This window comes from Pseudomonas sp. 7SR1 (genome assembly GCF_900156465.1).
Classification (GTDB): Bacteria; Pseudomonadota; Gammaproteobacteria; order Pseudomonadales; family Pseudomonadaceae; genus Aquipseudomonas.
Map to the genome: position 1 here is coordinate 452,033 of NZ_LT707064.1, position 55,969 is coordinate 508,001.

A 55,969-nucleotide genomic window follows, 5' to 3' on the forward strand; every position below is an offset into this window, starting at 1 on the left:
AACTTCTCGTGGGGCAGGAAAATCACCTGTGGCATCAATTACTCCTCGATTTCATTCAGGTTGCGCCCCGCCAGGGCGGCCTTGACCGTCGAGTCCAGGCGGCGGGCGGCAAAGGCATCGGTGACTTGCGACAGACGCTTGGTCTGCTGCTCGATGGCATGGCCATCGGTACCCTTGATCAATTCGGACAATTCCTGCATCTGCAGCTCGATGACCATGCGCTCTTCGGCGTCGAGCAAACGCTCGCCGTCCGCTTCAAGGGCGCCCTGCACGGCCTCGATCAGGCGCTGGGCATCCACTTGCTGCTCGCGCAGTACGCGGGCCACCTTGTCGTCGCCGGCGTGCTGGAACGAATCCTTGAGCATGCGGGCAATTTCGCCGTCGGTCAGGCCATAGGACGGCTTGACCTGGATGCTCGCCTCGACGCCCGAACCCAGCTCGCGGGCGGAGACATTGAGCAGGCCATCGGCGTCGACCTGGAAGGTGACGCGGATCTTTGCCGCGCCAGCCACCATGGCTGGAATGCCGCGCAATTCGAAGCGCGCCAGGGAGCGGCAGTCGCTGATGAGCTCACGCTCGCCTTGCAGCACATGGATCATCATGGCCGACTGGCCGTCTTTATAAGTCGTGAAGTCCTGGGCGCGGGCGACGGGGATGGTGGTATTACGCGGAATCACCTTCTCCATCAGGCCGCCCATGGTTTCCAGGCCCAGGGACAGCGGAATCACGTCGAGCAACAGCAGTTCGCCGCCATCGCGCTTGTTGCCGGCCAGGGTATCGGCCTGGATCGCGGCGCCAATGGCGACCACCTGGTCCGGGTCGATTTCCGTCAGCGGCTGGCGGCCAAAGGCCTCGGCGACGGCTTCGCGAACCCGAGGCACGCGGGTCGAACCGCCCACCATGACCACGGCCTTGACGTCTTCGAGCTCCACGCCGGAATCGCGCACGGCGCGGCGGCAGGCCTTAAGGCTGCGGGCCACCATGGGTTCGATCAGGGCATCGAAGACTTCGCGGGTCAGCGAGGCCTTCCAGTCGCCGTAAGCGACTTCAACCACGGCGGCATCGGTCAAGGCTTCCTTCGCCGCACAGGCGGTTTGCAGCAAATGACGTTGCGCGCCCGGGTCGAGGTCAGCGGACAGGCCCGCCTGCTCGATGATCCAGCCAGCGATGGCATGGTCGAAATCATCGCCGCCCAAGGCGCTGTCGCCGCCGGTGGCCAGTACTTCGAAGACACCGCCCGTCAGGCGCAGGATCGAGATATCGAACGTGCCGCCGCCCAGGTCATAGATGGCGACGAGGCCTTCGGCATGCTGGTCCAGGCCGTACGCCACCGCAGCCGCGGTGGGCTCGTTCAGCAGGCGCAGCACATTGAGGCCGGCGAGCTTGGCCGCGTCCTTCGTGGCCTGGCGTTGGGCGTCATCGAAATAAGCCGGAACAGTGATGACCGCCCCTACCAGCTCACCGCCGAGGGCGGCCTCGGCCCTTTGGCGCAGGACCTTGAGGATGTCGGCGGAAACCTCTACCGGGCTTTTCGGCCCCTGTACGGTTTCGATGAACGGCATGTGCGATTCGCCGCCCACGAAGCGGTACGGCAGTTGGTCGCCCAATTGCTTGACGTCAGACAGACCCCGCCCCATCAGACGCTTGACTGACACAATGGTATTGAACGGATCGGTGGCCGCGGCCAGCTTGGCCTCTTCGCCCACTTCGACGCGGTCGGCGTGATATCGCACGGCGGACGGCAGGATGACCTGGCCGCGCTCGTCGGCCAGCGGCTCGGAAAGGCCGCTGCGCACTGCAGCGACCAGGGAATTGGTGGTACCCAAGTCGATTCCGACAGCCAGCCGACGCTGGTGCGGTTGTGGACTTTGGCCGGGTTCGGCGATCTGCAGTAGGGCCATCGTGATCAGGACTTATCTGTAATCAGGCGTGCGACCGGAGCGGCACTGGGTTAATCGTCGAGGCGCTCTTCGAGCTGGCGCACTTCATAGGTGAGCTTGTCGAGGAACTGCATGCGCCGCATCAGGCGCTCGGCCTGTTCGCGTTGCGCAGCATCGTTCCAACAGGCTGCGAAGCTTTCGTTCAGGGTTTGCTGGGCGTCCTTGAGGCGGCGCTTGAACGCCGCGACGCCTGCCAGGTCGGCGCTGTCGTGCAGGTCCTCGAGCTCTTCGCGCCACTGCATCTGCTGCAGAAGAAACTCGGGGTCGTGCACCGTGACTTCCAGGGGCAGCTCATGACCACTGATGGCGAGCAGGTATCGCGCGCGCTTGGCAGGGTTCTTGAGCGTCTGGTAGGCCTCGTTGAGGTTCGCGGATTGCTCGAGCGCCCGGCGCTGCTCAGCCTCGGAGGCATCGGCGAAGCGATCCGGATGGACGCCACGGGCCAGTTCGAGATAACGCGCAGACAGCTCGTCGAGATCCAGGCTGAAACCTGGCTGCAACTGGAACAACGCAAAATGACAAGGAGTACCCACGAGCCGCCTCAGATGTTGAAGCTTTCGCCGCAGCCACATTCACCGCGTACGTTGGGGTTGTTGAACTTGAAGCCTTCGTTCAACCCTTCCTTGACGAAATCCAGCTCGGTGCCGTCCAGGTACGTCAGGCTCTTCGGATCGATGATCACTTTCTGACCATGACTCTCGAAAACCTGGTCGTCTTCGCCCACTTCGTCGACGAATTCCAGTACGTAGGCAAGGCCAGAGCAGCCCGTGGTGCGAACACCCAGGCGGATACCCTCGCCCTTGCCGCGCCCCGCCAGGGAGCGCTGCACATGCTTAGCTGCCGCTTCTGTCATCTGGATAGCCATGGAAACTCCTTACCTGTACAGATCAGATCAAGCCTTTCTTCTGCTTGTAATCGCGAACGGCGGCCTTGATGGCGTCTTCGGCGAGTACCGAGCAGTGGATCTTCACCGGCGGCAGGGCCAGCTCTTCAGCCAGCTGGGTGTTCTTGATGGTTTCGGCTTCATCAAGGGTCTTGCCCTTCATCCACTCGGTGGCCAGGGAACTGGACGCAATGGCCGAACCGCAGCCGTAGGTCTTGAACTTGGCGTCTTCGATGATGCCTTGCTCGTTGACCTTGATCTGCAGGCGCATTACGTCGCCGCAAGCCGGTGCACCGACCATGCCGGTGCCGACATCAGGATCCTGCGCGTCCATCTTGCCGACGTTGCGCGGGTTCTCGTAGTGGTCGATGACCTTTTCGCTATATGCCATTTGCTTCAATCCTCATCAGTGGAGCCGCTCTGGTGGCGACTTCTCAGTGCGCCGCCCATTCGATTTTCGAAATATCGACGCCGTCTTTGTACATGTCCCAAAGCGGCGACAAGGCGCGCAGCTTGGTCACTGCCTCGCAGACTTTCTGCGCGGCATAATCGATTTCTTCTTCGGTGGTGAAGCGGCCGAAGGTGAAGCGGATCGAGCTGTGGGCCAGTTCGTCGTTGCGGCCCAAGGCGCGCAGTACGTACGACGGCTCCAGGGAAGCCGAGGTGCAGGCCGAACCGGACGACACGGCCAGGTCCTTGAGCGCCATGATCAGCGACTCGCCTTCGACATAGTTGAAGCTCAAGTTCAGGTTGTGCGGTACGCGGGCGGTCATGCTGCCGTTTACGTAGAGCTCTTCCAGGTGCTCGACCTGCTTGAAGAAGCGCTCGCTCAGGGCCTTGATGCGCACGTTTTCGGCAGCCATATCTTCCTTGGCGACGCGGAAGGCTTCGCCCATGCCGACGATCTGGTGGGTCGCCAGGGTGCCGGAACGCATGCCGCGCTCGTGACCACCGCCATGCATGGTGGCTTCCAGGCGAACCCGTGGCTTGCGGCTGACATACAGCGCGCCGATACCCTTGGGACCGTAGGTCTTGTGGGCCGAGAAGGACATCAGGTCGACCTTGAGCTTCGACAGGTCGATGTCGACCTTGCCGGTGGACTGGGCCGCGTCGACATGGAACAGGACGCCCTTGGAACGGGTCAGTTCGCCGATGGCCGCGATGTCGTTGATGGTGCCGATTTCGTTGTTAACGTGCATGATCGAAACCAGGATGGTGTCTTCACGCAGCGCGGCTTCGACCATGGCCGGGGTGATCAGGCCGTCTTCACCTGGCTCGATGTAGGTGACTTCGAAACCTTCACGCTCCAGCTGGCGCGTAGTGTCCAGGACCGCCTTGTGCTCGATCTTGGAGGTGATCAGGTGCTTGCCCTTGGTGTGATAGAAATGCGCGACACCCTTGATTGCCAGGTTGTCCGACTCGGTGGCACCGGAGGTCCAGACGATTTCACGCGGGTCGGCGTTGACCAGGTCGGCGACCTGGCGACGGGCATTCTCGACCGCTTCCTCGGCCTTCCAGCCGAACACGTGGGAGCGGGACGCCGGGTTGCCGAAGTTTCCGTCGACCAGCAGGCATTCACTCATTTTTTGCGCGACACGCGGATCAACCGGGGTGGTCGCAGAGTAATCAAGGTAAATCGGCAATTTCATGGACTCTCTCCTAAATCAGGCTGGCTGGCGTTCCGCTTGCTCTGCGGCAGTCATTCGACGGCGGACGCTTCAATCTTGTCCAGGTGCGGCGCCTTGCCATTGCAACGGCGCTGGTCCTGACGCTGGGCTACTTCCTGCACCTCACGGCGGGTGACAAGGTCAGCCAAGCTGATACCGCTCAGAAATTCGTGGATCTGCAGGCTCAGGTCGCACCACAGATGGTGGGTCAGGCAAGTATCGCCGCCATGGCAATCGCCCAGCCCCTGGCATTTGGTCGCATCGACCGATTCGTTCACGGCGTCGATCACCTGGGCGACCTGGATGCCCTGCATGTCACGCGACAGTTGATAACCGCCACCGGGACCACGCACGCTGGAAACCAGGTTGCTGCGGCGCAGCTTGGCGAACAGTTGTTCAAGATAGGACAGGGAAATGCCCTGGCGCTCGGAGATATCGGCCAGGGACACCGGCCCGTGCTGCGCATGCAATGCCAGGTCCAGCATCGCGGTCACGGCGTATCGGCCTTTTGTAGTCAGTCGCATGGACAATTACCACGGAGTTCGGAATGGGGGCGAGTATGCAATTCCCGAGTGTTTAAGTCAAGTATAAGACCTAGTAGGTTACTCAGGTTTACCCGCGAAAGAGCGCGCGCATGATAGCAAAGGCTGGCCGGTGGCGACCAGCGATACCGCGTTGTGGTTTATCGCGAACAAGCTCGCTCCCATCAGGGAGGGCTTCGGTGGATGCACAATGGGCGCACACCACAGATCCCGTGTGGGAGCGAGCTCGCTCGCGATGAGACCAGCCGGCTTTAGCTGGCCCGGGTTTCGTCCTTGTCCTTCACGCAGGCGAAATCCTCTTCGCGCAGCTCAGGCAGGTCCTTGGCACAGTAATTACTGCCCAGGTCCTTCAGGGCGCCGCACATCCCCTCCAGGCGCCCATCGACGGCCTGCAGGTGATCGAGCAGTTGATTGATGGCGCGGGCCACCGGGTCGGGCATGTCTTCGCCGACACCATAGGCATCGAAGCCGATCTTCTCGGCCATGGCCTTGCGGCGAGCATCCTGCTCGTCATCGGTTTTGACGATGATCCGCCCCGGAATCCCCACCACGGTGGCACCAGGCGGCACCGCCTTGGTCACCACGGCATTGGAGCCGACCTTCGCCCCTGCGCCCACAGTGAACGGCCCCAGCACCTTGGCACCGGCACCCACCACCACGCCATCACCCAGGGTCGGGTGGCGCTTGCCCTTGTTCCAGCTGGTGCCGCCCAGGGTGACACCCTGGTACAGCGTCACGTCGTCGCCGATCTCGGCGGTCTCGCCAATGACGATGCCCATGCCGTGGTCGATGAAGAACCGGCGACCGACCTTGGCGCCCGGATGAATCTCGATGCCGGTGAGCCAGCGACCGAAGTTCGAGACCAGCCGCGCCAGCCACTTCCAGCCCATGTTCCACAACGCGCCGGACAGGCGGTGGATCCAGATCGCGTGCATTCCCGGGTAGCAGGTCAGCACTTCAAAGGCGTTGCGCGCCGCCGGGTCACGATGGAAAACGCTTTGGATATCTTCACGCAAACGATCGAACATTTTATTCCTTCCGCTTAATCAGCTCGCCACGGGCCGCTTTCTGGGTTTCCGTGAGGATGCCGCGCAATATATTCATCTCCGCTCGGCTGACCGAGCTTCGTCCGTACAACCGACGCAGGCGCGCCATCAAGTGCCGCGGCTTTTCCGGGTCGAGGAATTCGATATCCACCAGGGTCTGCTCCAGGTGTTCATAGAATCGCTCCAGCTCATCCATGGTCGCCAGTGTCTCACTGCGCGGCGACGTCGCCTCGAATTTTTCGACCTTGCTTGGCTTGCCTTCGGCGGCCAGCCAGGCCATGCGCACTTCATAACTCAACACCTGCACCGCCGCCCCGAGGTTCAGGGAGCTGAACCCGGGGTCGGAAGGGATATGCACGTGGAAATGACATCGCTGCAGCTCTTCGTTGGTCAGGCCGGAATCTTCGCGGCCGAACACCAGGGCGATCTCGACGCCCTGCGCGGCCTCCTCGACCACTTTTGTCCCGCACTCGCGGGGGTCGAGCAGCGGCCATGGGATACGGCGATCACGGGCGCTGGTGCCCAGCACCAGGCTGCAACCCACCAGGGCATCCTCCAGGGTGGCGACGACCTGGGCACTGGCCAGGATGTCACCGGCGCCGGACGCCCGGGCATCGGCTTCATGGTGCGGAAACGAGCGAGGCTCGACCAGCACCAGGCGCGACAGGCCCATGTTCTTCATGGCCCGCGCAGCCCCGCCGATGTTTCCCGGATGGCTGGTATTGACCAGGACGACACGAATGTTCTGCAACAAGGGAGGCGCTCTCGAACACGATAAAGGGAGCAAATCTTACCTAAGCACCTACCGTTAAGCTATGAAAGCGAACGCCAACCTTCTCCTCGGAAAAGTTTCTGATAGAATGCGCGGCTTTCTTTAACAACCTTAGGTGACACATCCATGCAGCCCATGCTGAATATCGCGCTGCGCGCCGCCCGCAGCGCCAGTGAACTGATCTTCCGCTCCATCGAGCGCCTGGATACCATCAAGGTCGATGAAAAAGACGCCAAGGACTATGTGTCCGAGGTGGACCGCGCCGCCGAACAGAAAATCGTCGACGCCCTGCGCAAGGCTTACCCGAACCACTCGATCATGGGTGAAGAGACTGGCATGCACGCCGGTACCGGCATCGAGGGTGAAGAGTACCTGTGGATCATCGATCCGCTGGACGGCACCACCAACTTCCTGCGTGGCATTCCTCATTTCGCTGTCAGCATCGCCTGCAAATACCGTGGCCGCCTGGAACACGCCGTCGTGCTGGATCCGGTTCGCCAGGAAGAATTCACCGCCAGCCGTGGCCGTGGCGCCCAGTTGAACGGTCGGCGCCTGCGCGTCAGCGGCCGCACCAGCCTGGACGGCGCCCTGCTGGGTACCGGCTTCCCGTTCCGCGATGACCAGATGGACAACCTGGACAACTACCTGGGCATGTTCCGCGCCCTGGTCGGCCAGACCGCCGGCATCCGCCGCGCCGGTGCCGCGAGCCTGGACCTGGCTTATGTGGCTGCGGGCCGTTTCGATGCGTTCTGGGAGTCGGGCCTGTCCGAGTGGGACATGGCGGCAGGCGCCCTGCTGATCCAGGAAGCAGGCGGCCTGGTGAGTGATTTCACCGGCGGCCACGATTTCCTTGAAAAAGGCCATATCGTTGCCGGCAATACCAAATGCTTCAAGGCTGTGCTCACTGCTATCCAGCCACATCTGCCGGCTTCGCTGAAGCGCTAAGCAGCCCGGCTATAGAAAAAGCACCTTTCGGGGTGCTTTTTTTATGCCTGCCAGAACCTGCCCATGCAAGCAACTCCCTTTGCGGCGAGGGGATTTATCCCCGCTGGCACGCGAAGCGGCCCTAAATGCTGGCAACCCGGTATGTCAGGCAATTGAATCGGCTGCTTGTGGAGGGGGCTGCTACGCAGCCCAGGCGGGGATAAATCCCCCCACCACAATGGATGTCACCCAGAACACGGATGCAGACTGACCCACTGCAATCGCGAGCAAGCTCGCTCCCACAAGGGGTTGGCGTGAGTCGTGGATCACGGGCACAAAAAAGCACCCCGAAGGGTGCTTTTTTGTAGCGGTTGGATCACTGGGCTGGTTCGTTCTGCCCCAGGATCAGTTGGCCTTCCTTGTTCACCGGGATCTGGTTGCCCGGATCACGATCCATGCGGACCTTGCCTTCCTTGCCGTCGAGCACGTAGCGAACGTCGTAGCCGACCACCTTGTCGCTGATGTCGTTGACGGTGTTGCAGCGCGTCTGGGTGGTGGTGTAGGTGTCGCGCTCCTGCATGCCTTCCTGAATCTTGTTACCGGCATAACCACCACCGGCCGCACCTGCCACGGTGGCGATCTTCTTGCCGGTGCCGCCGCCGATCTGGTTACCCAACAGGCCGCCGGCCACGGCACCCAGGACGGTACCGGCGATCTGGTGCTGATCCTGGACCGGTCTCTGCCGGGTCACGGTGACATCCTTGCACACTTCACGCGGGGTCTTGATCTGGGTCTTGACCGGTTCCACGGCCAATACTTGCGCATACTCAGGGCCACTTTTTACCAAGCTGTAGGTGGCGACCGCACCACCGGCAGTAACACCGACAGCACCCAATACCGCACCAACCAGCATCGATTTGTTCACTTGAACCTCCTGACCATCACAAGCGGGATTAACCCGCGCTTCTCCCAGCCTTGGAGCACAAAAAAAGGCGCGAGTTCAACTCGCGCCTTTTGAGCGGTGACGGACGGGGCAAAGCCTTATGGACGGTCGTCCACTTCCGTTTCGGTGGCCGCGGGCGGAATCAGGTCCTCGGTGTTCAGGTTCAGCCAGATCAGCACCACGTTGGCGATGTAGATCGACGAGTAGGTACCCGCCATCACGCCAATGAACAGGGCGATGGAGAAACCGAACAGGTTGTCGCCACCAAAGAACAGCAGCGCAGCAATCGCCAGCAAGGTGGAGATCGAGGTCGCCATGGTCCGCAGCAGCGTCTGGGTGGTCGAGATGTTGATGTTCTCGATCAAGGACGCCTTGCGCAGCACACGGAAGTTTTCACGCACCCGGTCGAAGACCACGATGGTGTCGTTGAGGGAGTAACCGATGATCGCCAGCACCGCCGCCAGCACCGTCAGGTCGAAGGTGATCTGGAAGAACGACAGGATACCCACGGTCACGATCACGTCGTGGATCAGCGAGACAATCGCGCCCACCGCGAACTTCCACTGGAAGCGGAAGGCCAGGTAGAGCAGCACGCCGCCCAGCGCCATCAGCATGCCGAGGCCGCCCTGGTCGCGCAGCTCTTCACCGACCTGCGGACCGACGAACTCGACACGCTTGACCTGGGCCGGGTTGTCGCCGCCCGCCTTCTGCAAGGCCTCGGCAACCTGGTGGCCCAGCTGCGGGTCTTCGCCCGGCATACGCACCAACAGGTCGGTGGTGGCACCAAAACTCTGGACGACCGCTTCACCGTAGCCCGATGTCGCCAGTTGCTCGCGCACCTTGGTCACGTCGGCCGGACGCTCGTAGGTCAGCTCGATAAGCGTACCGCCAGTGAAGTCCAGGCCGTAGTTCAGGCCCTTGGTGGCCCAGCTGAACAACGCCAGAACCGTAAGGAACAGTGTGACGCCGAACGCAACGTTGCGAACGCCCATGAAGTTGATTGTACGTAACATGGCAGCCCCTTAAATCCACAACTTCTTGAAGTCACGTCCGCCAAAGATCAGGTTGACCATTGCGCGGGTCACCATGATGGCCGTGAACATCGAGGTAAAGATCCCGAGGGACATGGTCACTGCGAAGCCTTTTACCGGGCCGGTGCCCATGGCAAAGAGAATCCCGCCGACCAGCAAGGTGGTCAGGTTGGAGTCGAGAATCGCGGTGAATGCCCGGCCGAAGCCTTCGTTGATTGCACGCTGGATCGACATGCCCGCGGCGATCTCTTCACGTATCCGCGAGAAGATCAGCACGTTGGCGTCCACCGCCATGCCCATGGTCAGCACGATACCGGCGATACCCGGCAGGGTCAGCGTGGCCCCAAGCAGCGACATCAGGGCCAGCAGCAACACCATGTTCACCGCCAGCGCAACCGTGGCGATCAGGCCGAAGAAGCGGTAGATGGCGATGATGAACAGCGAGACGAACAGCATGCCCCACAGGGAAGCATCGATACCCTTGGTGATGTTGTCGGCACCCAGGCTCGGGCCGATGGTACGCTCTTCAGCGAAGTACATCGGCGCGGCCAGGCCACCGGCACGCAGCAGCAGGGCCAGTTCCGAGGACTCGCCCTGGCCGTTCAGGCCGGTGATACGGAACTGACTGCCCAGCGGCGACTGGATGGTCGCCAGGCTGATGATTTTCTTCTCTTCCTTGAAGGCTTGCACCGCGACGTCTTTCTCGACGCCGTCGACCACTTGCCTGGTATAGGTGGTGATCGGCTTCTGCTCGATGAAGATCACCGCCATGCTGCGACCGACGTTGCTGCGCGTGGCGCGGCTCATCAGTTCGCCGCCGTGGCCGTCGAGGCGGATGTTCACCTGCGGGCGACCCTGCTCGTCGAAACTCGCCTGGGCATCGGTAACCTGGTCACCGGTGATGATCAGGCTGCGCTCGATCTGTGCCGCCGGGCGGCCGCCCTCACGGAACTCGAAGCTCTCGGAGGTGGCCTTGGACGCGCCCGGCTCGGCGGCGAGGCGGAACTCCAGGTTGGCGGTCTTGCCGAGGATACGCTTGGCTTCGGCGGTGTCCTGCACGCCTGGCAGCTCGACCACGATGCGGTTGGCGCCCTGGCGCTGCACGATCGGCTCGGCCACGCCCAGCTCGTTGACCCGGTTGCGCACCGTGGTCAGGTTCTGCTTGATGGAGTATTCGCGGATTTCCGCCAGCTTGGCCGGGGTCATCGCCAGACGCAGCACCGCCTGACCGTTGAGGTCGGCCGGTACGATGTCGAAATCGTTGAAATTCTTGCGGATTAGCGCACGGGCCTGCTCGCGGGCATCTTCATCGCTGAAGCCCAGCTGGATGGCACCGTCGAGCTGCGGCAGGCTGCGATAGCGCACGCGCTCCTTGCGCAGCAGGCTCTTGACGTCGCCTTCGTAGACTTTCATTCGCGCATCGAGGGCTTTTTCCATGTCCACTTCCAGCAGGAAGTGCACACCACCGGACAAGTCCAGACCCAGCTTCATGGGGTGCGCGCCAAGCTTGCGCAGCCATTGCGGAGTGGTCTGGGCCAGGTTCAGGGCCACGACGTATTCGTCGCCCAGCGCCTTGCGCACCACGTCCTTGGCCGGCAGTTGGTCCTCAGCCTTGACCAGGCGCAACAGGCCGCCCTTGCCGTTTTCGGCGATGGACGCAGCCTTGACCTCGATATTGGACGCCTTGAGCGCTGCGCTCGCACGGTCCAGATCGGCCTGGGTGACCTGCAACGCCGTGCTGGCGCCACTGACCTGAATGGCCGGGTCATCCGGGTAAAGATTGGGAGCGGAATAAATCACACCGACCGCCAGCACCGCCAGGATCAGTACGTATTTCCACAGAGGGTATTTGTTCAGCATCACGCCGCCCGCTTATGACGCGGGGCGCCTTGCGCGCCCCGTCGATTGAAGAGAAGTTGTTACTTAGATCGCTTTCAGCGTGCCTTTTGGCAGCGTGGCCGCGATGGCGCCCTTCTGGAACTTCATTTCAACAGTGTCGGACACTTCCAGAACCACGAAGTCGTCGGCCACTTTGGTGATCTTGCCGGCGATACCACCGGTGGTCACCACTTCATCGCCTTTCTGCAGGCTGCTGAGCAGGTTCTTCTGCTCTTTGGCGCGCTTGGCCTGTGGACGCCAGATCATCAGGTAGAAAATCACCAGGAAGCCGACCAGGAAAATCCACTCGAAACCGCCACCCATAGGCGCAGCTGCAGGTGCAGCGGCATCGGCCATGGCGTTAGAGATAAAAAAGCTCATTTAGCACTCCAGTTGCAAGTATTGAATCTTAGGATCGGAAAACTCAGTCCAAAGGCGGAACAGGCAACCCGCGCTTGGCATAGAAGGCCTCGACAAAGGCGGCCAATGTACCCTGTTGGATAGCCTCGCGCAAACCAGCCATAAGCACCTGATAGTGGCGCAAATTATGGATGGTATTGAGCATACTGCCGAGCATTTCGCCGCACTTGTCCAAATGATGCAGATAAGCGCGAGAGAAGTTCTGGCAGGTGTAGCAATCGCACGTCGGATCCAGCGGCGAATCATCGTGGCGATGAAACGCGTTACGGATCTTCAGCACGCCGGTGTCGATGAACAGATGCCCATTGCGGGCATTACGGGTTGGCATCACGCAATCGAACATGTCCACCCCGCGGCGCACACCCTCAACCAGATCTTCCGGTTTGCCAACGCCCATAAGGTAACGAGGTTTGTCAGCCGGCATCTGGCCCGGCAGGTAATCCAGCACCTTGATCATCTCGTGCTTGGGCTCGCCCACCGACAGGCCGCCGATGGCCAGGCCGTCGAAGCCGATCTTGTCCAGGCCTTCAAGGGAGCGCATGCGCAGGTCCTGGTGCATACCGCCCTGGACGATGCCGAACAGTGCCGCCGTGTTGTCGCCATGGGCGTTCTTCGAACGCTGGGCCCAGCGCAACGACAGCTCCATGGACACCCGCGCCACGTCTTCATCGGCCGGGTACGGCGTGCATTCGTCGAAGATCATCACGATGTCCGAGCCCAGGTCGCGCTGCACCTGCATCGACTCTTCCGGGCCCATGAACACCTTGGAACCGTCCACTGGAGAGGCGAAGGTCACGCCCTCCTCCTTGATCTTGCGCATCGCGCCCAGGCTGAACACCTGGAAACCGCCGGAGTCGGTCAGGATCGGGCCTTTCCACTGCATGAAATCGTGCAGGTCGCCGTGGGCCTTGATCACTTCCATGCCCGGGCGCAGCCACAGGTGGAAGGTGTTGCCGAGGATGATCTGCGCGCCAATCGCCTCGATGTCCCGTGGCAGCATGCCCTTGACCGTGCCGTAGGTGCCCACCGGCATGAACGCCGGGGTTTCCACGGTACCGCGGGGGAAGGTCAGACGACCGCGACGAGCCTTGCCATCGGTGGCGAGCAACTCGAAGGACATGCGACAGGTGCGACTCATACTGTTTCCTCGGGTCCGCGTGGCGCGGGGTTACGGGTGATGAACATCGCATCACCGTAGCTGAAAAAGCGGTATCCATGCTCGACGGCGGCCTTGTAGGCGGCCATGGTTTCGGGATAACCGGCGAACGCCGAAACCAGCATCAACAACGTGGATTCGGGCAGATGGAAGTTGGTGACCAGGGCATCGACCACATGGAACGGCCGGCCCGGGTAGATGAAGATATCGGTGTCGCCACTGAACGGCTTGAGCACACCATCGCGAGCAGCGCTTTCCAGGGACCGCACGCTGGTGGTCCCCACCGCCACCACCCGTCCACCGCGCGCGCGGCAGGCCGCCACGGCGTCCACCACTTCCTGGCTCACTTCCAGCCATTCGTTGTGCATGTGGTGGTCTTCGATGCGCTCGACCCGCACCGGCTGGAACGTACCAGCGCCAACGTGCAACGTCACGAACGCGGTCTCCACGCCCTTGGCGGCAATCGCCTCCAGCAATGGCTGATCGAAATGCAACCCCGCCGTCGGCGCCGCCACCGCCCCCAGGCGCTCGGCGTACACGGTCTGATAACGCTCGCGGTCCGAGCCTTCATCGGGACGGTCTATATAAGGAGGCAACGGCATGTGCCCGACACGGTCGAGCAGCGACAACACCTCTTCGGCAAATTCCAGCTCGAACAACGCATCATGCCGCGCCACCATCACCGCCTCGCCGCCGCCGTCGATGAGGATCGACGAACCGGGCTTGGGCGACTTGCTGGAGCGCACATGGGCCAGCACACGATGACTGTCCAGCACCCGCTCCACCAGAATCTCCAGCTTGCCGCCGGAGGCTTTCTGACCAAACAACCGTGCCGGAATCACCCGGGTATTGTTGAACACCATCAAATCGCCCGGGCGCAAATGCTCAAGCAAATCAGTGAATTGACGGTGAGCCATGGCACCGCTGACCCCGTCCAGGGTCAACAGGCGACTGGCGCGACGCTCGGCCAGAGGGTGGCGAGCGATCAGCGAATCAGGGAGGTCGAAGGTAAAGTCAGCAACACGCATGATGGGGTTCGTCTAGCAGGGCCGGAAAGTCTAGCGGAATTATCAAAAATTGACCATGAAACGTGATTGACCAACGGTAGGCACCTCTCTATACTTCGCCGCCATTGAGCCCTGATGGCGGAATTGGTAGACGCGGCGGATTCAAAATCCGTTTTCGAAAGGAGTGGGAGTTCGAGTCTCCCTCGGGGCACCATTTTAAAGAAAGACCTTGAAATTCAAGGTCTTTTTTTTCGTCTGCAGGAAAGTCACCGATCCATTTGTGGCGAGGGGATTTATCCCCGCTGGGTCGCGAAGCGGCCCCAACCACCAAATCTGTGGCAAGGAAGAATCTGTGGCTAGTAGGAACCTGTGGCGAGGGAGCTTGCTCCCGCTTGAGCGCAAAGCGCTCACAAAAATGTCACTGCCCCCCACCGATGCTCCACCTTGCAACGCCCAGTTGATCCACCGCCCCTCCTCACCCGCTGACAAAGGACTTCACCCCATGGAATTGCTGCTGGAAACGGTCGCTCTTTACTCGCTGAAGCTGGCTTATGAGACGGAGGGGCATAGTCCGATTTTGCGGGATGATCCGTTGATGGGGGACTATGATCGGGAGGTGTTTGGGTTGTTGATGCGCAAGGGAGACGTCGAGGAGATTCGGGACAAGGTGGGGCATTGCCTGGATCTGGCCTTGGAAGCCATTGGGGGCCGGGATACGGTACTGGGACGGGAGCTGCAACGTCTGGCCGCAGAGCTCAGCGCCGAACAAAGGATGGAGCAATTGAATGCACCGCTCATTGCACTTAAGCACTACCTGAAGGACATTCAGTGAGCCAATATCAGGTGGGTACTGAGGCCTATCTCGAAACCTGTACATCCTTTGTTTTATCGGATTTCAAAGGCTAGCCCGCACTCGCCCAAGGAGACAAACCCGACATCACTGCGACCTCAAGCACCTCTGCGAGCCCGCAGACGATGTTCGTGCTTGCACTCCATCACAAATCCGGCCAAGGTAAAAATTACATCAGCCCCATCCTCTTTATTCTTCACGCCTCTTTAAACTCCTCTATCAACAGCTCGACAAATTTATCCCTGGCACGATAAACCTCAACATGTTTATTCCACATTAAATAATTTTGCACAGGAAACAGATCATCAAATACATATCCACTGATACTTCCGATATTTTTGAACTGTTCAAATATGCCCCTCGGGACTAGCGACGCGCCTGCACCAGAGCTGACGCAGCCAAGAATGGTGCCATAACTGGCAATATTGGTTATGGGACTCGACACCTCATGCGTACTCAGCCAATTTTCCAGTGCGCCCCGGTACGGGCACCCTTCTGGCCACATGAATATATCCATACTACTTAAGTCTTGCGGCCCACTTATCCGGCCCGCGGATGCAGAAGCAATCAAGACAAGCTCTTCCTTGTAAATCTCAGTGCTTGCGATATCTGGATGCACAGGTCTGACAGCGATGATTGCCCCATCCAGTTTATGGCCAACCACATCGTTTAATAACTGTGACCAATCGCCGGTACTGAACTGCATTTGCACCAGAGGATAGAGCTGATGATATCTTGCCAAGAACCTGGGCAATCTACCTGTCGCGGATGACTCAATAGCGCCAATCTTCAAATTTCCCGATGGAGCTGCCGCAGGATCAAGAACCCTTTGTGACTCCTGACATAAAGATAATATTTTATTTACGTATTCAAGAAACAATCTACCCGCAGGACTGATGACAAGCCCCCTCCCCTTTCGGACAAATAATGAAACACCCAGCTCTCTTTCTAGGAGCTTGATCCGGTTTGTGATGTTTGACGGAACGCAGTGCAACTGTTCGGCCGCGCGAACAATACTGCCCTGATCGGCCACTGCTTTGAACATCGTCAGTTGAGAGAGCTCCATGGTATTGCTCACCAAAAATGAATGATCTGCAAATTATAATTCACTTGTCGTAAACCCTCCAAGCCGTTAATTTCACGGCTCTGATTGAATGTAAGATTTAACCGGACATTCAAACCGCGAAAGGAGAGCTGGATGGATTTTGATCAAGTCATAATCACGCTAGGCTTTTTTGCCTTTTGCGGTGGTTTGATAGATGCGGCGGTAGGCGGTGGCGGGCTTGTTCAAGTGCCAGCACTTTTACATGCCCTACCCCATCAAAGCCTGGCCACAGTTTTCGGCACCAATAAACTGGCTGTCCTCGCAGGTAATGCAAGTTCAATATTCAGCTACTTGAAGAGAATAACCATCGTATGGAGGTTGATGCTTCCCACCATGTGCTCAGCCTTTGTTTTTGCTTTCCTTGGGGCTGCCGTAGTATCTATTGCACCGAAAAAACTGATGGAGCTCGTCGTTTTCTTCATCCTGATAGCCATGGCTATTTATACTTTCAAGGAGAAGAAATTAGGCTTGGTGGGTTCCAACAAACCTTGCGGAACGAAGGAGATCGCATTCGGGGTACTATTTGGTGGGCTAATTGGATTTTATGACGGTGTCTTTGGCCCAGGTAGCGGTAGTCTTCTGCTTTTTATTTTCGTAAAGTTTTTTGGCTTCGACTTTTTAAACGCATCAGCATCGGCAAAGCTGGTTAATTTTGGGACGTTTAGCGCTGCACTTATGTTCTTTGTTCCGTCTGGCAATGTGTTATGGACTGTCGGAGGCTTGGTTGCTCTTTGCAACATGGCAGGTTCTCTCGCCGGTGTATTTTTGGCACTGCGTTATGGAAGTGGCTTTATAAGGGTTTTCTTTCTGGTGCTGCTTATTTTCCTGCTAGGTCGAATGGGGTTGAGTGTTTTTTCACAGACAATCACATAGGATCTAGCGGAGTGAGTGTTACGACCGCCACCGACCTCGCGCATGCAGATACGCCGCCGTATCGCTATACCCCAACCGTGCGGCAATCTCCGCCAACGGTTCGCCTTGCATCTCCAAGTGCAGTTCCAATTCGGCGCGCACTTGGTCGAGCACTTGCCTGAAGGTGGTGTCCTGCTCCTGCAAACGTCTGCGTAATGTTCGCGGCGTGTGGTTCAGTGCCTCGGCCACGCTGACCAGATTGGGCACTTCGTTTCGCCCCAACGCGCGCCATACACTTTCGGCCACCGTTGCCGACCAGCCGGTGAAATGTCGATGGGCGGAGATGCGACGGTCCAATTCCTGGGTCAGCAGTTCCAGCATGCCGTGATGACGCGTCTGCATCGGCAGCGTCGCGGTTTGGTCGTGGAAGTAGAAGCGGTTGGCCGGGCAATCGAACTCCAGGTGTTCGCCGAACCACTGGACGTACTCGGTATGGTACGACGGCCGCGAATGGGCGAACTGCGCCAGGATCGGTTTGACCGGCTGACCGGTCCCGCGCTGCAGTTGCGTGACGGCCATTACCCCGTAGTGCTCGACGATGTAGCGCGCCACTTCGGCGGGCGCATTGACCCACAGTTCGATGCCCATGCCCTTCCCATCGTCCAGCAGTCGCATGCTGTCCGCGTCCGACGCCAGGGGTACGTACCTGGCCCATAGGCGCAAGGCTGACAAGACATCCGGGCTGTAGAGGCAAAGGTAGGCCAGGACGTGCACGTCCTGGGGGGTGAACAGCGAGAAGAGCTTCAGTCCAATGGCAGGGTCGACACACGCTGCATCGCGCCATAGCTGGTCCAGTTCGACCAGGCTGTAGTCCCGGTTCTTTCCGGTGGCCTGTGCATTCAGAAAACGCTCCAGTACCTGCCCGAGCTTGCCCCGATGAAAGCGCTGCGCCGAGCGATTGGCCGCTGTTCCCGTGATTCTGTCCGTTTCGCGCATAGGGAGCACCGAGCCCTCGGTTTCTAATGAAATGGCATTGCCCTTTGGGCCTAATTCGAGAGTGCCATGAATACAACAATGCTCGCTAATCATCCAACGTTGATAGTGGCCGGGATCTTCCTCGCCTTCGTGTTACTGGAGCTCGCCTGCTCCGCGTTCAAGCAATCGACCGGCAGCCGGCGTGACGTGCTCATAGAGGCGATTGGCTCCGGCATCCTGGTGACCATAACGTTTCCCGCGGTGATGTGGTTCAGTGGAAAGATCCTCAGCCTCACCGTACCGGAGCTGAAAGATGCCCTCATTGCCCTGCCCTGGGTGGCCGGGTTCGCCCTGTTCCTGCTGCTGGACGATATGACGCAATACTGGTGGCATCGCCTGACGCATCGAGTGCCAATGTTGTACGCCTTGCACCGGGCGCATCATTCCGCGCCGTATATGAGCATCCGCATCGTCTATCGCAACAACAGTTTCTATTACTTGCTGATGCCCGGTATCTGGCTCAGCGGCATGTTGATCTACCTGGGCCTGGCGCCGGTGTATTACGTCTACCTGATCGTGAAGATGACGGTCATTTTTGCCGCCCACAGCAGCGTGCCATGGGATGAAAAACTCTACCGGATCCCGGCGTTGCGCCCTGTGGTCTGGGTGCTGGAGCGCGTCATTTCCACTCCCTCGACGCACTCGGCGCATCACGGACTGACCGCCGAAGACGGCGTCACCCATTACAAAGGCAACTTCGGCAACTTACTGTTCGTCTGGGACATGCTGTTCGGAACGGCCAAGATCACTCGGCGACGCCCGCCCGCCTACGGTATCGAAAACCTGTCACCAATCAGCTGGACCGAGGAATTGTTCTGGCCTCTGGCTCGCCGCCGTCATGCGAAACCTGCAGCCAAGACAAATGAAAAGGTAGCCCAATGAACCGTCATCTAGTCATCATCGCCGGCTCCCAGCGAGAGGGCAGTCAATCCTTGAAAGTGGCCGAGTATCTCTATCGCCGGATAGATGAACTTGAGCTCTTCGATTCCGCTCAGGTGATGGATCTGGCACGCCAGCGGCTCCCCCTTTGGCCGCAAGAGGATGTGCAGTCCATTTGGAACTCACTGCAATCAAGCCTCAAGAGGGCGACGGCGTTAATAGTCATCTGCCCCGAGTGGAATGGCATGGCATGCCCTGCATTGAAGAATTTCTTCGTTTACGCAGGCATCGAGGAACTCGGTCATAAGCCGGCCCTACTGGTGGGGGTGTCTGCAGGCCTTGGAGGCGCTTATCCTATTTCGGAGTTACGGGCTTCGAGTTATAAGAACTGCCGAATCGTTTATTTGCCAGAGCACCTCATTATCCGCAATGTGGAGTCGGTCATGGAAGGTGATACGCCGATAGGAGAGGAGGATAAGCGAATGCGAAAGCGCGTGGATTGGGTGTTGCGGATGCTGGGCCAATATGAAGCGGCGTTTTGTTCGATACGGACTACCGTGACTCAAGTGCCGGGATTCTCTTCGGGAATGTGAGTGGATTGCTCATCAAACCATTCATCCTGATTTCCAGCGACGTTTGCTCCAAAAGAACCTCGTTACCTTGCCACTCATGAACGTGGGATATACAACGATCCGCGACGAAAAAAGGGGCTTTACGCCCCTTAAATGAATAGGTAGCAATTGATCCAGCGGATCTACCTCACCTCAACAATATCCAACGCCCGATTCGCCAACAGCTCACTTAGCTCGATCACTTGCTGGATCCCCAAGGCCACGTGCCGCCGAGACCCATCCAGGTCGAACGCAAGATCACTGATCATGGCATTGGCCGAAGCCAGGTTCTCACTGAGACTGACCAGCAGGCATTCGGAATCAACATCAGACACGATGCGAAAGATGGTGTTGGGATTGTCGGGTGTTTCCGACTTGGGCTTGAGGTAAAAATCCAACGCTCGCGTGGCAGCGCCGTCGATTTTCTTGTTGCGCGCAGTCTGGGCGCGGGAGACGTGTTCGTGTGTATCTGGGGGATTCGGAGTAACTTTTGCCATCGTCTTGTTTCCTGTAGTTGGAGCCATCACCCGCTCGCGACTAAACGATGGGAGGCAGCTGTACGCAGGTTAGTCGACCGGGGAAACAAGAAACCGGCGCGTCCGAGGACGCCCTGCGCACAGCCACCATCAAGTGCAGGATGGGAATCCCGACTGGATGACGCCTTGCACAACCTGTTTCACCGTGGGCGACTAAACCCGATCACTGATGAGCAGTGACAGGCTCAAACTACCGACGCAACAACAGGCGCACAAGCCGGCGGATTCTGGCGTAGTTGTAGGTAACGGCGCAAGACGATGTGAGCTCTAGGCCGTGTCTGAAAAGCCTTGATACTCGTTCATGCTGCGTTGAAAGCCGGCTCGTGCGCGAGTCCGATCGCAATGCTCATTTACTCCAGTAAAGTCGAGCGCGACCCCAGCCGTTTCTCGCCGGTTTTCGCCTTGCCTGACCTCCGTCCCAAGACTTTTTCAAACAGAGCCTAGGGACTTATCTGACGGTGGGTGTCGATAATGAAGGGCCTGCCGTCCGGGCCTGCCTGCTCCAGGACAATCCTGTTCTTTTCCACTTCCTTGATGCGCGCTTGCCCCGATGCACCTGCCGGATAGATATCACTGAGATTGGGCATGCTTGGGCCGACAACGTGCGCCACCATCAACGGCGAAATAGCCTTGCCATCAATCGTGTAAGCCTTGGGCATTGTCTTCATCTGCCCCAAGGTGAACGAAAGGTAGTCGCTGTCGGCACTCCAGTTGCCCGCGCCATTGACGCTGTATTCGAACCGATAGGGCTTAGAAGGCTCTGTGCCGACCAACGCCACCACGCCGTTAATGTTGTAAAGGCTGTTGGGAAAGTACTCGATCATGCCCTTGAATTCGAACTGCACACCGTCGCCATTGGGATAGCTGAACGCCTCGGTCCAACGTCCAATGAAATGGCTTTTGTAATAGTCGGCCCTTATTTCAGCCAACCAGGATGAAATGCTGGGGATACCTGCCATCAAGCCAACAATCGCTACCACAGCGGCCCAGCCTTTTATCGAGTACTGCCTGAGTGTCGAGACAAAGGTCATCAATCGTTCCTAATCCATAAGGAGGGTCAAGGCGCTTCAGTAGAAGCGATCTTGCTGCTTCATGCCATACATACGAAGAGCGTTCGGAAGAAGATCCCCAGAAACATCCAGTTCAACAAGACCCACCGCCATGACGAAAGGCGGAGGCGATGGGTGTGAAGCGGATCTCTGAGAATAGCGCGAACCCGATCCGGCATGTGATCAACGGCCGGCTGCCAACCACCCCCGAGGCGACACCCCCACCTTGGCCGTAAAAGCCCGCGACAGTGCCGACGGCGTGGTATAGCCAAGCTCTTCGGTCAAACTCTTGATGGACTCACCTTGGCGCAAGCGGCTCTGCGCCAGGGCGATGCGCCAGCTGGTCAGGTAGTCGGCGGGGGTTTGGCCGACCACGTCGCGAAAGGTGTTGGCAAATGCCGTGCGTGACAGGCAGGCGCGTTCCGCCATGCGTTCCAGGGTCCAGGCGGCGCCGGGGTCTTCGTGGATCGCCACCAGGGCGCGGGCCAGGCGTGGGTTGGAGAGCCCGGCGATCAGGCCTGGCCGTATGCCAGCTTCATGTTGGTGGTCGAGCAGCCAGCGCAACAGTTGCAACACCACGACTTCGAACAGTCGGTCGGCGAGCATCCGTTGACCGCAACGCACGTGGTCGGTCTCGGCGAACAGCAATTCCAGGGCGGCGTGCAGGCCTGGGACCTGGGCCAACGGCAGGGCAATCAACGGAGGCAGCGCTCGGGCCAGCGGGTTGCTTGAACCGCCCTCGAACATAACTCGGGCACAGGTGAAGTCGACACCTTCCGCTGGGGCGTTGTGGAATTGATGGGTGAGCGGACACGGATAGAACAGCAGCGACGGCTCTTCGAAGCGCATCGAGGGCAGGCCTTGCCCACCAGGGTGAGTGACTTTCAATTGGCCCCGGCGCAGCACATGCAGGTAACCGAACCCTTCCCGCGCATCGAAGCGATTCACACCGCACAGGGCACCTGTGTGATGTAACTGCGCCTGCACGCGGAAATGGTCGAGGATGCCGGAGAGGCGATCAATGGTCGGGAGCGCTTGCATTCTGAACGGATAGATATGTTAGGTGTACGTTAAGAGCCAAATAGTACATAACGTCGCCCTACACTGCCAGCACCACACATCACTTGGCAGAAGGACCCATTATGAAATTCACCCGATCCCACCTCCTTTGCGCTTCGTTGCTGCTTGGCTTGAGCGCCAGCGTCAGCGCCCATGAAGCAGCCCATCAAGGCGGCATCGCCAGCCAGCCGACGAAATCCGTGCAGGCGCCGTTCGATATCGTCCATACGAAGATCACGACCCAAGGCAACGTGGCGATCTTTCACATGGCGGTGTCCGGCAAGGCCGGCAAGGTACACCCCGCTGCCAGCGGCAAACTGGCAGGCAGTACCGTGTTCTCCTATGTCTGGCCCACCAGCCTGGACCCTTCAGTCATCGGTTTCGAGCCAAAGTCCGGGATCCTGGCATTCGCCGTCACCTCACACCCGGACTTCGACGACACCCCGCTGTTCGACGAGAACCATGATGGGCGCCTGGATAACGACGGTGACCTATGGCATTCCCACTGGGTGGTGCTGCAACCCGACCCGGCCTGTGGAAAAGATTCGCTGAAGGTGGTGGACATTCCCGAAGGGGCCAAGCCCCGTGTGCCGAAGACTTGGCCGGGCCTGCCGATCCTGATCGACAGCCCGGGTTGGACCCCGACCATTACTCGGCAAACCGTCGAAGTGCGGGTGCCGTTCGACGACATCGGCGCGGTAGAGGCCGGTGCTTTCGACGGCGTCACGGCGGCCCTGCGGGTGAACGCCAGCGTGCACAACCCGCTCCTGTGCGTGACCGACGTGTTCAAGGTGGCGTCGGGCGATCTGTCCCTGCCCGGCAAGATCAATCAGTGAAACCGGCCCACCCGGCGCCGGGCGGGCTTGCGTTGGCGGAGTGGCGCGGCGTTATGCGCCCTCGCCCTTCTCCGCCGACTCATCGCTGTGCACCACCACCAGCAACTGCGCCTGAACATCCCCCACCGAACGCAGGCGGTGGGGTTTCTGCGCATTGAAATGCAGGGCATCGCCGCGATTCAGCAACACGCGCTCGTTCATGAAGTCCACTTCCACCTGGCCCTCATGCACGAACAGGAACTCCTCTCCGGTGTGTTCCTTGAACGCGTGATGGGCGGTGAATTCGCTGGCGGGATAGAGGATGAAGGGCAGCAGGCTGCGCTCGGACACTTGATGGGCCAATACCGCGTATTCGGAACTGCCGCTGCTCGCCGCGAGGGATTGGCGGTCTTCGCTGCGCACCAGGCTGTAGCTGTCGAGGGAAACGTTTTCTTCGGAGAACAGCTCCTCGACTTTCACGCTCAGGGCCTTGGCGAGCTTGAGCGCCGTGGCGATGGAGGGCGTGCTCAAGCCCCGCTCCACCTTGGACAGGTAGCTCTTGGTCATCCCGGTTTTTTCGGCCAGGACGTCCAGTGTCATGCCGAGTTTTTTCCTGAGCAATTTCAAGCGAATGGACATAGGTAACCAACATTTCCAGAGAAACGGACAATCTGCGATTGCAAATGACACTTTGTGTCATATAGTCTATTTAGTGTCATTAGCACCTTCCTTTCACAGCTTCCATGACGCGGATCAAGAACGGTCAAAGAACGAATCAGGAGAACGGATATGAGCAAGACACTGGCGACGCCCAAGGACCAACTGGTCCAGCATGCTGTTAACCAGATGCAGAAAACACTGCCGGATAATACGTGGACTGTACGACAAAAGCTGGCCCTGACCTGCCGCATCCTGTTCGAGAACGGCCACGACTCGGGCCTGGCGGGGCAGATTACCGCGCGCGGGCCGCAACCTGGCACTTATTACACCCAGCAATTGGGCCTGGGCTTCGATGAAATCACCGCCAGCAACCTGTTGCTGGTCAATGAAGACCTCGAGGTGCTGGAGGGCCATGGCATGCCCAACCCGGCCAACCGCTTTCACACTTGGGTCTACCGCGCCCGGCCGGATGTGAATTGCATCATTCACACCCACCCGACCCACATCGCCGCGTTGTCGATGCTGGAGGTGCCGCTGCAGATTTCCCACATGGACCTCTGCCCGCTGTACGACGACTGCGCCTTCCTGGAGGGCTGGCCGGGGGTGCCGGTGGGCAACGAGGAAGGCGAATTGATCGCCGGTGCCCTGGGTGACAAGCGCGCCATCCTGCTTTCCCACCACGGCCAGTTGTCCACCGGTGCCACCGTGGAAGAAGCCTGCAACATCGCCCAACTGATCGAACGCGCCGCGAAGCTGCAATTGCTGGCCATGGCCGCCGGCGAGGTGAAACCGATCCTGCCTCACCTGGGCCGCGAAGCCCACGACTGGATCGCCCGCCCCAAGCGCCACGCGGCCGCCTTCAACTACTACGCCCGGCAGACCCTGCGTCAACACGCCGATTGCTTGAACTGAACCCACCAGGAGCGAAGCCATGTCTACCCCCAACATCCACGGCATCATCGGCTACACCATCACGCCCTTCTCCACCGACGGCCAGGGCTTGGACCTGGACGCCTTGGGCCGGTCCATCGACCGTCTGATCGACAGCGGCGTGCATGCCATCGCGCCCCTGGGCAGCACCGGTGAAGGTGCCTACCTGAGCGACGCCGAGTGGGACCAGGTCAGCGAGTTCAGCATCGCCCGCGTCGCCGGCCGGGTGCCCACCGTGGTCAGCGTGTCTGACTTGACCACCGCCAAGGCGGTGCGCCGCGCACGCTTTGCCCAGGCGAAGGGCGCCGATGTGGTGATGGTGTTGCCGGCCGCTTACTGGAAACTGAGCGAGGCGGAAATCCTGGCGCACTACCAGGCCATCGGCGCCAGCATCGACCTGCCCATCATGCTCTATAACAATCCTGCCACCAGCGGCATCGACATGTCGGTGGAGCTCATCCTGCGGATTTTCAACGCGGTGGATAACGTCACCATGGTCAAGGAAAGCACCGGCGACATTCAGCGCATGCACAAGCTGCAGTTGCTGGGCGAAGGCCAGGTGCCGTTCTACAACGGTTGCAACCCCTTGGCGCTGGAAGCCTTCGCGGCCGGCGCCAAAGGCTGGTGCACCGCCGCGCCGAACCTGATCCCGCAGCTCAATCTCGACCTGTACGACGCTGTTTTGGCCAACGACCTGAGCCGGGCCCGGGCGTTGTTCTATCGTCAATTGCCGCTGCTGGACTTCATCCTCAAGGGCGGTTTGCCCGCCACCATCAAGGCCGGTTTGCGAACTCTTGGCCTGGAGGTCGGCGATCCGCGTCTGCCGGTTTTTCCATTGGATGAGGCGCGTAACCAGCAACTGCAGGCGATGTTGAAACAACTGCTCTGATTCGCTCTGACTTCGCGACGGACAGGTGGCGCCCCAACCTGTCCGCTCGCTCCATTGGCTGTCACCGGGAGAACACCATGACCCTCAAAGTCTATGACACCCACGTACGCACCCAAGACGGGCGCTACCTGCATTTCGATGTGCTGATAGACCGTAACGACCAGGCATTCGCCCAAGCCTGCGCGCGACGTTTCCTCGCCGAACAGGGTATCGAAGACCAGGACATCATCTTGAACGACTGCCGCTTCTGCCATGTCGAGCCGGGCAACCCCGCGGTAGACGAGGCCATCGCCCGGCAAGGTTTCTTCATCCTCAAGCTGCAAGGTTGCGAGGCCTGACATGAGCACCTATCGACCGCTGGACTGCGACCTGCATGACTACCTGGAAATTGCCTGCCTGTACGGCTACACGCTGGAGATCGAACTGACTGACGGCCAACGCCTGACAGCGCGTGCGATCACCACGCGTACCGCCCCCACGCGAGAGGAATTTCTCGAGGTGGAAACTGCCGATGGGCACCAGGAGATTCGCCTCGATCGGTTGCTGGCGATTACGCCGCAGGATCGCAGCGCTCGGTTTGGTCGGGTTGTGCTGGCGAGTGGGTGACGGGGCCACTCGCTGTACAGATGATGCAGGGAGCGGGCCTGGCGATGGTCAGCCGGCTCCGCCCTTCGATCAACACGCTCCCTTCCCGCAAAAAAATTTTCGACCCGTCCCTTCCCGCAAAGCTGTCATCCGCTCCAGCAAAGTCCTCCGCTTATTGCCGCCTCGATAATGCCTTCTTCACTCTCTGGCGTTACAACCAAGCACCGTGTACCTCCCATGAACCTACGCACCTTCGTTCGTCGCTACTGCCTCGACTCCAGGCTCGTCACGAATGCCCTGATCCGCCTGCACAAGGCACTGTCTGCCCTGGTGAGTTCTCTGGCGCAGCAGGGTTTCGATTCCCAGAGATGGCCAGCGACCCGTGATGAAGACGCGCCGGACCGGCGCATTGGCTCCATCTGCCCGGAGCTGGCCGCGACGGTGTTCAGCCACGGGCGGGAGGGGGTCGCCCTTGTCGATCCGTACGGTCGGGTCATCGACGTGAACGAGGCTTTCACGCGCCTGACCGGCTACGGGCAAGACGAGGTCAGGGGCCGGGAGTTGAACGCTCATCGCATGGTGCGTCGGCTCGCGGCGTTTTATGCGCCGATGAAGAATGCGCTGGATTTCCATGGGCATTGGTCGGGTGAAATCCAAAGCAGCCATAAGGACGGTCGGGAGATGACGTCGCGCATCAGCATCAGTGCCGTGCATGACCGTCACGGGAATGTTCAGCACTATGTGGCGCTGCTCAGCGATATGACGCAGGTGAAGCAACGCCTTCAGTTACTGGAGCGCGATGCCCGTTATGACGCGCTCACGCAGTTGCCCAATCGGTTGCTGTTGGCCGAGCGGATGCGTCAGGCGTTGGGCAAGGCGCGGATTCACCAGCACCAGGTGGCCATCGCGTTCATTGATCTGGATGGGTTCAAGGCGCTCAACGACAGTTATGGGCATGACTGGGGTGATCGGGTATTGCAGATTGTCGCGGCGCGGATCAATGCGACGCTGCGGGAGGGCGATACGTTGGCGCGGCTCGGTGGCGATGAATTCGTGGCGGGGCTGGTGGGTTTGCAAGAGGTGGAGGACAGCGAGCCTTTGCTCAAGCGGATGCTGGCGGCGGCCAATGCGCCCATCTTGATCGGTGCGCAAACAGTGGAGATTGCCGCGAGTATCGGCGTGGCGTTCTTTCCTGAGCATGGGCAGGAAGTCGATGCGTTGATCAGCAAGGCGGACCAGGCCATGTACCTGTCGAAAAAAGCCGGGGGCAATCGCCTGGCGTTTTGTCCGACCCGCTTCATTTCGGTCAATAGCGAAGCCTGACGGTGGTGCCCAGGGTTCGTTCGCTGCCGGTCATGGCGCCGTAGTCACCCGCGCCCAGCAGCGAGTACACGGCAGTGATGTAGTGGCGGTCGAACAGGTTGCGTGCCCAGCCTTCCACTTCCCAGGCACGGTCCTGGCTGCGCAGGCCCAGGCGCAGGTTGGTGAGGCCGTAGCTGGGCTGATAACTGCCTTCGCCCCCTTCGAGGGTGCCGTAGTAGCCGGTGCGAAAGCTGTAGTCGACGCCGCTGTAGACCTCCAGCCCGTACGGCAACGGATGGCGATGGTCCAGGCCGCTGCTGAGGTTCCATTCCGGCGCGTTGTAGAGGCGATCGCCGCTGAGGTCGCAAGTCCATTGGCCCGAGGCCGGCGGGCACGGGGCGTTGGGAAAACTGCGGTAGCGCGCATCGCTCCAGGCCAGGCCAAGGCGCCCGGTGAGCCAGGGAGCCAGTTGCCAGGCCGAATCCAGCTCGACACCACGCAGGCGGACCTTGCCGACGTTGATCAGATTGTCCCTCAACGGTGGCGCGAGCACGGAGGTCGGCGGGCTGTAGGTGAGCGCCTGGTAGTTGTCGACATCGGTCTGGTAGACCGCCAGGTCGAGCATCGCCCGCTCATCCCACAAGCGTGTCTTGATGCCCAGTTCCAGGGACGTGGCGCGCTCCGGTTCGAAGGTGGGCTCGGCGAACGGGCCGACCACGTCGAAGTTGATGCCGCCGGCCTTGTAGCCGCGAGACCAGCTGACATAGCCCATCACCGCATCGCTGAAGCGATAGCTGGCGCTGAGCAGGCCGGAGAGGTTGTCCTCTTCGATCGAGTCCTCACGGTAGTAACTGCCCCCCAGGGCGATGTCGCGCAGCAACTGGCCGCCGGCCTGGAACGTCGGCGGCAAACCGTCCAGCGAAGCGAGGTTGCTGACGTCGCGGGACACCCAACCGTCCTTGCGCTCCTGGCTGTAGCGCAGGCCGCCGGTGAGCTCGAGAGGGTCGACGGGGCGCCAGGAAACCTGGCCGAAAATTGCCCGGCTGTCGCCCTTCTGCTCGCCGTCGTAATGCTGCCGGGCACCTTCCAGCAACTGCGCCGGCACCTGGCTCGGATCGGTGAAGGTGATGCCATAGAGTTTCTGCAACAGCGCCAGTTGGTCGCCCACGAACCAGGGTGCGGCATCCTTGCCGAACGCCACGTCGATCTCGCGATCGAGCTGCTGGCGCAAGTAATAGAGCCCAGCGACATAGTCGACGGACGAGCCGGCCGTGCCGGACAGTCGCCATTCCTGGCTGAACTGCCGATGCCCCAGCTGCGCCTCGGACTGCGCCACCGCCAACGCGGTGCTGTCGCCGTCCCGCGTGGCGCGGTAGTCCCAGTCACGATAAGCCGTGATGCTGGTCAAGCGCATCGCCTCGTCCAGGTCCCAGTTCAGCTCAAGGGAAACACCGTCCTGCAGGGTTTGCGGACGCCCCGGCGCGTCAATGCGCACCTCGCGCCGGTAAGGGTCGGGCTCCGCCAGCGGATAGCCGAGGAACCGGGCGCGCTTGCGGGTCTGTGGGCTGTAGTGATTGACCAGCAGCACGTTGCCGGCCTCGTTCTGCTCGGCATAGTCGGCGATCAGACGCGCGCTGAAGGCCTCGGTGGGCGTCCATAGCAATTGCCCGCGCAGGCCTTGGCTGTCGGCGTCGCCGAGGCGGGCGCCGTCTTCCAGGTTTTCCACCTGCCCATCCACCGAGCGTTCGAAGACGTTGAGCCGCCCGGCCAACACCTCGTCGCGCAGCGCTCCGGAAATCGTCCCGCGGTATTCGCCCAGGCCATGCTCGCCGTGGCTGGCTTCCAGGCTGGCCTCGGATTGGAACGTCGGTGGGCGGGTGACGATGTTCAGCGCCCCCGCCGTGGTGTTCTTGCCGAACAAAGTACCTTGGGGCCCACGCAGCACTTCGATGCGCTCGATGTCCATCAGCTCGGTGAAGGCCATGCCCTGGCGCGCCAGGTAGACGCCATCGACGTAGGTGCCGACGCTGCCCTCCAGACCGTCGTTATAGGCGGTCGCGCCAAACCCGCGCAGGCCGAAGCCGGCATAACGCGCATCGTGCCCGGACACCACCAGCCCGGGCACCCGTTGCTGGATGTCCTGGAGGGTGTGCAGGCCGGCTTCGTCCAGTTGCTCGCCATAGAGGACATTGATGGGGATCGGCACGTCCTGCGGGTTTTCCTCTCGGCGCCGAGCAGTCACCGTGGTTTCGTCGAGCACCAGTGAGCTGGGCGACGCGGGGGTGGATGGCTGCGCTGGCCCGGCGTTGACCGATGCCCAGGGCAATGCCGCCAAGCTGCCGAGCAAGAGCAGCCTGCAACGCGGACCCGGCATGCTATCGCTCCCAGGCCATGGCGCGAGGCACCGTGTCCAAGCCCGCCAGTGTCTTGACCCACGCCAGCAACTCGCGGCTGTCGGCCGGCTTGAGCAGGACCGCATCGAAGACCAGATCCGGCGGATAGCCCTGCGGCCTGCGCGCAGGCACCGCCGAGTAGAGCATCACTGGCAGACCGCGCCAATGCTCGCGTACCCGCTGCAGCAGTTCCCAGCCATCCATGCCAGGCATCATCTGGTCGCTGATCAACAGATCGACCGGCTGCTGCGCCAGGCAGGCCAAGGCGTCCTCGCCGTTGGCCGCGATGCTCACGTCGAAACCGTAGCCGGCCAGCAGGTCATACAGCCATTCGCTGTTCTGCTCGATATCGTCCACCAGCAGGACCTGCTTGCCCTGGCCATCCAGCGGCGCGGCATTGTTATCGACGATGCCGTTTTCAAGCTCGTCTTCCTGGGCGCATTTCAACTGCAAACGAAAGCTGAAGCGGCTGCCGCCCTGCCCCGTGGCCTGGGGTTGCAAACGGCTGCCCATGCGCTCCAGCAGTTGGGTGACGATGGACAGGCCCAGCCCGCTGCCTTCGAAGCGTTGCGCATTGCGGCCGCGGCGAAACGGTTGCAGCAGCTGTTCGAATTCCTGTGGATCGATGCCGATACCGCTGTCGATCACGCTGAACGTCAGCTCGACAGTCTCCGGGCCGGCTCCTGGACAAGCATTCACTTCAAAGCGGATCTGGCCATCACGGGTGAATTTCGCCGCGTTCGCCAGCAGGTTCATGAGGATCTGCCGGAGGCGTTTGAAATCGGCCTCCACCAGCGCCGGCAGGTCATCCGCCAGGACGGCTTCAAAGGTATTGCCCTGCCGCGCGGCGAGGAAGGCCGCCTCATCGGCGACCTCCCTGAGGAACCCGTACAGATAGCCGGGCGCGAGAGTCAGTTGCATCTGCTCCAGCTCGCCGCGGGAGAACTCGAGCATCTCGTCGATCAGCTCCAGTTGCTGGCGGGCATTGCGCTCGATGCTGGCCGGGTATTCCCGGTTGGGCCCGCCGTGCAACAGCCGTGCGTAGTCGATGATGCGCACCAGCGGCGAACGCAGGTCGTGGCTGATGCGGGCCATCAACGCACTGCGGGCCGCCAGGGATTCGCGCAACTGGGCAGTGCGTAGCGCCACGGTGCTTTCCAGGCGCTCATGCTCGGCCTGGCGCTGTTGTTCGAGGCTCGACAGCGCATGCTTCTCCCGGTGACGGCTGCGGCTGACTTCCATGATCAGCGTGCACACCAGCAACGCCACGCCCGGCAGAGTCGAGGACAGGCTGTTCTTGCTTTGCGGCGATTGCCAGGGCAACTGTTCCTGGGGGAAGAAATACCGCATCAGCAATTGCGAAAACAGCAGTGCCGGAACCAGCCACGCCATCCAGCTGTAGCTGAGCCGCCTGCGCCAGGCCATGAACAACGTGGCCAGGAGCACGCCGTAGAAACTCAACAGGGAGGCCTGGATCATCTGCGCCCCCTGGATCGGATCGACCTTCAGCCACCAGACCCGGCCAAGGGCACATCCCAGCAGCGGTACCCAATAACTCCAGCCAATGAAGGCGGGCAGCCGGGCCACCTGCAGCAGCACGCGCATGTAGGCGAGGAACAGCACGAAGGAGATCACGCTGGCGCAGGTCAGCAGTTCCCGCGTCCAGCCCAGCGCCGAGGGCCAGTAGACGAGGTAGCCGTTCAAGATACAGGTCAGCAGGATATAGCTCAGGACCGCGCCCGCATTCACGCTCAGCAACCGGGAACGCAGGATCCAGCCGACGATGAGGCCGAACGGGACCACCAGCAGGACGATGCCCAGGGTGAGGCCGTCGCTCAGGTACGTCTGCTGCTGACTGCGCAGCAATGCCGGTTCGGACCATAGCTGCGGCTCCAGCAGCATCTGGAAGTGGCTGGTGACCCGGATCAACAACGTGGTGCCCTGCCCTGCCGCCAGCGACACCGCAAACGCCGGCTGACGCGCCGCTGGTTGGGGCCATTCGGCCAACGGATGGGCACTGCCGGCATGGGCTTCGCGCCAGCGCCCCTCTGAAGGCTGGTAGACACGGATGTCTTCCAGGCGCGGCGCTCCGATCACCAACAGGCGCGAACAGGCCGTATCGTTCGGATTGGTCAGTTGCACTTTGAGCCAGAACGCCGAGCGGCTATAGCCTTGCGCCGGCCAATCCGGAGTCGCGATGCTGAATCGCGTTTCGGGCAACCGGGCAACTTCATCCACGCTCAACCTGGCCTGCTCGTCCTCGAAAACCTGCATCGAGGGCATCAGGTCCAGGCGTTCAACCTGGCAGAAGCCCATGGGTGCCGCACGCAAACGGTCGGCGCACAACAACGCCAGCGCCAGCAGCACAAACCGTAGAAGCCGCATCAGGTGCGCCCGGCCGACTCTGTATCAGCGATGCCCAGGGTCTGCTGGCGAAACTGGCTGGGGGTCATGCCGATTCGCTGGCGGAAGGCCGTGGTGAAGTTGCAGGCATTGCGAAACCCCACCAGTTCGGCGACGTCTTGCACACTCATGGCGCTTTCGCCGAGCAACTCCTGGCCGCGACGCAGCCGCGCATCGCGAATATAGGCGAACACAGTCAGGCCCAGATGCTCGCGAAAAATCCGTGAAAGGCGTTTCTCATGGGTGCCGACCTTGTGCGCCAGTTGCACCAGGGAAGGGATGTCGTCGAGGTGATTTTCGATCAGCCGCATCGCCGCGCGCAGGACGATCTCGTCACCCTCGGGCTCCGGCTCCGCCGGGCTGTGCTGGTTGGTCGGCGGTGCGCGCCAGGTCAATTGCAGGTGGATCCTGATACGCGCCAGCACTTCCTCGGGGGCGCAGGATTTGGGAATGTAATCGACCCCGCCGACGGTCAGCCCCTCCAGGCGCTCGACGGTGCTGTTGGCCGAAGACAGGAAAAGAATGGGGGTCTGGCGGGTCGCCGGTGCCTCGCGCAACAGCCTGCACAGGCTGAAACCATCCATCTGCGGCATGTGCACGTCCAGCACGATCAGGTCCGGACGCAACGCCAAGGCTCGCTGGTAGCCCTGGTGGGCGTCGCTGGCCAGGGATATGCGCCAGGGTTGCGCCTTGAGCAGGACGAGGGTTGCCCGGAGGTCCTCGGGCTCATCGTCGATAAGCAGGATATGCGGCAGCGGCCCGGATGACACAGCCGCATCCCCAGCCGCCCGCCTTTCATATCGTCCGTCGTCCATACGCTGCGTTCTCTTATCGTGCCTTTGCCAGGCCTGTGCCGAAAAAGCAGAGGCATCGCAAAGGCAATCGATGGATCGGTAAAAATCGTTATACCGATAGCGGCAGGTCAGGTGAAGACTTGAAGGCGTAGCGCAGGGACGACATTGTTTCCTCAAGGTCGTTTGCATGAAAAAAGGCCTTGCCGGGCAAGACCTTTTTTATGCAAACGACATCCGTGGTGAACATCGGACAGGACATGGCGGGAGGCGTCGAAGATTTGTTGTCGAAACGCAGCCCAGCAATATAGCATCGAGCCATCATTCGAAAGGACGCCTGAACCATGCACGGATCGCTACACGACTCCACACCCCCAACCGCTCCGGCGGTCCCATCGTGAGCGCCCTGGACTCCAGCACCATCGGGCAGTTGAGCACGTTCCTGATCATCTCGCTGTCCTTGCTTGCCGTCCTTGGAATCGCAAAGGCCTTGAGCAAAGCCAATCGGAAAACAAATCCCGACTCTCAGGTTTTCCTCTACGGCACCCTTGCGGTTTCGTTGCTGATCATCGTCTCGGCAACGCTGATCTGGGACAAGAGTAATCTTCCCGCATGGCTCCAAGGTATCGGCAGTATCTACGCGATCATTGTGGCGATACTCGTCTCCCGGCACGAAAGTAGAAACTCCGAAGCGCGAAGCCGACAGGAGAGAGCCGACGACCACAGACGCGAAGCCCAGCGGCTGATCGAGGAGAAAGTAGAGGCCACCCGAGCCATCTACCAGATGGTGCTTCGGGCGTTCATGTGTTTTAGCTACGTACGGGAAAACGCCTATGACAAAAGCCTGACGTGCAAGGATATCGGCCCCCGCAAGGGGAAGCCGGAGCTCAAGATCAATGCCGGAAAAAAATGGATTTCGCTCGGGTTCAAGGCATCCGACATCCGGGTACAGCTCCGACAGCTTGAAGCGTTCACGCAGCAATTGGAAAAGATATCGCCCTTCGATCACAGAGACGCTGTCCTGGCCTTGCTGACGTCTGAGTTCTGTGCCTCGATCAAGGTATTGTTTGCCGATCTAGCGACGGGCTGGAACATCAAAAGCACGCTTGCGCCCCCCGATGCCAATGCCGATACAACGATCAAGTATCCACCTTGCGAAAGAAACGCCACCTACACCGAAACCGAGAAGCTCATTGGGCTGAGCGAGTTTCTCGCCCACGGCATATTCCACCTGTATTTGGACGAGCCGGAATGCAATCGCATCGAGGAGGTTTTTCTCCAGTGGGAGAAACGGGCAGATGAGATTTTTGCCAGCGGCGGTTCCACCACAGCCTGATGCAGAGGCCAATGAGCTATAGGCTCAACATCCCCCGGAACCCTCTCGCCGCGTAATACGACTGGACACCGTTGTGGTAGATGAACACCCGCCCATAACGGCAGTCCCCGAATATCGCCCCACCCAGCGCACGTACTTCGGGGGGCGTCGCCAGCCAACTGGAGGTTTTCAAATCAAACGCCTCCAGCGCCTGGAGTTCGCGGTACTGCTCCTCGGTCAATAGCGCCACGCCCATCTCGGTCGCCATGTCCAGGGCATTGCCCTGGGGCTTGTTTTCCTTGCGCGCATCCAGGGCCGCGCGATCGTAGCAGAGGCTTCGACGGCCGGTGGGAGTCTCCCTGGCGCAGTCGCAGAAGGTCACGCGCCCGGTGTGCGGGTCGTGGCCAATGACGTCGGGCTTGCCTCCGGTGGCTTCCATGGCGTGGAGGGTTTTCAACGCGGCGCGGTTGCCTTCGAGGCGGGCCAGGACGTCGGACCATTGAAGGCCAGGGTGGCGCTGGGGATTGCGTTCGAAGCGGGTCTTCAGGGTGTCGAGAAGGTCATTGTGTTCTTGTTTTTTCATGAGGCTAAAGTCCCAGGCTCTGTATGAGAAGCCTAGTGCGATGTTTGAGAAACACCACACTAGAACAAGGCGCCACTGAACACCGGGGCATTATGGAACCGCGTATGGCCTGCCACTGCGTTCGTATACTGCTCGACCAGGTCGTATTCCCCCAGGTCCACCATTTCGATCGAATTGGGCACGGTGACCGACTTGGTCATGGGCTGGATGACCAGGCCCTTGACCACGGGTGGGCCTGGATTGATCAAGGCGTCGAGAATTTTCCTGACCATGGTGGTCTTGGCGAACACATCCGTGGTGGACGTGCTGGCCAGATTCCCGTTTGTGCCCAGCAGGCCGATCAGGCAGTAGAAAACCCAGCAGGGCGACATCTGCCAGCCGTACTGGGCTTCGTTCAGGGATGCATCCACGCTGCCTTTGCACTCGACGATGATGTACTCCTCAACCACGCCGCTGAGCAGATTGCGCTTGACCCAGATCTGGTCGATGCCGTTATTGCGCCCCGATGAAGCCTTGCCGATCTTCATCTGGTACTCATTGCCGAGCACGGTGATCAGAAGCTTGGCGGCGGCATATTCGCCGCGGGTTTCACTGGCGAAATGGATGGCTTTGGAGTTTTCCAGGTTCTGGAAGTGGTTCTGGATCCGGTCGCCTGACTTGCGGTCATGCACCGAGAACTTATGGGAAATGCCTCCGTAGGCTTGCAACCAGTTGTACACCTTCGCCTGTGCGGCAGGATCCATGCCCAGCAGGTTCCAATAGTTCAGCGCGGTCGGGTCGGGCACAGGCTGGAACAGCGCGGCCCGGCGCTCGATGACCTGCTGGGCGGCAAAGGTCGAGACGGGATTGGTCGTTCCGAATACCTGCTCGACATCGGGGTGGTAATAACTGCCCTTGGTGAATTGCTTGTCCCGTGCGACCGCTTCCTTGATCTTCACGGCGTCCAGGGTGTCCAGCAGGACCAGCTGATCGGCCCTGTGGGGGTTGTTGTAGTCCGACGTGAGGCCATGCCGGTTGGTGATCTGGTTCAGTACGTGCCGCCACTCCTGGCCCAGGCTGTCCACTTTCGTGATACCCAGGCTGCCGATGGGCGTGAACGGATAGCTGCCTGTCGTCAGGGTCAGGGGCTTGGAATCGAACTCGGTATCGGAAGTGAAGAACAAGGTGGTTTTCTTGCCATCGCGCTTTTCCTTGGGCGCCAACTCCATGATCTTCACGTTCAATGGCTCGGTCAGGCTCGTGTAGTCATTCAATTGATTCATCGGTATCCCTCCCCGTCATCCCGGCGCGAATAATTCACTCTAGGCGGCGGAATTCGGGACGTCCAGGGATCGGAAAACAGTCCTTCAGGGGTGCGGCATTGCCTTGGAGGACCTATGCTGGCGCGTGTCCCTTTGACAGGCCGCCCGTCATGATCCAATGCAAACGCGCCTATGAAGCCCCGGCTCCCGAGGACGGCAAACGCGTGCTGGTGGACCGCCTGTGGCCACGCAACTGCCGCAAGGATGAACTGCACCTCGATGAGTGGCTTGCGGACGTCGCGCCCACCCATCAATTGCGCAGGGCGTTCAAGGCTGGGGACCTTTCCTTTGCCCAGTTCAAGGCGGCGTATCGCCAGGAACTGAATGCCCGGCCGCAGCATTGGTGGGCGCTGGTGGACATCGCCCGCAGCGGCAATCTCACGCTGGTCCATGCCGCCAGGTCCACAGTGGAAAACAACGCCGTGGTGCTGGCCGAATGGCTGGAGGATGAGTTGGAGAAACGGGCAGAAATGAGCTCGCCGGCCTGTTATCTATTGGAGTTTCCCGGAGACTGAGACGCCCAGGCAGGGCGGCTGGGCTGGCGTCTTCGCGGGCGAGCCCGCTCCCACCGGGACGGATCCGGGAGAGTAGTTTTTTCAGCCCAGGAGATGCTTGGAGATCAACCTGGATATCTCAACGATGCCGGTCTTGCCGGTGAATTCGAATTTCACCTTGCCCAGGGATGAAAAGTAGATCTCAAGCTCCGAGTCCAGGTCGAAGGTGCCGGACGTTTCGATCGAGTAGGCGACGATGTTCTTGTAAGGCAGGGAAGTGAAGTCTTTCTTGCTGCCGGTAATGCCTTGCACGTTCACCGCGATGATGCGTTTGTTGGTGAACACCACGCCGTCGCGCATGGACTTGTAGGCGTCGATGACCTGTTCGCCTTCCAGCAGCAGGGCCGTGACGCGTTCGGCGTATTCGTCGTTCTGCTTGAGCTTGAAGAAGCCTTTGTTATTGAAGTCGATCATGGGTTCGATCCTTGTGGGGTTGGAAAGCGTTCCAGGCTTCCTGGGCCGGTGCTGGCTGGATTCTGCTTCAGTCGACATCCGGATCACAAGGACATGCGTTTTTTCTCCTAGACTTGCCGTTGTCCCGGCTGCGGAATGAGCCCGGGCCGTCCATGAACGCAGAGGGAACCTGGCAATGCTCAATGTTTTTTGGAAAACACTCGTCTTTGGCCTGGCTGTCGGTCTGTTGGGCACGGCCATGGCGGCTGACCCCATTGTGATCAAGTTTTCCCATGTGGTGGCCGAGCAGACGTCCAAGGGCCAGGGCGCGCTGATGTTCAAGAAACTGGTGGAAGAACGCTTGCCGGGCAGGGTGAAAGTCGAGGTGTACCCCAATTCCACGCTGTACGGCGATGACAAGGAAATGGAGGCGTTGCTCCTGGGGGAGGTGCAGATCATCGCCCGGTCCCTGGCCAAGTTCGAGCAGTACACCAAGTCGGTGCAGCTATTCGACTTACCATTCCTGTTTGACGACATCGCCGCCGTGGACCGTTTCCAGCAGAGCCCTGAAGGCCAGAAGCTGCTCAAGTCCATGGAAAAGAAGAACGTTACCGGCCTGGCCTATTGGCACAACGGCATGAAGCAGTTGTCGGCCAACAGGCCCCTGCGGGTGCCCGAGGATGCACGGGGACTGACGTTCCGGATACAGACCTCCGCCGTACTGGACGAACAGTTCAAGGCGGTAGGCGCCAAGGCTCAGCCGATGATTTTTTCGGTGGTGTACCAGGGGTTGCGTACCGGTCTGGTCAACGGCACGGAAAACACCTATTCGAATTTCTACAACCAGAAGCTCAATGAAGTGCAGAAGTACGTCACCGAGTCCAACCATGGCATCCTCGACTACATGCTGATCACCACTTCGGACTTCTGGAACGGCCTGCCGCCGGATATTCGCAGCGAACTGGACAGGATCGTGGTGGAGTCCACCGCTCATGCGAACAAGGAAGCGGAACGGTTCAACCAGCAGGACAGGCAGCAGGTCCTGGATGCCAAGACCACCGAGATCATCACCCTCACCCCACAGGAGCGCAGCGCCTGGCGTGACAGGATGAAGCCGGTGTGGACGAAGTTCGAAAAGGAGATCGGAGCGGACTTGATCAAGGCGGCCGAGGCGTCCAACACCACTCAGTGACGCGACCGGGCCACGACAGCGTCCTTGGGCGAGCCATCTGAAGAGAGGTTCCGCGCTCGGCGTGGGCAGGCCTCCCATGAGGCTTGGCGGCACCTGCCGCAAGCGGAACGCGGAGCGTACCTGGCAGTGGTCCCACGCGGCGCGTGGGCACGGTGGAGTCCGCGACATTTGCGCCAGGCTGGCCTCTCCCCAGTTTTGAGGCCCATTGCGTTATGATCCCCGCCTCCACCCGAACCTGAGCTCTACCCGCGAATGCTGCCGTCCAGTCCCGACACGTCCCCTGCCCTGCCTCCTGTCCTGGTCGGCCCGCTGCTGCGGCGGTTGGAACCCACGCGGCTGGTGATGTGGCTGGTGGGAACACGTCCGTTGGCATTGACGCTGCGTGTGGATGGCCTGGGCGACCTTGCGCTGGATGCATCGCGCTGCACGGTGGTGCCGGTGGGACAGCAAGCGTTCGTGCACCTGATCGATGTGCGCCTCCAAGCCCCCCTGCCCCAGGACGTGGCGATCGAATACGACCTGCTGGTGGATGGATCGCCCATCGCCGAATGGGCGCCGCATCTGCTGTACGGCCAGGCGCAATGCCCGAGTTTCGTGCTGCATTCGCGCATCGGGCAGCTGGTCCATGGCTCGTGCCGCAAACCGCATCATTACGCCAACGACGGCTTGCTGTGTGTCGACCGACTGTTGGAGCAGGCCCCGGAACAGCGGCCGGCGCTGTTGATGATGAGCGGCGACCAGGTCTACGCCGATGACGTCGCCGGGCCGATGTTGCGGGCCATTCATGCGCTGATCGAGCGCCTGGGACTGTTCGAGGAATGCCTGGACGGCGCGGTGGTGGAAGACAGCGCCAAGCTCTATCGACACCCGGCCAGCTATTATCATCGCGCCGATCTGCTGCCGGCGCTGGAGAGCAACGAAACCCTGCGCGAGCGCTTCTTCGGCGGCGCGCGCAAGCCGATCTTCACCAGCAGCAGCGCCGATAATCACCTGGTGACGTTCGCCGAAGTCATGGCGATGTATCTGCTGGTCTGGTCACCGGTGCCATGGACCCTGGTCGACCCGCAGCCACCGGAGCTGACCGCCGAACGGCGCCAGCGCTACGACCTGGAACAGCAACGCATCGATGGCTTCAAGGCCGGACTGGGCGGTGTGGCACGGGTGTTCGCACACCTGTCGTGCCTGATGATCTTCGACGATCACGACATCACCGACGACTGGAACCTGTCCGCACAATGGGAGGAAACGGCCTACGGCCATCCGTTCTCCAAGCGCATCATCGGCAACGCGCTGATCGCCTACCTGCTCTGCCAGGGCTGGGGCAACAACCCGGACGCGTTCGAGGAGGTGATCCGGCACACCGTGGCCCTGGGCGAGACCGCCCGGGACCGCTACCTCGACAGCGAGCCCCAGGACAAACTGATCGACAGGCTGCTGGGTTTCCAGCAGTGGCATTACGTGCTGCCCAGCAGCCCGGCCCTGGTGGTCCTCGACACCCGCACCCGCCGCTGGCGCAGCGAGCGCAACCTCAGGCACCCCTCGGGCTTGCTGGATTGGGAGGCCCTGAGCGAACTGCAGCAGGAGTTGCTGGACCATCCCTCGGCCATCATCGTCTCGCCGGCACCGATCTTCGGGGTGAAGCTGATCGAAACCGTGCAGCGGGTGTTCAGCTGGTGCGGCTATCCGCTGCTGGTGGACGCCGAGAACTGGATGGCCCATCGCGGGGCGGCCCAGGTGATCCTGAATATTTTCCGACACTCACGCACACCCGGTAACTACGTGGTGCTGTCGGGGGATGTGCATTATTCCTTCGTCTATGAAGTGCTGATTCCGCACCGCAAGGGCGGCCCGCGGATCTGGCAGGTCACCAGCAGCGGCATCAAGAATGAATTTCCGCCGAGGCTGCTGGAATGGTTCGACCGCCTGAACCGCTGGCTCTACTCGCCTCGCTCGCCCCTGAACTGGTTCACCCAGCGCCGACGCATGCGCATCATTCCCCACACCCCGGAACATGCCGAGGCCGGGGAGCGCTTGTGGAACTCGGCGGGGATTGGCCAGGTGTTCTTCAACGAACAGGGGCAACCGGCCCGGATCTACCAGCACAACGCCAACGGCGCACCGCCGACGCGGATGCTGACACCACAATCGCCTCCGGACTGAGGCTGGAAAGCGTCGCCTCCCGGTCCGCGTCGGCATCGGTGCCGTCGACAAATCCGCTTTCGCGGGCAAGACCGCGCCCACAGGTTGGGTGATGAGCACAGCTCGGGACCGGATGGAAACGAGGCCATGAAAAAAACGGGGGGCCATGTTTGCATGGCCCCCCGTTTTCATCCACTGCCGGCAATCAAGGGTATTGCTGGTAAGTCTGCCCCTGCTGTTGCGGAGCCTGATACTGCTGGCCAGGGATCGCCTTGAGGTTCACCTCGACGCGACGGTTCTGGGCACGGCCGTTGACGTCGGCGTTGCTGGCGACCGGGTTGTCCGGGCCGGCGCCACGAGCACTCAGGTTGGCACTGCTCACCCCTTGGGAAGTGAGGTAGGTGGCGACGCTTTGCGCACGACGCTGGGACAGGTCCATGTTGTGCTGGCGGCTACCGGTGCTGTCGGTATAGCCCACGATCTCGATCTGGTTCTGGTTGAACTCCTTGAGGGAGTTGGCCAGGTTATTCAGCGGCTGGTAGAAGCTGGGCGCGATGTTGGCCGAATCGGTGGCGAAGGTGATGTTGCCCGGCATGATCAACTTGATCTGGTCACCCTGGCGCTGCACTTCCACGCCGGTATTGGCCATGCTGGCCCGCAGTTTCTTTTCCTGCTGGTCGGCGTAGTACCCGTAGCCGGCGGCGGAAGCACCCACGACTGCGGCGCCGATCAGCGCCCCTTTGCCACGGTTATCGTGACCGATGGCTGCACCGGCCAAGGCACCGGCCAGGGCGCCGAGGCCGCCGTACTTGGCCGTCTTGCTCATCCCTGAGGACTCAGTGGAAGCCTGGCCCTGGTTGTCATAAGGATTAGGCGACGCGCAGCCGGACAACAGGGCCACGGCGGTAGCGACAACGATCAAGCGACGCGAGGTGAACATGGGGACAAGCTCCTGGTTTTTCAGTCTGATGTGCCAGGGCATGGGCAATCGACTCTGGCTGGCGTTGGAACGCGGCAAAGGTTGAAAATTCCGTGCAGTGGCGAAGGTTTACCAAGAACTTACAAATCGAAAGGGCCCCCCTTCAAGCCTTGGCCACGCGACGGCGATGGCAATCGCCCGCCTCGAGTTTCCTGCCATCGAGCGAACGAACCTCGAGCAACGCCACCGGCTCGTCCCGCTCATTGTCCAGCAGCACCGAGTACGTTTCCCCGGCCTTGAACAAATGTCGCTCACCCCACTGGCGCAGGGAAACCACGATGGGGAATACCTCGCGCCCCTTTTGCGTCAGTACATATTCCTTGTAGGCGCTGCCATCGGAGGCAGGCCTCGTCTCCAGCACCCCCACCTCCACCAGCGCCTTGAGGCGCGAAGCGAGGATGTTCTTCGCCAGCCCGAGGTTCTTCTGGAATTCACTGAACCTGCGCACGTCGTCGAATGCGTCGCGAACGATCAGCAGCGACCAGCGATCCCCAATGACCTCCACCGCCCGGGCCACCGGACATTCATGGCTGCCTGTCCCTGTCTGCTGCGTCATCTGAATCACTCCCGCCGGAAAAACTGGTTGCAGATTAAAACCTGAACAGTTAGAAATCAAACAAGTGGTTTCAAATCAAAACCTGAATCTGCCAAGGAAGCACCATGACGTCACATGATTCCACCTTCCCCCAGTCGGACCGGACAACCGCTCCCGGGCTCACCCGGGGGCTGACGCTGCTGTTCTCCCTGGCCTGCGCCCTGGCCGTGGCGAATGTCTACTTCGTCCAGCCGTTGCTCGACTCCATCACCCAGGATCTGCGGATCGCCCCTGGCTTGGTCGGCACCGTGGTGACCGCTACCCAGGCCGGCTACGCCGTGGGCCTGGTGTTCATCGTTGCCTTGGGGGACCGGGTCAACCGCAAGCACTTGATGGTCTGCCAGACGCTGCTATCGGCCGTGGCGCTCGCTGTCGCCGGCTGCGCCAGGCAATGGCCGGTGCTGTTGGGTGCGATGGTCATGGTGGGGATGCTGGCGGTGCTGGTCCAGGTCATCGTCGCCTATGTCGCCGCCCTTGCCTCGCCGCAACAGCGCGGCCGGGCCGTGGGGTCGGTCACCAGCGGCGTGGTGGTGGGCATTCTGCTGGCCCGTCTGGTGTCGGGGGGCATTGCCGACCTGGCGGGATGGCGCACGGCGTATTTCGTTTCGGCGGGACTGATGCTGACCCTGTGCGTCGTGCTCGCCAGGGCGGTCCCGGCGATCAGCACACCCAGGCCCGACATGTCCTATGTGAGGTTGATCGGCTCGTTGTTCGCACTGTTCGTCACGGAACGCACCCTGCGGACCCGGGGCCTGCTGGCCTTGTTGATCTTCGCCGCATTCAGTGTGTTATGGACCGCGATGGTGTTGCCTCTCAGCGCCGCGCCGCTGTCGTTGTCCCATACCCAGATCGGCCTGTTCGGCCTGGCCGGCGTGGCCGGTGCCCTGGCCGCCTCGAACGCCGGACGCTGGGCCGACCGGGGACTGAGCCGACGCACCACGGGCATTGCCCTGGCCTTGCTGACGCTGTCGTGGCTGCCCACGGCCTTCCTCCAGGTGTCATGGCTGGCATTGATTGCCGGGGTGATCATGCTGGATTTCGCCGTTCAGGCCGTGCACGTGACCAACCAGAGCCTCATCTTCGCCGCCCGCCCCGATGCACAGAGTCGCCTGGTGGGCGCGTACATGTGCTTCTACTCCCTCGGCAGCGCAGTGGGCGCCAGCGCCGCGACCCAGGTCTATGCCCGGTGGGGCTGGGGCGCGGTCTGCCTGTTGGGCGCGCTGATCAGTGCGACGGCCCTCGCCTGGTGGGCCTGGACTGACCTCAGGCCTGCGCGAGCACCCGGCTCACGCCCCTGACGATCATTTCCACTTCCCGCTCGTCGACCGTCAACGGCGGCAGCAGGCGGATGACCTTGCCCCGGGTGACGTTGATCAGCAGGCCGTGGTCCCGGGCGGCGCAGAGGGCCAGGTCGCGGACCGGCTGCTTGAGTTCGATGCCGATCATCAGGCCCCGACCGCGAATCGCCAGCACGTTCGGGTTGTCCGCCAGTTCCGCCCGCAACCGGGTCAGCAACCGATCGCCCTGGACGCCGGCATTGTCCACCAGGCCTTGCTCTTCGATGATATCCAGCACCGTGCAACCGACCCGACAGGCCAGGGGGTTGCCACCAAAGGTACTGCCATGGCTGCCGGGGGTGAACAGTTCGGCCGCCTTGCCCCGGGCCAGGCAGGCTCCGATGGGCACTCCATTGCCCAGGCCCTTTGCGAGGGTCATGACGTCCGGCACGATGCCCTCGTGCTGGAACGCGAACCACTGGCCGGTACGGCCGATGCCCGTCTGGATCTCATCGAGCATCAACAACCAGGCCCGGCGGCTGCACAACTGCCGCAACGCCTTGAGGTAGCCCGGCGGCGCGAGCTGCACACCGCTTTCGCCCTGGATCGGCTCCACCAGTATCGCGACGATGCGTTCGCCGTGGGCTTGCTGGAGTTTTTCCAGGGCCTGTAGATCACCGAACGGCACCTTGATGAAATCCCCCGGCAAGCGGTTGAAACCCAACCGTACCGCCGGGCCATCGCTGGCGGACAGCGTGCCTAGCGTGCGCCCATGGAAAGCGTTCTCCATGACCACCACCAGCGGCTGCTCGATGCCTTTGTGCCAGCCATACAGGCGCGCCAGTTTCAACGCGGTTTCGTTGGCCTCGGCCCCCGAGTTGTTGAAAAACACCCGCTCCAGGCCGGAGAGCTGCGTGAGCCTGAGCGCCAGCCGCTGCTGCCAGTCGATGCTGTACAGGTTGGAGGTGTGCAGCAGCAGGCCGGCCTGCTCGCTGATGGCAGCCACCAGCCGGGGATGGGAGTGCCCGACATTGGTCACCGCCACGCCGGCCACGGCGTCGAGGTACTCGCGACCGTCCTGGTCCCACAGGCGCGTACCCAACCCGTGGGAAAAATTCAGCGCCAGGGGTTGGTAGGTGCTCATCAGGCAGTCGGCAGTCATGACATCGGGCTCCATCAGGGTGGTTTTTTCCAGTATGGTTAGCCACCCTTGATGGATAAACGCCGCTTTACTTCATTCATTTAAAAGCAGGAATTGATAATGGACCTGTTCCAGGCCATGAACGTCTACGTCAAGGTGGTGGAGGCCGGCAGCCTGACCGCCGCGGCCCAGGCGTGCGAGATGTCCACTACCATGGTGGGCAATCACCTTCGCGCACTGGAGCAACGTCTCGGTGTGCGGCTGATCAATCGTACGACCCGTCGCCAGCGACTGACCGAATTCGGCTCGACCTACTATCAGCGTTGCCTGGAAGTGCTGGGGCTGGTGGCCGATTCCGAGCGCCTGGCCGAGCAGACCCAAGGCGAGCCCACTGGCACCCTGCGCATCACGGCGCCGCTGACCTTCGGCACCGAACGCCTCGCCCCGGCGCTGGCGCAGTTCAGCCAGCGCTGCCCCCAGGTCAAGCTGGACGTGGTACTGACCAACCAGCGCCTGGACCTGCTCGACCATGGCTTCGACGTCGCCATTCGCCTGGGCCTGCCGGATCCCAAGCTGATCGCCCGACCGTTGATGGACTACACCCTGACCATCTGCGCCTCCAGGGCCTACCTGGCACGCCGTGGCACCCCGCGACAACCGGCCGACCTGCAACAGCACGACTGCCTGTCCTTCGCCTACTCCGCCGGGGACGAGTGGCGCTTCGCCCAGGACCACTGGCCCATCAACGGTCCGGAGGGGGAAATCAAGGTGCCGGTCAACGGACCGATGCTGATCAACAGCTCCTCGGGCCTGCACCGCGCCGCCCTGGCCGGCATGGGCGTGGTGATGCTGCCCGATGCGCTGGTGGAACAGGACTTGAAGGACGGGCATCTGGTGGCTCTGCTGCAGGACTACCAACTGCCCCATCGGCCGATGAACCTGATTTACGCCCAGGACCGCTACCGCTTGCCCAAGCTGCGCAGTTTCGTGGAGTTTGCGTTGGAGAAATGGGCAAGATCTGCTGACGAGACGAAAAGTAGCCTTTAAAGGCTACTATTGAAGAAGTAGCCTTTAAAGGCTACGTTACGGCATCCCATGACAGGATTAAGTGCAATGAAGCTAGAGGCGGTCTTGACCGGCGACCTGATCCACTCGCAAAGCGCAGGGGATACGCTCGCCTACATCTCTGGCTTGAAAGCCGTGCTCAAGCAATTGGAAAAACGCTACAAGGCAAAAGCGGAAACCTTTCGCGGCGACGGTTTCCAGCTTTCGCTGGATCGGCCCGAACAGGCTCTTCACTGCGCCATTGCTCTGCGGGCAGCCCTGGTTGCAGCCAGCCCCGAAGGAGAGCGCTGGGATGCGCGGATCGCCGTAGGCATCGGTTCCGCGCAGCAATCGCAGACCTACCGCGAAGCCTTCGTCTTGTCCGGCCAAGGACTCGACAATATGAAGAAAAACACCCTGGCGATATTCAGCAACCATCAGGCATTCCAGGAACGTACAGAACTGCTGACAGAGTTCGTCGCCGCCATCCTTGAGCAGTGGACGGCTGTCGAAGCTCAAACCTATGCCATTCACCTGATCGAAGCCACCGACCAACAGAGCATTGCCGACGCCCTGGGTAAATCCCGCATCACCGTCAACAAAGCGTTGCAACGTGCCCAGGCACGTTTGCTGGATAAATACCTGGCGTATATCAGCCGGCTGATCGGAGAGCTGTCCGATGGTTGATGCATCGGCCTTGCTGGTCATCCTGTTGTTGGTACACGTACTACTGGGTTTCTGGATACCGCGCTACAGCAGCTTCCAACCGCCCCACCGCTTTAGCCAAAAGGTCATCATCAACCTGTTGATTGCAGGCCTCTATTTCGTCGCGTTTACCTTGGTGATGATCCTGTTGCGCGATGATGACGCCTTCGCCTGGAAGGCCGGGCTGCTCATGGCGATTGCCAGATTCCTGACCCTTATCCTGACTCCGAATTCACCCAAATCACCGACCCTGGCTTTGCTGTCCAGGGAAGCCGTCCTGATAATCAGCCTGGTTGCGGTCTGGCTGGTTTGCGAGAACAACATTGCCAAGCTCCAGGTTTCCCTGGCCAAGCTGCTCACCCTGCCAGTGCTTGCTGTCGGACTTGCCTATGTCACCATGCTGCGTCCCGCTTCCGCCTTGATAAGCACGATACTCAGCCCGTGGATCAAGGAGATCGACAAAAGCGGCTCCCTGGCAAACGCCGGGACATTGATCGGTTATCTGGAACGGCTGCTGATTCTGACGTTTGTATTGCTCGAACAATGGGAGGCGGTCGGTTTCCTCCTGACGGCGAAAAGCATTCTGCGCTTCAATGAAATCCAGAACGCCAAGGTTCGTTCCCTGAGTGAGTACGTATTGCTGGGAACCCTGCTGAGCTTCAGCCTGAGCATCGCAGTGGGACTGCTCGTGACGTACATCCTGAAACCGCATTGAACATTTGTAGCCTTCTGAGGCTACTTTGGGCGATGTAGCCTCAGAAGGCTACATTGCAAAAGTTTGCAGCATTGAGGCAAGTGCAACGGTCATAGATTGACCCTTGCAACCCGAGGCTCCGCCCTTGCCGACTGCTTTTCCCTCTCGCTCATGCCTTTACCTGGGCTGCGCCGGCTGGTCGCTGCCCCGGGAGCAATGGCCAGAATTCCCCGAGGACGGTACGCATTTGCAGCGCTACAGCGCCCGCTTCCCGGCCGTGGAGATCAACAGTTCGTTCTACCGGCCGCACCGCCCCGCCACCTATGCCAAATGGGCGGACAGTGTCGCGGCGCACTTCCGGTTCTCGGTCAAGGTGCCCAAACAGATCACCCATGAACGGCGACTGCACGATTGCGAAGGGCTGCTGGATGAGTTTCTCGGGCAGTGTTCGCAGTTGGGAGAAAAGCTGGGCTGCCTGTTGATCCAGCTACCACCGTCCCTGGCATTCGAAGCTTCGGTGGCCCGCGCGTTCTTCACTGCCCTGCGCGACCGTTACCAGGGCTTGGCGGTGCTCGAACCCCGGCACCCGAGCTGGCTCGCGGCGCATGTCAGCACGCTGCTGTATGAGCAATGCATCGGCCGCGTCGCCGCCGACCCATCGCCTTTGCCCGATTGCGATCGGCCCGGTGGCTGGCCTGGCGTCCGCTATTACCGGCTGCATGGCTCGCCGCGAATCTATTACTCCGGTTATGAACAGACCTGGCTGGAGCAGCTTGCCCGGCAATTGAAGCACGAGCCCGACACACCGACCTGGTGCATTTTCGACAACACCGCCGCCGGCGCCGCGGTGCCCGATGCATTGCGACTGCAAGCGCTCATGGAGCGTTGAATTCCCTCCGGGGTAACAAAAAACGACCTGCCGCCGGTTCAACCGTGACAACATCGCCCGCCTCCAATAGATTAGGCGGCCGAAAAAAGCCGTATGCCTTTCTCGCCTCATCCCGCTAACAGAAGTAGTGAAATTTCAATGTCCGATTCCAACACCGCTGAATCCGTAGTCACCCTGTCGTCCAAAGCGGAATACGAAAACTCCATCAATCTTTCACAGCATCTGCCCCAGGCCAAAAGCATCAGCGAGATGGTGCTGGACGCCTTCCAGTCGAATCGCGAAAGCGACCAGATCCGCGAACTGCGCAGCGCCATCCGCCAGGCTCACGATGCATTCGACGATGACAAGGCCTATGAACTGATGGGTCAGCTCAAGCAGCTCAAGGACGCCGAAGCCGCCGATTTCGCCGCCCTGGAAGACTTGAGCAGTCGCTTCCCCATCAGCCGCATCCTTTCCAGCTACAAGGACGATCCGGCCTTCCAGGAACTGGTCTACGGCCTGGCCCTGAAGGTGCTGAACCAGACTCACCAGGCCATCAGCAATCCGGGTGGCGGCAAAGGCAAGGCCTCGCGGGCCAAGAAGGAAGCGGAAGTGTTCGTCATCAGCAAGGACGGCATCAGCGTCACCCTGCCCTTGCGCACCCCACGCTCCAAGCCGAACGTCGACCGCGAAGCCTACGAGTTCCTGGGCTTCAGCTTCGTCGGCGAGGGCGACGACGCCGAGCTGGAAAACGAAACCTTCCTGGACAGCGACGGCACCGAACAACCGGCCACCCGCAAGAGCATCGTCACTGCCCTGCAGCAGCAAAAGGCATTCGACGGCTACAGCATCACCCAGCAATAAATCTCACTGTGGGAGCGAGCTTGCTCGCGATGAGGCCGTCACCTTCAACACTCATGAAAGCTGAGCCACCGCTATCGCGAGCGGCTCGCGCCCACAGGAACATCGACCGCCCGCAACGCCCATGAAAAAAGCCCCGCGCTTCTCTCGAAGGCGGGGCTTTTCGTATAGCGCCTGAAGCTTAAGGTGCGTAAGTGAGCAGCAGCTCGCTCGGCACTTTGAAGTCCAGGGACATCATGACGCTCAGGGCGGTGATGGTGAAGATCGAGAACACGAACAGCTTGCGTGCCCAGACCGTGTCATCCACCGCCTTGTAGCCGGTCCAGGCCATGTACAGCCAGTACATGCCCATGGCAGCGGCGACGGCGAGGTAGCTCATGCCGGCGTAGCCGCTGAAGGTCAGCATCAGGGTCGCCACCAGGAACGCCAGGATGTAGAGCAGGATGTGCTTCTTGGCCACGCGGATGCCGCGCTTGACCGGCAGCACCGGAATCGACGCTGCCAGGTAGTCATTGAAGCGGAAGATCGCGATGGCATAGGAATGCGGCATCTGCCACAGGCTGAACATCACCAGCAGCGTCAGCGCAGCCATGTCGAAGCTGTTGCTGACCGCCACATAGCCGATCACCGGCGGCATCGCCCCCGACAGACTGCCCACCAGCGTGCCGTGCACCGACTTGCGCTTGAGGTACAGGCTGTAGAGGCCGACGTAGATGACGAAACCGATCACCGCGAACAGCGCCGCCAACGGGTTGGCCACCCAATACAGCAACGCCACCCCGGCCACGCCCAGCACCGTGGCGAACGCCAGGGCCAGTTGCACCGGGATCAGCCCCTGGACCAGGGCACGGTTCTTGGTGCGCTCCATCTTGATGTCGATGTCACGGTCGATGCAGTTGTTGAACACGCAACCGGACGCCACCACCAGGGAGGTGCCGATCATCGCCGCCAGGAAGATGGCCAGATCGACATGCCCCTTGGAGGCCAGGAAAAAACCGCCTGCCACAGAAAGCACGTTACCGAAAATGATCCCCGGCTTGGTGATTTGGATAAAGTGCTTCAGGGACATCCGGAATTTCCTCAGTGCGCCATCATGTTGGTGTGGATGCTGAACATGATCCACAACGACAGGCCAACCAGCAGGACGATCACCAGCGCGGCGAAGATGAACGCAATCACGTTGTTACGCTGGGCGGCGGAACGATCCAGATGGAGGAAGTACACCAGGTGCACCAGGACCTGGACCACGGCGAAGATCAGGATGATCCACAGGGTCAGGCTCTTGGGCAGCGACGGGTACATCACCAGGCCGAACGGGATGACGGTCAGGATCACCGACAGGATGAAACCGATGGCATAGGACTTGACGCTGCCGTGGCCGGCGTCGTGGCCATCATGGGAATGTGCGTTAGCCATTTACAGGGTCCCCATCAGATAAACAACGGTGAATACGCAGATCCACACCACGTCCAGGAAGTGCCAGAACAGGCTCAGGCAGCTCAGGCGGGTCTTGTTGGTGGCGGTCAGGCCATTCTTCTGGACCTGGTACATCATGATCGCCATCCAGATCAGACCGCTGGTCACGTGCAGGCCGTGGGTACCGACCAGGGTGAAGAACCCGGAGAGGAAGCCGCTGCGGCTAGGACCGAAGCCTTCGGAGATCAACACGTGGAACTCGTTGATCTCCATGCCGATAAAGCCCGCACCGAACAGGAAGGTCATGCCCAGCCAGCCCAGTACCTGGTTTTTCTTGCCCTTGTACAACGCCAGCATGGCGAAGCCGTAGGTAATCGAGCTGAACAGCAGCAGAGCGGTCTCGCCCAGTACGTAGGGCAGCTCGAAGATGTCGTGGCCCGACGGGCCACCGGCGACGTTGTTCACCAGCACCGCGTAGGCCGCGAAGATCGACGCGAACAGAATGCAGTCGGTCATCAGGTAGAGCCAGAAACCGAATACGGTCATCTCGCCCGAGTCATGGTGATGGTCATCATGCCCATGGTCATGACCATGGGCGTGTCCAACATTGGTCACTAAGTTCGACATGGTTTAAGCCTGTTCCAACGAGGTTTCAACACGGGTGGCGGTGGCTGGGACTTTCCCGGCCGCTACCAGACGTTTGTGCTGCTCGGCTTCGATGCGCTCGATGACATCCACCGGCACCATGTAGCCCTGATCGTCACGGGCGGCATGGATGGCGAAATACACCACGGTGCCGACCAGGCTGGCGATGGCCAGCCACCAGATGTGCCAGATCATCGCGAAACCGAACACGGTCAACAGGCCGCCCATGACCACGCCGGTGGCGGTGTTGTTCGGCATGTGGATCGGCGAGTACTTGGCCGGAACCTGGTACGCGGTACCGTTTTCCTTGGCTTCGGTGAACGGGTCGATGGTGTCGGCTTTCGGCAGCACGGCAAAGTTGTAGAACGGGGGTGGCGAAGAAGTCGACCACTCCAGGGTATGGGCATTCCACGGGTCGCCGTGTTCGCACATGTTTTCCGGCTTGTTGCGGTCACGCACGCTGACGTACAGCTGGATCAGCTGGCAGGCGATACCGACGGCGATCAACACCGCACCGAACATGGCGACGTACAGGTACGGCACCCACTCAGGGTTGGTGGTGGTGTTCAGGCGACGGGTCATGCCCATGAAGCCCAGTGCATAGAGCGGCATGAACGCGACGAAGAAGCCGGTGATCCAGAACCAGAACGCGCCCTTGCCCCAGCCTTCGTGCAGCTTGAAGCCGAACGCTTTCGGGAAGTAGAAGGCGAAGCCGGCGATGTAGCCGAACACCGCGCCGCCGATGATCACGTTGTGGAAGTGCGCGATCACGAACAGGCTGTTGTGCAGGACGAAGTCAGCACCCGGGATGGCCAGCAGTACGCCGGTCATGCCGCCGATGGCGAAGGTCACCATGAAGCCCAGGGTCCACATTACATGGCTGGTGAAACGCAGGCGGCCCTGATAGATGGTGAACAGCCAGTTGAACAGCTTCACCCCGGTCGGGATGGAGATCAGCATGGTCGCCAGGCCGAAGAAGGCGTTGACGCTGGCACCCGACCCCATGGTGAAGAAGTGGTGCAGCCAGACCATGAAGCCCAGTACCGAGATCGCGCCCGAAGCGTAGATCATCGAGTGGTGGCCGAACAGTTTCTTGCCGGAGAAGGTCGAGATGACTTCGGAGAAGATACCGAACGCCGGCAGGATCAGGATGTACACCTCAGGGTGACCCCAGGCCCAGAACAGGTTCACGTACATCATCGGATTTCCACCCAGTTCATTGGTGAAAATGTGGAAATCCATGTAACGGTCAAGCGTCAGCAGTGCCAGGGTAGCGGTCAGGATCGGGAAGGAAGCGACGATCAGGACGTTGGCCCAGGTGCAGGTCCAGGTGAAGATCGGCATGTCCATCAGCTTCATGCCTGGAGTACGCATCTTCAGCACGGTGGCCAGGAAGTTGACCCCCGTGAGCGTTGTCCCCAATCCGGATAGCTGTAGCGCCCAGATGTAGTAGTCCACCCCCACGCCCGGACTGTACTGCAGCCCCGACAACGGCGGATAGGCAACCCAACCGGTCTTGGCGAATTCGCCGACGCCCAGGGAAACGTTGATCAGCACAACGCCGGACACCAGCAGCCAGAAGCTCAGGGAGTTCAGGAACGGGAAGGCAACGTCGCGCGCGCCGATCTGCAGCGGCACGGCCAGGTTCATCAGGCCGGTGAAGAACGGCATCGCCATGAAGATGATCATGATCACACCGTGGGCGGTGAAGATCTGGTCATAGTGTTCAGGCGGCAGGTAGCCAGGCGAACCCTCGGTGGCCATGGCCAGCTGGGTACGCATCATGATGGCGTCGGCAAAGCCGCGCAGCAGCATGACCATGGCGACGATGATGTACATCACGCCGATTTTCTTGTGGTCGACCGAGGTCAGCCACTCGGTCCACAGGTAGGTCCACTTCTTGAAGTAAGTGATCCCGGCGAACAGCGCCAGACCACCGAGCGCGATGATGGCGAGGGTCACCATGACAATCGGCTCGTGGAATGGGATCGCTTCCCAACTTAATTTACCTAACATCGTTTACTCCTCTGCCCCGGCAGCTGAATGCGAACTCATGTCCATCCCTTCCATGTTGTGCGCCACTTCCTTCTCTTTCTTCTCGTGGTGCATTGGCTTGCCCGGGTTCATCCCTTCATATTTATCGATGATGGTCTGGAACAGGTTCGGCGTGACCGACGAGTAGAGTTCGACTGGGTTGTTCTGGCTCGGTTTGGAAAGGGCTTCGTATTCAGCTTTTTCAAGCTGTTTAGGTGCCTTCTTCACATCGTTGACCCAGGCGTCGAATTCTTCCTGGGTCGTGGCGATTGCTTTGAACTTCATGCCGGTGAAACCCGCGCCGCTGTAGTTGGCCGAGATACCTTCGAGTTCAGTGTTCTGGTTGGCGATCAGGTGCAGCTTGGTCTGCATGCCGGCCATCGCATAGATCTGGCCGCCCAGGCCCGGGATGAAGAACGAGTTCATCACGGTGTCGGAAGTGACCTTGAAGTTGATCGGCGTGTGGGCCGGGAAGACGATCTTGTTGACTGTGGCGATGCCCTGTTCCGGATAGATGAACAGCCACTTCCAGTCCATCGAAACCACTTCGATGGTGACCGGCTTGACGTCGGAATCCAGCGGACGATAAGGGTCCAGGGCATGGGTCGACTTGTAGGTGATGTAGCCCAGGGCAATGATGATCAGGACCGGAATGGTCCATACGGCCACTTCGATCTTGGTGGAATGCGACCACTTCGGCGTGTACACGGCCTTGGTGTTGGAGGCGCGGTACTTCCAGGCGAACAGGAACGTCATGACGATGACCGGCACGACGACCAGCAACATCAGCAGCGTGGCGGTGATGATCAGGTTTCGTTCATCCAGGCCGACCTGGCCCTTGGGATCGAGCAGGGTCATGTTGCAGCCTCCCAGCAACAACGTGCCGAGCAGCGGCAACAAGCCTAGTAATCGGGGGTACCTGTTTTTACTCATCTCACGACCTCTAAAGCAGCTTGCGCAATGCAGTTGGGTTTTGATCGCCAACACTTCACCCTGCCAAGGGTTGGCATTTTCTTGGATTTGAATAAGGGCTGCCCGTCGAGCGTCAGACGCTGTTCGACACATCCTGGGCCAGCAGTGAGTTCTTATTCGAATTCGTCGGTAAAAGGCCTTGTTACAGCCCAATTCCATTTGGTGCGGGTAGTTGGAAGGCACCGACACCTTGGGATCGCATGGGGCGCTGGCGCCCTTCGACCACCTCTCGCGCTCAAGCCTGAGCCGGGCCGGATATTCGGTGCGGGCGATTGTAGTGAGCTGAAGCGCTGTAGACCATGTCTCATCCCGAAATAATTTTTATCCGAACCGGCAACAATCTATGGCGGATTCTGCAACAGACGCCCATGTTATCGAAAACAGTTCTCAACAAGAACCCCAAAAAACGTAGGTCTACTAAGCCCGATTTAGACAGGCCGCAAGGGATTCACAGACTTTTCAGGCCACGCAAGCGCCCAGTTTTCGGGGCCTTTGCCCCATGGCGCGATATTGTTAAAAATGCCTGCCCTACACAGGGAAGCGATGGCGAAAGCAGGGCACTCGAGGCCTTTTTTTGTTACAGGACAAAGCGAATATTGGCGTCGTGGAAGACGTGTCAGAGGCAGGATGTGTGACAACGTGTCGCAGATTGTCGCAGAGCATTCTTGTCCGGGATCAAGGCCATCGCCGTGGACGACTGAAACGAAAAACGCCCCGGCTCTTCGGATGAAAAACCGGGGCGTTTGCGTCAGCCATTCAGCGAAGCGATTTGCGATTGCGCGACACCAGCAGCGGCACCAGCACCACGATCAGCACGAAGGCCACCAGGGCCCATTGCGCCAGGGACAAGCCCAGGATCGGCGGATAGGGCGTGGAGCAGAAACCGTCGACCTGGAACCCCAGCGGGAAGATCTTCGCCAGCGGCAGGTCGTCGACGATCGGCTGCAGCACATCGACTCCGCAGCTCACCGCCGGAAAGAACTGGGTATAGACGTGATGCCCCGCCACTCCCGCACCGGCCAGGGCGCAAAGCACCACGATGCCTTCAAGGATTGTCAGGCTGCGACGTGTGCGCATGGCCGCGCCGATGAAGGCGAAGATCGCGATCAGCAACAGCGCGTAGCGCTGCAGGATACACAGCGGGCACGGTGCTTCGCCGAGGGCCACCTGCATGTACAGCGCGCCGCCGATCAGCGCCAGGCAGATCAGGCCCAACAGCACCAGATAGCGCCGCTCGCGGCCCAACCGCATCATTTCCTCACTCATTGGGTTTCCCTTTGTCATACATGGATCGACGCACAGCCTTGCGAACTCGGCGCGCTGTCGGATGGCCGAAGTCTACACGCTGGCCATGACAGTGAACGAGCGGTTGTCGTCGACTTTCAAGGGAATAGACAGGAAGAAGGTTAAGCGCCGATTAATTGCCTGGAAGCAGGCCTGCCGGTGGGCGTCGAGCTGATCGTCGTGATCGCAAGCAGGCTCGTCCCCACACGTTGGTTCGAGTTGTTCACGAAGTCGCGTCCAACACGAATCTTCCTGTGGGAACGAGCCTGTTCACAAAGCGCGCAACCCGGTTTCCCGGGCCGGCCGATGACTTATTCCAGGGCCGCAGCCGGTCCGAAGAACTCGTAACGGCTCTGCCCGGCCGGCACACCCAGATTCTTGAGGTGGCGCTTGACCGCCGCCATGAAGCCCTTGGGTCCGAGGAAGTAGGCGTCCAGATCCCGCTGTTCCGGCAACCACCTGGCCAGTTGTTCCTGGCTCAACAAACCCACGGTGTCAGCCGCCGGGCTCGAACCGTCGTCTTCGTCATAGCAATAGAACCGCTTGAGTTGCGGGTGCCGACGGGCAAGGTCGTCGATCCAGTCGCGGAAAGCATGGACACGACCGTTGCGCGCGCAGTGGATGAAATGCACCGGCCGTTCGGTTTGCAGCGCCGCCTGCAGCATCGCCAGGGTCGGCGTGATGCCGACGCCGCCGCTGATCAGCACCAGGGGCTTGTCGCTGGCGGTCAGGTAGAAATCCCCGGACGGCGGGAACAGCTGGATGCGGCTGCCGACAGGGAAGTCGTCGTGCAGGTAGTTCGACACCCGCCCACCGGCCTCGCGCTTGACACTGATCCGATACTGGCCGTTGTCGGCCAGGGCCGACAGCGAATAGTTGCGCCGTACCTCTTCACCGTCCAGCACCAGCTTCATACCGATGTACTGGCCCGGCTCGGCCACCAGGATCGGCCCCTTGTCCACGGGCTCGAAGTAGAACGAGGTGATCTCATCACTCTCCTGCACCCTGGCCGCCAGTATGAATT

At 60.6% G+C, this 55,969-nt stretch carries 58 protein-coding genes and 1 tRNA gene (2 of these 59 cut by a window edge); 22 read left to right on the top strand and 37 right to left on the bottom strand.

Annotated features, from left to right (window positions below):
• The 9 genes from fdx to trmJ form a co-directional block, all read right to left on the bottom strand.
• Positions 1-35, bottom strand: partial view of an ISC system 2Fe-2S type ferredoxin gene (gene fdx / locus BW992_RS02175; RefSeq protein ID WP_008014719.1) — the 5' portion only. The gene continues 307 nt to the left of window position 1, outside the view; 35 of the gene's 342 nt are visible here — the first part of the coding sequence; it begins with the start codon at positions 33-35; its stop codon lies off the left edge, out of view.
• 3 nt (positions 36-38) lie between these two features.
• Positions 39-1,901: a Fe-S protein assembly chaperone HscA gene (gene hscA, locus BW992_RS02180; protein ID WP_076405488.1), complete on the bottom strand. Its 1,863-nt coding sequence runs from the start codon at positions 1,899-1,901 to the stop codon at positions 39-41.
• A gap of 50 nt (positions 1,902-1,951) precedes the next feature.
• A complete protein-coding gene (gene hscB / locus BW992_RS02185; protein ID WP_076405490.1) occupies positions 1,952-2,473 on the bottom strand; it encodes a co-chaperone HscB in 522 nt (173 codons plus the stop codon).
• Between the two features lie 8 nt (positions 2,474-2,481).
• Positions 2,482-2,805, bottom strand: a complete 324-nt coding sequence (gene iscA / locus BW992_RS02190; protein WP_030139597.1) for an iron-sulfur cluster assembly protein IscA — start codon at positions 2,803-2,805, stop codon at positions 2,482-2,484.
• A gap of 22 nt (positions 2,806-2,827) precedes the next feature.
• A complete protein-coding gene (gene iscU, locus BW992_RS02195) occupies positions 2,828-3,214 on the bottom strand; it encodes a Fe-S cluster assembly scaffold IscU (protein WP_003185157.1) in 387 nt (128 codons plus the stop codon).
• Positions 3,215-3,257: 43 nt separating this feature from the next.
• The gene (locus BW992_RS02200; RefSeq protein ID WP_072388168.1) at positions 3,258-4,472 is read right to left on the bottom strand and encodes an IscS subfamily cysteine desulfurase; all 1,215 of its coding nucleotides are present in this window, start codon (positions 4,470-4,472) and stop codon (positions 3,258-3,260) included.
• Positions 4,473-4,522: 50 nt separating this feature from the next.
• Positions 4,523-5,014 carry a Fe-S cluster assembly transcriptional regulator IscR gene (gene iscR / locus BW992_RS02205; protein WP_024777044.1) on the bottom strand — a complete coding sequence of 164 codons (492 nt, stop codon included), beginning with the start codon at positions 5,012-5,014 and terminating at the stop codon, positions 4,523-4,525.
• Between the two features lie 269 nt (positions 5,015-5,283).
• Complete coding sequence (gene cysE, locus BW992_RS02210; RefSeq protein WP_072388170.1) at positions 5,284-6,060, bottom strand: serine O-acetyltransferase; 777 nt, start codon at positions 6,058-6,060, stop codon at positions 5,284-5,286.
• Position 6,061: 1 nt separating this feature from the next.
• A complete protein-coding gene (gene trmJ, locus BW992_RS02215; RefSeq protein ID WP_072388172.1) occupies positions 6,062-6,832 on the bottom strand; it encodes a tRNA (cytosine(32)/uridine(32)-2'-O)-methyltransferase TrmJ in 771 nt (256 codons plus the stop codon).
• Between the two features lie 144 nt (positions 6,833-6,976).
• Here trmJ and suhB point away from each other — a divergent pair, with 144 nt between their 5' ends.
• A complete protein-coding gene (gene suhB / locus BW992_RS02220) occupies positions 6,977-7,795 on the top strand; it encodes a type III secretion system regulator SuhB (RefSeq protein ID WP_072388174.1) in 819 nt (272 codons plus the stop codon).
• A 355-nt stretch (positions 7,796-8,150) separates the two neighbouring features.
• Here the strand turns inward: suhB and BW992_RS02225 are convergent, their stop codons facing one another.
• The 6 genes from BW992_RS02225 to queA all read right to left on the bottom strand — a co-directional run bounded on the left by BW992_RS02225 (position 8,151) and on the right by queA (position 14,230).
• Positions 8,151-8,699: a glycine zipper 2TM domain-containing protein gene (locus BW992_RS02225; RefSeq protein WP_072388176.1), complete on the bottom strand. Its 549-nt coding sequence runs from the start codon at positions 8,697-8,699 to the stop codon at positions 8,151-8,153.
• Between the two features lie 116 nt (positions 8,700-8,815).
• Positions 8,816-9,730 (bottom strand): protein translocase subunit SecF, encoded by a 915-nt coding sequence (gene secF / locus BW992_RS02230; protein ID WP_072388178.1) that lies wholly within the window; start codon positions 9,728-9,730, stop codon positions 8,816-8,818.
• A gap of 9 nt (positions 9,731-9,739) precedes the next feature.
• Complete coding sequence (gene secD, locus BW992_RS02235) at positions 9,740-11,608, bottom strand: protein translocase subunit SecD (RefSeq protein ID WP_072388180.1); 1,869 nt, start codon at positions 11,606-11,608, stop codon at positions 9,740-9,742.
• Positions 11,609-11,671: 63 nt separating this feature from the next.
• Positions 11,672-12,007 carry a preprotein translocase subunit YajC gene (gene yajC / locus BW992_RS02240; protein ID WP_007956696.1) on the bottom strand — a complete coding sequence of 112 codons (336 nt, stop codon included), beginning with the start codon at positions 12,005-12,007 and terminating at the stop codon, positions 11,672-11,674.
• Positions 12,008-12,050: 43 nt separating this feature from the next.
• Positions 12,051-13,166, bottom strand: coding sequence for a tRNA guanosine(34) transglycosylase Tgt (tgt, locus tag BW992_RS02245; protein ID WP_165887911.1), 1,116 nt, complete (start codon positions 13,164-13,166; stop codon positions 12,051-12,053).
• 14 nt (positions 13,167-13,180) lie between these two features.
• Entirely contained in the window at positions 13,181-14,230 is a 1,050-nt protein-coding gene (queA, locus tag BW992_RS02250; protein WP_076405492.1) for a tRNA preQ1(34) S-adenosylmethionine ribosyltransferase-isomerase QueA, read from the bottom strand.
• 108 nt (positions 14,231-14,338) lie between these two features.
• On the opposite strand from queA, the gene BW992_RS02255 reads away from it, so the two are divergent.
• Positions 14,339-14,423 (top strand) — tRNA-Leu (locus BW992_RS02255).
• 288 nt (positions 14,424-14,711) lie between these two features.
• Positions 14,712-15,041: a hypothetical protein gene (locus tag BW992_RS02260; RefSeq protein ID WP_076405494.1), complete on the top strand. Its 330-nt coding sequence runs from the start codon at positions 14,712-14,714 to the stop codon at positions 15,039-15,041.
• A 214-nt stretch (positions 15,042-15,255) separates the two neighbouring features.
• Here the strand turns inward: BW992_RS02260 and BW992_RS02265 are convergent, their stop codons facing one another.
• Complete coding sequence (locus tag BW992_RS02265) at positions 15,256-16,125, bottom strand: LysR family transcriptional regulator (RefSeq protein WP_076405496.1); 870 nt, start codon at positions 16,123-16,125, stop codon at positions 15,256-15,258.
• Positions 16,126-16,257: 132 nt separating this feature from the next.
• Between BW992_RS02265 and BW992_RS02270 the strand changes: the two genes are divergently transcribed.
• The gene (locus tag BW992_RS02270) at positions 16,258-17,037 is read left to right on the top strand and encodes a sulfite exporter TauE/SafE family protein (protein ID WP_076405498.1); all 780 of its coding nucleotides are present in this window, start codon (positions 16,258-16,260) and stop codon (positions 17,035-17,037) included.
• An 18-nt stretch (positions 17,038-17,055) separates the two neighbouring features.
• Here BW992_RS02270 and BW992_RS02275 read toward each other — a convergent pair whose 3' ends face one another.
• Positions 17,056-18,012 (bottom strand): AraC family transcriptional regulator ligand-binding domain-containing protein, encoded by a 957-nt coding sequence (locus tag BW992_RS02275; protein WP_076405500.1) that lies wholly within the window; start codon positions 18,010-18,012, stop codon positions 17,056-17,058.
• A gap of 66 nt (positions 18,013-18,078) precedes the next feature.
• On the opposite strand from BW992_RS02275, the gene BW992_RS02280 reads away from it, so the two are divergent.
• Both BW992_RS02280 and BW992_RS02285 read left to right on the top strand, forming a co-directional pair.
• Positions 18,079-18,933: a sterol desaturase family protein gene (locus BW992_RS02280; RefSeq protein WP_076405502.1), complete on the top strand. Its 855-nt coding sequence runs from the start codon at positions 18,079-18,081 to the stop codon at positions 18,931-18,933.
• Positions 18,930-19,523: an NADPH-dependent FMN reductase gene (locus BW992_RS02285; RefSeq protein WP_076405504.1), complete on the top strand. Its 594-nt coding sequence runs from the start codon at positions 18,930-18,932 to the stop codon at positions 19,521-19,523. The genes BW992_RS02280 and BW992_RS02285 overlap by 4 nt, the downstream gene beginning before the upstream one ends.
• Before the next feature lie 161 nt (positions 19,524-19,684).
• Here the strand turns inward: BW992_RS02285 and BW992_RS02290 are convergent, their stop codons facing one another.
• From BW992_RS02290 to BW992_RS02300, 3 genes are all read right to left on the bottom strand, one after another.
• Positions 19,685-20,038: a DUF6124 family protein gene (locus tag BW992_RS02290; RefSeq protein ID WP_076405506.1), complete on the bottom strand. Its 354-nt coding sequence runs from the start codon at positions 20,036-20,038 to the stop codon at positions 19,685-19,687.
• A gap of 479 nt (positions 20,039-20,517) precedes the next feature.
• Positions 20,518-21,108: a hypothetical protein gene (locus BW992_RS02295; protein WP_072458660.1), complete on the bottom strand. Its 591-nt coding sequence runs from the start codon at positions 21,106-21,108 to the stop codon at positions 20,518-20,520.
• A 201-nt stretch (positions 21,109-21,309) separates the two neighbouring features.
• Positions 21,310-22,167: an AraC family transcriptional regulator gene (locus tag BW992_RS02300; protein WP_072458661.1), complete on the bottom strand. Its 858-nt coding sequence runs from the start codon at positions 22,165-22,167 to the stop codon at positions 21,310-21,312.
• Between the two features lie 101 nt (positions 22,168-22,268).
• Between BW992_RS02300 and BW992_RS02305 the strand changes: the two genes are divergently transcribed.
• A complete protein-coding gene (locus BW992_RS02305; protein ID WP_076405508.1) occupies positions 22,269-23,021 on the top strand; it encodes a hypothetical protein in 753 nt (250 codons plus the stop codon).
• 51 nt (positions 23,022-23,072) lie between these two features.
• Here the strand turns inward: BW992_RS02305 and BW992_RS02310 are convergent, their stop codons facing one another.
• Positions 23,073-23,639: a helix-turn-helix domain-containing protein gene (locus tag BW992_RS02310; protein ID WP_076405510.1), complete on the bottom strand. Its 567-nt coding sequence runs from the start codon at positions 23,637-23,639 to the stop codon at positions 23,073-23,075.
• A gap of 150 nt (positions 23,640-23,789) precedes the next feature.
• Here BW992_RS02310 and BW992_RS02315 point away from each other — a divergent pair, with 150 nt between their 5' ends.
• From BW992_RS02315 to BW992_RS02335, 5 genes are all read left to right on the top strand, one after another.
• Positions 23,790-24,572 (top strand): aldolase, encoded by a 783-nt coding sequence (locus tag BW992_RS02315; RefSeq protein WP_072458663.1) that lies wholly within the window; start codon positions 23,790-23,792, stop codon positions 24,570-24,572.
• A gap of 19 nt (positions 24,573-24,591) precedes the next feature.
• Positions 24,592-25,479, top strand: coding sequence for a dihydrodipicolinate synthase family protein (locus BW992_RS02320; RefSeq protein ID WP_072388211.1), 888 nt, complete (start codon positions 24,592-24,594; stop codon positions 25,477-25,479).
• Positions 25,480-25,556: 77 nt separating this feature from the next.
• Positions 25,557-25,817 carry a DUF2024 family protein gene (locus BW992_RS02325; protein ID WP_072388213.1) on the top strand — a complete coding sequence of 87 codons (261 nt, stop codon included), beginning with the start codon at positions 25,557-25,559 and terminating at the stop codon, positions 25,815-25,817.
• A 1-nt stretch (position 25,818) separates the two neighbouring features.
• A complete protein-coding gene (locus tag BW992_RS02330) occupies positions 25,819-26,085 on the top strand; it encodes a Rho-binding antiterminator (protein WP_072388215.1) in 267 nt (88 codons plus the stop codon).
• A gap of 216 nt (positions 26,086-26,301) precedes the next feature.
• Positions 26,302-27,387 (top strand): sensor domain-containing diguanylate cyclase, encoded by a 1,086-nt coding sequence (locus BW992_RS02335; protein ID WP_072388217.1) that lies wholly within the window; start codon positions 26,302-26,304, stop codon positions 27,385-27,387.
• On the opposite strand, the gene BW992_RS02340 is transcribed toward BW992_RS02335, so the two are convergent.
• Genes BW992_RS02340 through BW992_RS02350 form a run of 3 tightly spaced genes read right to left on the bottom strand, consistent with a single transcriptional unit; the run spans position 27,371 to position 32,932 of the window.
• Positions 27,371-29,740 carry a TonB-dependent receptor gene (locus tag BW992_RS02340; protein WP_072388219.1) on the bottom strand — a complete coding sequence of 790 codons (2,370 nt, stop codon included), beginning with the start codon at positions 29,738-29,740 and terminating at the stop codon, positions 27,371-27,373. The two genes, BW992_RS02335 and BW992_RS02340, sit on opposite strands and share 17 nt — an antisense overlap.
• Before the next feature lies 1 nt (position 29,741).
• On the bottom strand, positions 29,742-32,144 hold the full coding sequence (locus BW992_RS02345) for a hybrid sensor histidine kinase/response regulator (RefSeq protein WP_083714526.1): 2,403 nt from the start codon (positions 32,142-32,144) through the stop codon (positions 29,742-29,744).
• Positions 32,144-32,932 (bottom strand): response regulator transcription factor, encoded by a 789-nt coding sequence (locus tag BW992_RS02350; RefSeq protein ID WP_072430852.1) that lies wholly within the window; start codon positions 32,930-32,932, stop codon positions 32,144-32,146. The genes BW992_RS02345 and BW992_RS02350 overlap by 1 nt, the downstream gene beginning before the upstream one ends.
• Positions 32,933-33,143: 211 nt before the next feature.
• Between BW992_RS02350 and BW992_RS02355 the strand changes: the two genes are divergently transcribed.
• Positions 33,144-34,289, top strand: a complete 1,146-nt coding sequence (locus tag BW992_RS02355; RefSeq protein WP_148049140.1) for a hypothetical protein — start codon at positions 33,144-33,146, stop codon at positions 34,287-34,289.
• A gap of 16 nt (positions 34,290-34,305) precedes the next feature.
• On the opposite strand, the gene BW992_RS02360 is transcribed toward BW992_RS02355, so the two are convergent.
• Both BW992_RS02360 and BW992_RS02365 read right to left on the bottom strand, forming a co-directional pair.
• Positions 34,306-34,851: a DUF4256 domain-containing protein gene (locus BW992_RS02360; protein WP_072458667.1), complete on the bottom strand. Its 546-nt coding sequence runs from the start codon at positions 34,849-34,851 to the stop codon at positions 34,306-34,308.
• A gap of 59 nt (positions 34,852-34,910) precedes the next feature.
• Entirely contained in the window at positions 34,911-36,113 is a 1,203-nt protein-coding gene (locus BW992_RS02365) for a hypothetical protein (RefSeq protein ID WP_072388224.1), read from the bottom strand.
• A gap of 149 nt (positions 36,114-36,262) precedes the next feature.
• Between BW992_RS02365 and BW992_RS02370 the strand changes: the two genes are divergently transcribed.
• On the top strand, positions 36,263-36,667 hold the full coding sequence (locus BW992_RS02370) for a DUF488 domain-containing protein (RefSeq protein WP_076405515.1): 405 nt from the start codon (positions 36,263-36,265) through the stop codon (positions 36,665-36,667).
• A gap of 81 nt (positions 36,668-36,748) precedes the next feature.
• Here BW992_RS02370 and BW992_RS02375 read toward each other — a convergent pair whose 3' ends face one another.
• Positions 36,749-37,120, bottom strand: a complete 372-nt coding sequence (locus BW992_RS02375; RefSeq protein ID WP_072388228.1) for a PH domain-containing protein — start codon at positions 37,118-37,120, stop codon at positions 36,749-36,751.
• Between the two features lie 175 nt (positions 37,121-37,295).
• On the opposite strand from BW992_RS02375, the gene BW992_RS02380 reads away from it, so the two are divergent.
• Positions 37,296-38,291, top strand: a complete 996-nt coding sequence (locus BW992_RS02380) for a TRAP transporter substrate-binding protein (protein ID WP_072388230.1) — start codon at positions 37,296-37,298, stop codon at positions 38,289-38,291.
• A gap of 252 nt (positions 38,292-38,543) precedes the next feature.
• Positions 38,544-40,451, top strand: a complete 1,908-nt coding sequence (locus tag BW992_RS02385) for an alkaline phosphatase D family protein (RefSeq protein WP_072388232.1) — start codon at positions 38,544-38,546, stop codon at positions 40,449-40,451.
• Between the two features lie 184 nt (positions 40,452-40,635).
• Here the strand turns inward: BW992_RS02385 and BW992_RS02390 are convergent, their stop codons facing one another.
• Both BW992_RS02390 and BW992_RS02395 read right to left on the bottom strand, forming a co-directional pair.
• A complete protein-coding gene (locus BW992_RS02390) occupies positions 40,636-41,370 on the bottom strand; it encodes an OmpA family protein (protein WP_072388234.1) in 735 nt (244 codons plus the stop codon).
• Between the two features lie 142 nt (positions 41,371-41,512).
• Positions 41,513-41,965, bottom strand: a complete 453-nt coding sequence (locus tag BW992_RS02395; RefSeq protein WP_076405517.1) for a winged helix-turn-helix transcriptional regulator — start codon at positions 41,963-41,965, stop codon at positions 41,513-41,515.
• 104 nt (positions 41,966-42,069) lie between these two features.
• Here BW992_RS02395 and BW992_RS02400 point away from each other — a divergent pair, with 104 nt between their 5' ends.
• Positions 42,070-43,302 carry an MFS transporter gene (locus BW992_RS02400; protein WP_076405519.1) on the top strand — a complete coding sequence of 411 codons (1,233 nt, stop codon included), beginning with the start codon at positions 42,070-42,072 and terminating at the stop codon, positions 43,300-43,302.
• On the opposite strand, the gene BW992_RS02405 is transcribed toward BW992_RS02400, so the two are convergent.
• Positions 43,268-44,443 (bottom strand): aspartate aminotransferase family protein, encoded by a 1,176-nt coding sequence (locus BW992_RS02405; RefSeq protein ID WP_076405521.1) that lies wholly within the window; start codon positions 44,441-44,443, stop codon positions 43,268-43,270. The genes BW992_RS02400 and BW992_RS02405 overlap by 35 nt on opposite strands.
• 99 nt (positions 44,444-44,542) lie before the next feature.
• Here BW992_RS02405 and BW992_RS02410 point away from each other — a divergent pair, with 99 nt between their 5' ends.
• From BW992_RS02410 to BW992_RS02430, 5 genes are all read left to right on the top strand, one after another.
• The gene (locus BW992_RS02410; protein WP_072388240.1) at positions 44,543-45,469 is read left to right on the top strand and encodes a LysR family transcriptional regulator; all 927 of its coding nucleotides are present in this window, start codon (positions 44,543-44,545) and stop codon (positions 45,467-45,469) included.
• A gap of 66 nt (positions 45,470-45,535) precedes the next feature.
• Positions 45,536-46,153 (top strand): hypothetical protein, encoded by a 618-nt coding sequence (locus tag BW992_RS02415; protein ID WP_072388242.1) that lies wholly within the window; start codon positions 45,536-45,538, stop codon positions 46,151-46,153.
• Entirely contained in the window at positions 46,146-46,886 is a 741-nt protein-coding gene (locus tag BW992_RS02420) for a hypothetical protein (RefSeq protein ID WP_076405523.1), read from the top strand. The genes BW992_RS02415 and BW992_RS02420 overlap by 8 nt, the downstream gene beginning before the upstream one ends.
• Before the next feature lie 124 nt (positions 46,887-47,010).
• Positions 47,011-47,754: a DUF72 domain-containing protein gene (locus BW992_RS02425; RefSeq protein WP_076407321.1), complete on the top strand. Its 744-nt coding sequence runs from the start codon at positions 47,011-47,013 to the stop codon at positions 47,752-47,754.
• Positions 47,755-47,892: 138 nt separating this feature from the next.
• A complete protein-coding gene (locus BW992_RS02430; RefSeq protein WP_072388246.1) occupies positions 47,893-48,597 on the top strand; it encodes a hypothetical protein in 705 nt (234 codons plus the stop codon).
• Positions 48,598-48,775: 178 nt separating this feature from the next.
• Here the strand turns inward: BW992_RS02430 and cyoE are convergent, their stop codons facing one another.
• The 7 genes from cyoE to hmpA form a co-directional block, all read right to left on the bottom strand.
• Positions 48,776-49,663: a heme o synthase gene (gene cyoE, locus BW992_RS02435; RefSeq protein WP_003178131.1), complete on the bottom strand. Its 888-nt coding sequence runs from the start codon at positions 49,661-49,663 to the stop codon at positions 48,776-48,778.
• An 11-nt stretch (positions 49,664-49,674) separates the two neighbouring features.
• Positions 49,675-50,010, bottom strand: a complete 336-nt coding sequence (gene cyoD, locus BW992_RS02440) for a cytochrome o ubiquinol oxidase subunit IV (RefSeq protein WP_072388248.1) — start codon at positions 50,008-50,010, stop codon at positions 49,675-49,677.
• Positions 50,011-50,637 (bottom strand): cytochrome o ubiquinol oxidase subunit III, encoded by a 627-nt coding sequence (locus tag BW992_RS02445; protein WP_072388250.1) that lies wholly within the window; start codon positions 50,635-50,637, stop codon positions 50,011-50,013.
• Positions 50,638-50,640: 3 nt separating this feature from the next.
• Positions 50,641-52,671, bottom strand: a complete 2,031-nt coding sequence (cyoB, locus tag BW992_RS02450) for a cytochrome o ubiquinol oxidase subunit I (protein ID WP_072388252.1) — start codon at positions 52,669-52,671, stop codon at positions 50,641-50,643.
• A gap of 3 nt (positions 52,672-52,674) precedes the next feature.
• Positions 52,675-53,622 carry a ubiquinol oxidase subunit II gene (gene cyoA, locus BW992_RS02455; RefSeq protein WP_072388254.1) on the bottom strand — a complete coding sequence of 316 codons (948 nt, stop codon included), beginning with the start codon at positions 53,620-53,622 and terminating at the stop codon, positions 52,675-52,677.
• Between the two features lie 795 nt (positions 53,623-54,417).
• Positions 54,418-54,927, bottom strand: coding sequence for a disulfide bond formation protein B (locus BW992_RS02465; RefSeq protein WP_072430789.1), 510 nt, complete (start codon positions 54,925-54,927; stop codon positions 54,418-54,420).
• A gap of 329 nt (positions 54,928-55,256) precedes the next feature.
• Positions 55,257-55,969, bottom strand: partial view of an NO-inducible flavohemoprotein gene (gene hmpA / locus BW992_RS02470; protein ID WP_072388258.1) — the 3' portion only. It continues 469 nt past the right edge of the window; the window shows 713 of its 1,182 coding nt (coding positions 470-1,182); its start codon lies beyond the right edge, outside the window — the gene reads right to left on this strand; the stop codon is at positions 55,257-55,259.

Coding starts and splice junctions, on each gene's coding strand:
- hscA (WP_076405488.1), bottom strand. CDS start 1,901: ATGGCCCTACTGCAGATCGCCGAACCCGGCCAAAGTCCACAACCGCAC.
- iscA (WP_030139597.1), bottom strand. CDS start 2,805: ATGGCTATCCAGATGACAGAAGCGGCAGCTAAGCATGTGCAGCGCTCC.
- iscU (WP_003185157.1), bottom strand. CDS start 3,214: ATGGCATATAGCGAAAAGGTCATCGACCACTACGAGAACCCGCGCAAC.
- BW992_RS02200 (WP_072388168.1), bottom strand. CDS start 4,472: ATGAAATTGCCGATTTACCTTGATTACTCTGCGACCACCCCGGTTGAT.
- iscR (WP_024777044.1), bottom strand. CDS start 5,014: ATGCGACTGACTACAAAAGGCCGATACGCCGTGACCGCGATGCTGGAC.
- cysE (WP_072388170.1), bottom strand. CDS start 6,060: ATGTTCGATCGTTTGCGTGAAGATATCCAAAGCGTTTTCCATCGTGAC.
- suhB (WP_072388174.1), top strand. CDS start 6,977: ATGCAGCCCATGCTGAATATCGCGCTGCGCGCCGCCCGCAGCGCCAGT.
- secF (WP_072388178.1), bottom strand. CDS start 9,730: ATGTTACGTACAATCAACTTCATGGGCGTTCGCAACGTTGCGTTCGGC.
- secD (WP_072388180.1), bottom strand. CDS start 11,608: ATGCTGAACAAATACCCTCTGTGGAAATACGTACTGATCCTGGCGGTG.
- yajC (WP_007956696.1), bottom strand. CDS start 12,007: ATGAGCTTTTTTATCTCTAACGCCATGGCCGATGCCGCTGCACCTGCA.
- tgt (WP_165887911.1), bottom strand. CDS start 13,166: ATGTCCTTCGAGTTGCTCGCCACCGATGGCAAGGCTCGTCGCGGTCGT.
- queA (WP_076405492.1), bottom strand. CDS start 14,230: ATGCGTGTTGCTGACTTTACCTTCGACCTCCCTGATTCGCTGATCGCT.
- BW992_RS02260 (WP_076405494.1), top strand. CDS start 14,712: ATGGAATTGCTGCTGGAAACGGTCGCTCTTTACTCGCTGAAGCTGGCT.
- BW992_RS02265 (WP_076405496.1), bottom strand. CDS start 16,125: ATGGAGCTCTCTCAACTGACGATGTTCAAAGCAGTGGCCGATCAGGGC.
- BW992_RS02270 (WP_076405498.1), top strand. CDS start 16,258: ATGGATTTTGATCAAGTCATAATCACGCTAGGCTTTTTTGCCTTTTGC.
- BW992_RS02275 (WP_076405500.1), bottom strand. CDS start 18,012: ATGCGCGAAACGGACAGAATCACGGGAACAGCGGCCAATCGCTCGGCG.
- BW992_RS02280 (WP_076405502.1), top strand. CDS start 18,079: ATGAATACAACAATGCTCGCTAATCATCCAACGTTGATAGTGGCCGGG.
- BW992_RS02285 (WP_076405504.1), top strand. CDS start 18,930: ATGAACCGTCATCTAGTCATCATCGCCGGCTCCCAGCGAGAGGGCAGT.
- BW992_RS02290 (WP_076405506.1), bottom strand. CDS start 20,038: ATGGCAAAAGTTACTCCGAATCCCCCAGATACACACGAACACGTCTCC.
- BW992_RS02295 (WP_072458660.1), bottom strand. CDS start 21,108: ATGACCTTTGTCTCGACACTCAGGCAGTACTCGATAAAAGGCTGGGCC.
- BW992_RS02300 (WP_072458661.1), bottom strand. CDS start 22,167: ATGCAAGCGCTCCCGACCATTGATCGCCTCTCCGGCATCCTCGACCAT.
- BW992_RS02305 (WP_076405508.1), top strand. CDS start 22,269: ATGAAATTCACCCGATCCCACCTCCTTTGCGCTTCGTTGCTGCTTGGC.
- BW992_RS02310 (WP_076405510.1), bottom strand. CDS start 23,639: ATGTCCATTCGCTTGAAATTGCTCAGGAAAAAACTCGGCATGACACTG.
- BW992_RS02315 (WP_072458663.1), top strand. CDS start 23,790: ATGAGCAAGACACTGGCGACGCCCAAGGACCAACTGGTCCAGCATGCT.
- BW992_RS02320 (WP_072388211.1), top strand. CDS start 24,592: ATGTCTACCCCCAACATCCACGGCATCATCGGCTACACCATCACGCCC.
- BW992_RS02325 (WP_072388213.1), top strand. CDS start 25,557: ATGACCCTCAAAGTCTATGACACCCACGTACGCACCCAAGACGGGCGC.
- BW992_RS02330 (WP_072388215.1), top strand. CDS start 25,819: ATGAGCACCTATCGACCGCTGGACTGCGACCTGCATGACTACCTGGAA.
- BW992_RS02335 (WP_072388217.1), top strand. CDS start 26,302: ATGAACCTACGCACCTTCGTTCGTCGCTACTGCCTCGACTCCAGGCTC.
- BW992_RS02340 (WP_072388219.1), bottom strand. CDS start 29,740: ATGCCGGGTCCGCGTTGCAGGCTGCTCTTGCTCGGCAGCTTGGCGGCA.
- BW992_RS02345 (WP_083714526.1), bottom strand. CDS start 32,144: ATGCGGCTTCTACGGTTTGTGCTGCTGGCGCTGGCGTTGTTGTGCGCC.
- BW992_RS02355 (WP_148049140.1), top strand. CDS start 33,144: ATGAAAAAAGGCCTTGCCGGGCAAGACCTTTTTTATGCAAACGACATC.
- BW992_RS02360 (WP_072458667.1), bottom strand. CDS start 34,851: ATGAAAAAACAAGAACACAATGACCTTCTCGACACCCTGAAGACCCGC.
- BW992_RS02365 (WP_072388224.1), bottom strand. CDS start 36,113: ATGAATCAATTGAATGACTACACGAGCCTGACCGAGCCATTGAACGTG.
- BW992_RS02370 (WP_076405515.1), top strand. CDS start 36,263: ATGATCCAATGCAAACGCGCCTATGAAGCCCCGGCTCCCGAGGACGGC.
- BW992_RS02375 (WP_072388228.1), bottom strand. CDS start 37,120: ATGATCGACTTCAATAACAAAGGCTTCTTCAAGCTCAAGCAGAACGAC.
- BW992_RS02380 (WP_072388230.1), top strand. CDS start 37,296: ATGCTCAATGTTTTTTGGAAAACACTCGTCTTTGGCCTGGCTGTCGGT.
- BW992_RS02385 (WP_072388232.1), top strand. CDS start 38,544: ATGCTGCCGTCCAGTCCCGACACGTCCCCTGCCCTGCCTCCTGTCCTG.
- BW992_RS02390 (WP_072388234.1), bottom strand. CDS start 41,370: ATGTTCACCTCGCGTCGCTTGATCGTTGTCGCTACCGCCGTGGCCCTG.
- BW992_RS02395 (WP_076405517.1), bottom strand. CDS start 41,965: ATGACGCAGCAGACAGGGACAGGCAGCCATGAATGTCCGGTGGCCCGG.
- BW992_RS02400 (WP_076405519.1), top strand. CDS start 42,070: ATGACGTCACATGATTCCACCTTCCCCCAGTCGGACCGGACAACCGCT.
- BW992_RS02405 (WP_076405521.1), bottom strand. CDS start 44,443: ATGACTGCCGACTGCCTGATGAGCACCTACCAACCCCTGGCGCTGAAT.
- BW992_RS02410 (WP_072388240.1), top strand. CDS start 44,543: ATGGACCTGTTCCAGGCCATGAACGTCTACGTCAAGGTGGTGGAGGCC.
- BW992_RS02415 (WP_072388242.1), top strand. CDS start 45,536: ATGAAGCTAGAGGCGGTCTTGACCGGCGACCTGATCCACTCGCAAAGC.
- BW992_RS02420 (WP_076405523.1), top strand. CDS start 46,146: ATGGTTGATGCATCGGCCTTGCTGGTCATCCTGTTGTTGGTACACGTA.
- BW992_RS02430 (WP_072388246.1), top strand. CDS start 47,893: ATGTCCGATTCCAACACCGCTGAATCCGTAGTCACCCTGTCGTCCAAA.
- cyoE (WP_003178131.1), bottom strand. CDS start 49,663: ATGTCCCTGAAGCACTTTATCCAAATCACCAAGCCGGGGATCATTTTC.
- cyoD (WP_072388248.1), bottom strand. CDS start 50,010: ATGGCTAACGCACATTCCCATGATGGCCACGACGCCGGCCACGGCAGC.
- BW992_RS02445 (WP_072388250.1), bottom strand. CDS start 50,637: ATGTCGAACTTAGTGACCAATGTTGGACACGCCCATGGTCATGACCAT.
- cyoB (WP_072388252.1), bottom strand. CDS start 52,671: ATGTTAGGTAAATTAAGTTGGGAAGCGATCCCATTCCACGAGCCGATT.
- cyoA (WP_072388254.1), bottom strand. CDS start 53,622: ATGAGTAAAAACAGGTACCCCCGATTACTAGGCTTGTTGCCGCTGCTC.
- BW992_RS02465 (WP_072430789.1), bottom strand. CDS start 54,927: ATGAGTGAGGAAATGATGCGGTTGGGCCGCGAGCGGCGCTATCTGGTG.